Raw genomic sequence first — 57671 nt, 5'->3', positions numbered from 1 at the left:
TGCATCCATACCTGTCCAAGTCGGAACAGTTTTTTGGCTCACAAATTCTGGTTTTAAATTTTGGATGCCTTCAGGTTTAAAAGGCTCGAGCATGTCTTTTTTTTCCATGACCAGCAAACTGGTTAAAGCCACACCAAAAACTACATCCGCTTGTGGGTTTTTCTGCTCTGCCAAAAGTTTAGCGGTAATCACACCAGTTGAATCACGTACCCATTTTACTTTTAGCTCTGGATAGGCTTTATGCAATTCTTCTTGGTATTGCTTAAGTTGGTCGGCTTCCACTGCCGTATAGACTGTAATTTCTTCTGATCGTTTTGATGTTGCTGATGAACATCCCATTTGCATAGCGACTACTACACCTAAAACTGATGTAGTACCGAGTTTAATTGTCTGTTGAACATACTGTTTCATCTGCAAACCATCGAATGCAATTATTTGATGATCGTATTTCAACAGTTTTATATGACAGTTTAATTAATCTGGTTTAAACCAGATTTAATTTTTATGCTCGCGCTTCGAAATGTAAATCTAAAACATCATGTAGCCAATATTCTTGGTCAACATCGGTAATCACACCCTCTTCATTTCTGTTGCTACGGCAAATATATAGGCCGAGTGCGCCCACATTCACATGTAGTGCTTTGGCCTGCTGTTCCGATAAAGCGGTTGGATACAGGTTAATATCGGCTCTAGTGATATGGCAGTTATATTGATTTGCCATCAGTAAAGTAATGGATTGCTTGAGATCATGAGTTAAAAACTCAGGGAAAAGCTCGGCATTTACCCGTAAATGTTCCACTAAAACAGGTCGACCATTAATACAACGACGTCGCCAAACTGAATAAATCGGATGCCCTTTTTCAACTTTTAAATGTTTGGCATCCCAAGACGTAGCTTGCGTAAGTTCACTCGAAATCACTTCTGTAGAAGGTTCATAGCCTTGTTCAATTACAAATTGATTAAAGTTTTTAGTCGATTGCGGATGATAAATAATACGAGGAGAGCGAACATACCAACCACGGCGGTCTAATCGATAAATCAAACCATCAGTTTCCAAAGCCAGCAAAGCTTCACGTGCAGCAACACGAGTGGTTTGAAATTGTTCCGAAAGCACTCTTTCCGATGGGAGTTTTGCGTGGGCTTCTAATACACCAGATTCAATATCATGGGCAATTGCATCGCGAATAGGAATATATTTAGGTATGCGTGCTTGGTCCTGTTCCATACAAACTTAGAATTTATAAATAAAGAAATTAATAGCAATATACTGAAAAAATGTGACAAAAGCTTTTATTAATGCTGATCTTTTAAGCAATCTATGACCTATTCCCCGCGTTTTTTCAATTCAGCTTGTTCATAAAAAATAGTGTGTGCACGTGTAAATCGGCATGGCATCGCCATTACATCCTATCTATTGAGACACTTATTTAAGATAAAAATTCATATTTCTGTACTGACTCTTACATAGGAATTGAGAGTTTGCCCCATCACTCAATATATCTTCCTATATTACTAGCTCGTAGAATTAAAATAATATGATCAAAAACAGCTCACACTTTCCTGAGCAATTAAAAAAACATAGCCCTCACCTTATATTTAAAAAGTCTTAATATAAAATTATTCATTTAATAAAAACTAATATATTAGTAAAATTTCTTAATTTTGAAATAAGCACAGGATTTCGATTTAACTATAATTTCAAATCACAAATTGAATTAAAAAAATAAGATAAGACACACCAGACGATTTATTATACAAAAATTACAACCACCCTCCCAAGGTTAAATATTATCCAACTATTTATTCAAACTAATTAATATTTCACTTATAAAATTTAAATTAATTTATTAAAAACTATTAAATATGACATTAGATGCTTAAAAATTAACACAACATAATCCATAATTTTTAAAGAACTTTAACCAATAATAAATAAACTTATGAAAAATATAGTAATTTTAATTTTTATACTCTATTAAATAGAATTATGGATATTTATTCACCCAATTTTTTATATTTTACCAACTGATAAAAAATATAATCCAATATATTTAAAAAAATAAAAAAACCTTTTTTAATAATAAAGTTAATTTTTTACCAAAGGTTATATTTTAAAAATTTTTATTAAAAACATCACTATCAAATAGATTAAAAAAATAACATTCAAAAAAATATAACCACTTTTCTTCTTGTTTTTTTTACAAATGTATATTTAGATTTAATTAAGATTATTTTAAATCACGCTTACTTTTTTAATGTGGATTAAGCAAAATTAAATTTTACTTAATGCTGACTATAATATTTTAAGGAGAAAGTATTATTACGATCAAATTGTGTGACACTTTAAATCAATTATATATCTGTACTTAACCATAAAAATCCACCCAGCGTTAAATCATATTCAGCCAGGAAAGATTAAAAAAACTTATGAAACTTAAAACAAAATTTTCTCATCTCGCTTATAGCTGTGCATTTGTATTATTCGGTTCCATGCAATTTGCCCATGCCGCGCCTTTACTCACGCCTCACATCACAAATGAAGTCAGTCCTGCACCTACAGCCAATGCATGGATTGAAATTGATACTCAAGCCTTTGAAGATAATATTAAAAAGACAAATCAGTTACTTAGTGACAAAACACAACTTTGTGTGGTTATGAAAGCGAATGCATATGGTCATAGTATTGATCTACTTATGCCGAGCGTGATGAAATTAAATGTTTCTTGTATTGGTATTACCAGTAATGCAGAAGCGGCGATGGTGCGTAAGCATGGCTATAAAGGCAAAATTACACGTTTACGTACAGCAACCGATAGTGAAATTATCAATGCACATGCGTTAAATATTGAAGAGCTTTTGGGCAACTATGATCAAGCCGCTCGTATCTCACAATGGGCAGAAGCGAATAATGCAACTGTACATTATAGCTTGGCTTTAAATTCGGGCGGTATGGATCGTAATGGTATTGAAATGTTTTCAGCTCAAGGTAAAAAACAAGCCGTTGCGATCACCAAACTTCCCCATCTTAAAATTGACGGCATTATGACCCATTACGCGGTAGAAGATGAAAAATATGTCCGTGAGCGTCTGGCTCAATTTAATGAACAAACAGCATGGTTAATTAAAAAAGCCAAACTGAATCGTGAAGAATTAACATTACACACAGCTAATTCATTTGCTACCGTAAATGTTCCCGAATCACATTTAGATATGGTTCGTGCAGGTGCGATTATATATGGGGATTTTCCTAATCACCCTGAATTTAAACGTATGATGGCATTTAAAACACAAATTGCCGCAGTTAATAATTATCTCAAAGATTCAACTGTGGGTTATGACCAAACATATACTTTGACACGTGACTCTAGACTCGCAAACTTACCTATAGGTTATTCAGATGGCTACCGTCGTAGTTTTAGTAATAAAGCTTTTGTATTAGTAAATGGGCAAAAAGCGCCAGTGGTTGGCCGAGTATCAATGAATACTGTTATGGTGGATGTGACAGATATTCCAGAGGCTAAAGCTGGCGATGAAGTTGTATTATTTGGTCGTCAAGGCGATGCTGAAGTTAAATCTAGTGATTTAACGAGTCTTACTGGCCATATTTTGACAGAAACCTACATCCCGTGGAGTAACTCTAATCCACAAGTGATTAAGCCCCTTCAATCTCCGCAACAAGCAATGTTAAGCCAGAGTAAAGTTTCAGCAACCGCTAACTAAACTTTAGGTTAATTGATAGGTAGCCCTATATTTCTAAAAATATCAGGGCTACTTTTAGGCGGATCGCATCTCATTTGTTATATAAAAAAGAGTATTTTCATGCCCTTTTTATTTTTACCTAATTTTTAACTTGCGTGCTTAAAACGATCAATGTGCTTAATCTCATAAGGCAAACCAACATAGTTTTCAGCCAATGTGGTTTTACCCGCAATTGAACCCAATACATAACTTAGCTCTGCTTGTTTAATCTTATGATCAAACTCACTTTCAGTTTCAAAGCGATGTAATAAATGAGTCATCCACCAAGAAAAACGCTCTGCTTTCCATACGCGTTGTAGGCATTTTTCTGAGTATTCATCAATACCTTGTTCTGAGCCTTCAACATAATATTCAATGATCGCACTTGATAAGTAAGCAATATCAGAAGCAGCCAGATTTAAGCCTTTTGCTCCTGTCGGTGGAACAATATGCGCAGCATCACCTGCTAAAAATAGTTTTCCGAAGCGCATTGGCTCGGTCACAAAGCTACGTAACGGCGCGATACTTTTTTCAATAGAGGTTCCAGTCACTAGCTTTTCACGGCTTTCAGGATCTAGGCGGTTTTTTAACTCATCCCAGAACTTTTCATCTGACCAGTCTTCGACGTGATCTGTTAAAGGGACTTGTAAATAATAACGGCTACGTGTTTCTGAACGCATACTACATAAAGCGAACCCACGCTCTGACTGTACGTAAATCAATTCATCGGCTACAGGTGGAACATCTGCCAACACGCCTAACCAGCCAAATGGATAAACTTTTTCAAAGGTCTTAATTTTATCTTCAGGTACGCTGGCACGGCAGACACCATGGTAGCCATCACACCCTGCTATAAAGTCACAATCAATTTGAAAAGCTTGACCTTGGTATTCAAACTCAACTTTTGGTGCAGTGTAGAAATCTTTAATTTGTACATTTTGAGCTTCATAAAATGAAGTGAGCTGCGCTTCTTCACGGGCAGTCATTAAATCTTTAGTCACTTCTGTCTGACCATATACGGTCACTTGTTTTCCGCCCGTTAATTCTGCTAAATCAACTCGATGCTTTTCGCCATTGGTCAAAATTTCAATGCCCGAATGCGGTAATCCTTTGTCTTTTAAATTTTGGTCAACGCCTGCTTGTTTCAGTAAGTCGACCGAAACTTGCTCTAAAATTCCTGCGCGTATCCGTGAAGCCACATATTCAGCACTGCGTTGCTCAACAATAATATGATCGATTCCAGCTTTATATAAAAGTTGCCCAAGCAATAACCCTGCTGGTCCAGAACCAATAATTGCAACCTGTGTCTTTAAAATATCCATAACTTCATCCTTGTTTCATCCTGACTTTTAAATTACTGGCTTTAAGATTTGTGCACTATGTATGCAAGACGAAAATAACCGTTTATCATTTAGTTTGTCCGGATAGCGGACAGAAACAATAAAATCACAGGAATGAAAGGATGCCTTCTCTCGATGCTTTTTTAGAGCACCCGAATTCGCATGAGAAAATTCGTCAAGAAGACTACATTGCAGGATTAGCAAAAGGCTTGGCTTTACTGGAAGCTTTTGGAACAGATCGGCAACGACTCAATGTCACTCAAGTGGCCGAGCGAACCGGCATTAGCCGTACTGCGGCAAGGCGTTATCTAAAAACCTTAAAATACTTAGGCTATTTAGAAACAGATGAACATTACTTTTGGTTGACTCATCGCGTGCTACGCTTTTCAAGTTCTTATTTAAGCTCTGCCCACTTGCCTAAAGTTGCCCAATCATTTTTAAATCTTTTGTGCGCGCAGACGTCTCTGACTTTTTCGATAGTGGTTCTGGACGATAACGAGGTCGTGCCGATTGCCCGTAGCTATTTGCCACAGCAAGATAATTTGCGCGTCAGCCCTTATGGTATGCATTTAGGAAACAGACTGCCTGCACATGCCACTTCTACGGGTAAAGTTTTACTGGCAGCACTACCCGAAGAAGCCCAACATACATGGGTCAAAACTTACGGTTTAAAGCGCCTAACTCCATTTACGATAGTAGATGAGTCAAAGTTTTTTGAAGTGCTTAAAGGTATTTCATTATCGGATTATTGTCTTTCCAAAGAAGAACATGAGCTTGGTGTGATTGCGATTGCAGTGCCTGTTTTTAATGCACAAGGTCAAGCCATTGCAGCGCTTAACTGCATGTCTCAAACCAACCGTGTGCAAGAAGATTATTTGGTTCAGCAAATTTTGCCATTGCTACGCAACACGGCAAATGAACTTAGAAATGTGATTTAAATAGACTTAGAAACTCTTGTTATCAATTAGAGGTACAAGAGTTTCAGCTCATGATTTTAAATGGCGTACTCTTTGACTTGCTGGCTTGCCAGATCTAAAGCGTTGCTGCGATAAGCTTGCATGTCTAGACCTTCTGCATAAATAAAATCGACTTCATGAATACCCATCAGCCCTAACACAGCTTTGAGATAAGGAGTTACTGCCTCAGTTTCTTGGCCGACATGAATACCGCCCCGACTACTTACCACTACCGCTTTTACCCCTTCAACCAAACCTTGAGGATAAGTTTCGGTGTAGCAGAATGTTTGTCTTGCTCGTGCCACCAAATCAAACCAGTTTTTGAGTTGAGTCGGCACATTTAAGTTGTACATCGGCGCGCCTATCACCAACAAATCGGCACTTTTTAATTCATCAATTAATTCGTCAGACAAAGCAACGATTTGTTGAATGTTTTGATTGTTATTTTCAGTACCACGGAGCGCCTGAAAAATTTCAATATCTAATACGGGTAGATTCATTTCAGCTAGATTGCGTATGGTAATGTCATCTTGCAAACCTTGGTCTTTACGGTGTTCAAGCATGACATCGATTAGGCAATTGGTTTGAGAACCCTCACCCATAATGCTGGATTTTAATACCAATATTTTAGCCATGACCATCTCCACGTTTTCGATGAAGCCATATTAACTCTACAATAAATTCAACAGTGGTGATATTATTTCTTATCATTGGTTCCTTTCAGGCAACAATCATGCAACATGAGCTAAGTGCAATTTCTATATTTGTGACTGTGGTTGAAGCTGGAAGTTTTGTAAGAGCTGCCGAGCAATTGCATTTAACCCGCTCAGCCATTAGTAAAAATATTGCTCGGCTGGAAGATCAGCTTGGTGTTGCTTTATTTAAAAGAACAACACGTTCTCTCAGTATGACTGACGAAGGGGCTTTGTTTTATGAACATAGCCGCCGAGCGTTAAGTGAAATACAAAATGCGGCAGCTTTATTAGACCAAAGGAAAATTAACGCAACAGGCCGGTTAAGAATGTCTGTGCCAGTTCTGTTCGGGCAACTCTTTGCTGCTCCGTTCATGGTTAAATTTGCTCAGCAACATGCGGACTTACAGCTAGAAATTTCATTTAATGATCGGACTGTAGACTTGGTCGAAGAAGGTTTCGATTTATGCATCCGAATCGGGGCATTGCCCGACACCACTCAACTCGTTGCCAAACCGATTGGTGAGCATCGAATGCTACTTTGTGCCTCACCTGACTATTTAAATAAAGCAGATCCATTAGAAAATATTGAAGACTTAGACCGCCACGCCACGATTGCCGATCCGCATTTTGGTCAAATAAAAAAATGGCAGCTTCAACAGGAAAATGACGAGCCTTTATTTATTAAACCGAAAGCAAAACTCCTTTTTAATGACTTGCAAGCCATTAAAAATGCAGCACTTGCTGGCGCAGGTATTGCTTGGCTGCCCGATTGGCTTATTCAAAATGAATTACAGGACGGTAAGCTTGTGCAAGTGTTAGACACCATGTCGAGCACTGCTTTTCCGATTCATCTGGTATGGCCTACACTGCCTTTTATGCCCCTGAAAACCCGACTTGCAATTGACTATTTGGCGCAGCATTTACCCCTTGAACTGAACAGACAAGCTTAAAATAAAAAAGGCCTCGTCCACTTGAACAAGGCTTTTTTTAATTATTCAAAGGCAACGTTTATTGCTCAGATTCAAACTCTTTAATTGCCTCTTTAGCAATTCGAAAGCTATCTACAGCAGCAGGCACGCCACAGTAAATTGCAACCTGTAAGAGTACTTCACGAATTTTCTCTTTAGGTACACCATTTCGAAGTGCACCTTTAACATGTAGTTTTAGTTCATGTGGACGATTTAAAGCTGAGATCATTGCCAAGTTAATTAAACTGCGCTCAGGTTTACTTAATTCTTCACGTCCCCAAACAGCTCCCCAGCAATATTCAGTGACTAACTCTTGAAGAGGAAGATTAAACTCATCGGCATTGTTGATTGAATTATTTACATATTCTTCACCAAGAACTTGTTTACGGATTGCATTGGTTTAGTGATGAAGATTTTGTTCTATAGACATAGCTTTTTGCCAGCTTTCTAAGCTTTCTAGACTTTTTACATATTGTTCAATATTGAGGTATTTTGATCGAATATTTAAAGAATTAATTAGGCCATAGACTACGAAACCAATCATAAAATCTGCACCCGTTAAGCTATTGCCTACTAAGAATTTTTTGCCTACTAATTGTTGATCTAAATACGAAAATACTTTATCCAACTCAGCATGCGCATATTGGTCCAAGAACTTTAATTGAGTGCCATTTTTTAACTCAATCGAATTAAAAATATTTAATAAATATGGAACCATAGCCGAACTTTCTGAAAAATGAATCCATTGTAAATAATCAAGATAACTGTCCGAATCTTTCGCAGGCATAAGTTGAGGAGCAAATTTTTCAATCAAAATTTCTACAATTGCACCTGATTCTGTAATCACTTTTCCATTGAGCTCAATCACAGGTGATTTGCCTAAAGGATGAATGTTTTTTAATTCTTGAGGTGCAAGGTTTGTAGTTTTATCTCGAAAATAACATTTTAATTCATAAGGTTGATTAATTTCTTCAAGTAACCACAGAATGCGAAATGAGCGTGAAGCATTTAAATGATGAAGAATAATAGACATTAATTTTCTCTTTTAAACTAGAAGGTCAACAAAGTAAGACCTCACTATATAGATCAATAGACGACCGGTCTAATATTTTTTGTTATCAGCCCAGCATTTTACATCACCTACCTAAACTGCATAAAAAACAATCCAACACCTTTTCCCTCTCATCGACTTGATTTGAGTCTAAAAGCTGAATAATTGCGCCTTCAATCATATATAAAAATAGTTTGGCGTCTTGAAAAGTCGCATCGGTGTTTAGTTTTATAAGCTGGCTATAGATTGCATTGATGAGCCATGTTCGATATCTCACCGCGATTTGATAGGTGTTTGGATAGTTTAGTTTCGTTTCAAAAATGGCTTTAAATAATAGAAAGTACAGCCCTTCTACATCAGTGTGTAAGAAATAAAGCTTTTTGAGTTTATCGGTCGCGTTTGTGCCTTGGTCGTACTCAGCAATTGAAATCACTTTTTCTTTTAAACGTTCTTTTTGTACGATCAGACAGATTTCAATAAACCGCTCTTTTGAATGAAAGAAGTTATAAAAAGTCGCTTTGGTAATTTCACACTCTTTCACGATTCGATCCACCCCAACCGTATGAAACCCACGGTGGTGAAATAGATCAATCGATTTATTGATGACTTGTATGGCACGTGATGAAAGCACTAACTTTGGCATAGTTTTACCGTTATAAATTCTTGTTGTTTCTAATTGAGATACTTTTTTGGGAGAAAAAAAGGCATAGCAAAGCCGTAAAGACGGTGCTTGGCACATCTCAAGTTTTATTGTTGATGCAAGTTTTTTGAGCCGTAATGACTTAAAGCCTGAAAACCTTAGGGCGTTCAAGCTGCTTTAATTTTTAAGTTGTGTCGTTATAGCTTTTGGCATTGAGAGCCAAGAAATAATGGATGTGCAAAGCCAACTCCTTTTTATTGGGAGTTCTGCCGACATTAAAATTATGGTGGCAGAACGAGAAAGGGTTCGCGGACTGGTACAACAACCAGCACACCCGAAGGTGTCCCTCTCCCGTCCTACCGCTACGGGAGGAGACGAGGAGATGCTCACACAAAATTATCCCTCAGAAAGGAATAATTCTGATGCTGTTGTAATCGGTCCGCGACGACCGTCTGGCAATGTAGGCCAGCAGGCAAAGGATAGTGCCCAACCCTATTGCAGTCAAGCACGCAAAATGCCATTTGTTTTAAATTAAATCATTAAAAAAGTAAGGCTAAATAATGAGGGAGTTATTGTTAAGTGGGGCGTTATAGAGAGGAGTCTATTAGATCTCCTTCTAATTTTATTACAATATTATTAATAACTTTTTCAAATACCCTTAAATTTGAAAAAACATATATTAATAAAAAATATAAAATTATCATAAAAAAAAATTTGAGAATTTTATTATTTTTATTATTTTATAAACTTCAAAAATAATACCAAAAGGTAAAAAATGAATACTATTATAGAACAACTTAAACCAACAAATATAAGTAGCAATGGCTTTAAAACTGCTTTAATCCATGATGACACTTATACAAAAGTAAAAGAATATAGCAATCCCCAAGTATTAGAAAAATTTAAAGATGAATGGGATTTTCCTGATGAAAATATTATAGATATTTTTAATGAGATGAAAAATTTTCTATATTTAAGTACAATCTCTCAAAAAGAAAATTTTAATATTGAGATACATGAACCATTATTAGTAATAGATAAAATGTGGCATATTTTTATGCAATTTACAGAAGATTACACTACATTTTGTAATGATTTTTTTGGTTTTTTTCTTCACCATCGACCCTTCTCTAAAACAACATTAGAAAGAACTATAGCGGCTTTAAAAACTGAAGGAAAAACATATTCAGCGGAAAAAAGAACACAACTTTCTAAACAATTGGAATTAATAGAAAAAACATTTGGGTTTGATCATGTAAAGAAATGGTATATCGATTATGCGGTAGATTATTCACCAGAAATTTTAACAGCAGCATTAAGACCTATTTTCCATGATAGTGAATCTCATATAAATCCACTTGTAGATAAAAATATTATAAATCAGATGAGCAAAAATGATCTAAAATCTACAATTATTGGAATATACTCTTCTAGTTGTTTTTGTGGAGGGGCTGGATGTGGAAGATATTGTACTTGTAACTCAAATGGTTCATCTGGCAGCGGCGGTGGCACACAGAAAATATGTATTTAATATAACGCTCCATCAGTTAATATAGTTTAATATAAAATCAACATTCCAGAGAAAAAAATTGAAAAAAATAATTCTTAACTTTATAAATCAGAACAAGGGTTATATATCACTTGTTCTTTTTTCAACTTTACTATTCTCCATAATAAATATTAGCTTTGGAGTATTAATAAAGTATATTGTTGATGGAGCATCAATAAAAGGCTCATCAATTGTATATTATGCAATTTTTTTTGTACTAATCAGATTAACAACCCCTATTTTATATGGGTTTATTGATTATGGAAGTTCAAAAATATCCGATAAATTAGATATAGAGCTTAAGGAAAAATTATACTTTAATGCCATTGAATTAGACAATATATTCCATAACAATAAAAATACAGGTGAAATATTAGGTAAAATTAATGCAGGGATATCATCTGCAAGGAATATAACAAAATCTATTTTTCAGAGTATAATTCCAGTTTTTTTAGATATATTATTTATAATTACTGTGATTTTCTTAACTTTTAATATTTTTTACTCTATTTTGGTGTTATTAGTTTTAATAATATATGCAATAGCAATTATAAGTCAAACAAATAAAAGAGTTCCCATATTACGAGAACTAGCCAATACAGAAAGAAAGACTATGGGTTTTTTTCATGATTCATTTATAAACCATGAAAGCTATAAAGTATTTGGGCAAAAGAAAAATGAAGAAAAAAGACTAAAAATTATAATAGATAATTATAAAAATATATTAAATATCAATAAATCATCATTATTTAAAATAAGCTTAACAGCTGCTTCAGTTTCAGCTTTAGGATGTATAATAATATTTTATTTTGTTACCATAGATATTTTAAAAGGTAATACAACAATTGGCAATTTTTTAATGTTAACAGTTTTTTTATTTCAATCTTTTTTACCTATAAATTCCATAGGATTTTCTTTTAGACAAATTAAAAGAGGTCTGGTAGATCTTGAAGCTATAAATGAAACTTTTTTTAAAGAAAACGAAAATATTAGAGAAATAGAACTATTAATACCAGATCATATTAAAATTCAATTAGATAACCTCACTTTACCACTTAGTGAGACTTTAGCAATCAAAAATCTATCAGGCCAATTAATAATTGAAAAAAATGAGATAACTATTCTTACAGGAGCTAGTGGAATTGGGAAAAGTTCTTTAGGAAAGCTAATTACTGGCTTGTTAAATAATTATGAAGGAACAATTCAAGTAAATAATTTTGAGTTAAAAGAAGTTAACCTTAATTTATTTAGAAAGCAAACAACATATTGTTCTCAAGACACTATTTTTTTTAATGACACTATTAAAAATAATCTATTATATGTACAACCAGACTCAAGTGAAATAGATTTAAATAATGCACTTACTATTGTTGGATTAAAAGATTTCACTAAAATTATTGATAAAAATATTGGTGAGCGTGGTTCTAAAATTTCAGGTGGAGAACGTCAAAGATTAGCATTAGCAAGATCTTTTTTAAAGGGAAGTAAATTTATTATTCTTGATGAGCCTACTACAGGATTAGATCATGAAAATAAAGAAAATTTAATAAATATATTAAACATATTAAAGGAAAAATTCTTAATTTTAGTAATAACTCATGATCCAATTTTTTCACAAGTATTCCTAAAAAATTCCTTTATTATTGAAAAAAACACAATAAAGCAGGTTTAATATGATAAATTTGATTAACTATTTAAAAGGTGAAGAGTTTAACTATCATTTCAGTCAAAAAAAACCTACTCATATAGAAAATATATTAGATCAGGAAATTCTAAGCTGGGATGATATAAATAAAATATTATCTTCCAAACATATTGATTTCCCCCAACTTAGAATAGTCAACAATAACAACTATTATTTTAATGGATTTTCTGGCTTTGTTTCAAAATCCTTAGATAACAATGGTGGAATTCATACAAAGATGAGGAAAGATATTATATATTCGATGATTAAAGATGGAGGTACTTTAGTTATTGATAGATGCCAAGAATTTATACCAAATATAAATAATATCTGTCAAATATTTCAGCAATATTTTAGATGTCCTATTAGTGCTAATTTATATTATTGCTATAAAAAAGATTCTTCAAGTTTTGGTATGCATTTTGATGATCATGATGTTATATCTATTCAATTATTTGGAGATAAAAAGTGGAGTATTTCTTCTCCAACTTTTAAGAATCCCTTACCTCATCATAAAAGTTTTCACTATGATAAACCATGCGAAAATTTCCCAGAAATTTGTATTCATAATAAAATAAATGGTTTGGTTTTTATACCAAGAGGTTATTGGCATCTTGTTGAAGCAACAAGCTCATCAAATGTACATATTTCTTTTGCTATTAATCGACCTCGTAATATTGATGCTATTAAAACAATTTTAAATAATCTAGAATTTAGAGAAAAATTCCGTGAATCTGTATCTTTAAATGATGCAAATGAACTTGATTCAATAATTAATGAAACTATAGAATATTTAAAAGGCATTGATATACAATACTTTTTAAATTCTATTAATTCATATAAAAATTTTGATGCAACTAATAAATTCGATCTATTAAATTTGAGATAACCATGTACGATTTAAAAATATATAGAAATCAATGGATTGAGGCGTATTTTCAAGGAGATACAAGTATGCTCAATTATATTGAAGCTGACGACTTTTTTGTTAATGAAAATGGGGCAATATTAACTAAAGAAATTAGGTTAAGTAGAATTAATAATTTAATGAGCGTAAAAAAATGGTGCCCAATACCCATAGAACAAGAAAATCTTGAATTTTCATATATTGATGAAAATGAATGTTTAATTAAAGGCATATTCTTCAGCAACCCTCATTATATTAATATTTTAGAGAAATGGATTATCGAAAAAAATATGTGGAAGATAAAATACTTAGTCATTAAAAGTATGAGTTGATTTTAGAATAACTCAAATCTAAAAAATTTAAGCTAACTTTTTTGAACACTTTAAAACAGTTTAATTTTTCGAAACGGAATTAATATAAGTATTTTATGATTCGACATGCTGCAAGTGAAGCCAATCTTAATAGAAAGCTCTTTTCACGTGCTTCGATTACTTTAAGTGAACAAGGGCACAAACAAGCTCAAGCTCTCTACTCAAAACTAAACACACATCACGGCGCCAGTCTGTAACACGTAGATGTAAATAAAGCGACTCTATTATTCAAACCGTCTGTTATCAGAACTTCATAATGCGCAAATTTTTTACTACTTCCGACCTTGGTTGCCGTTGCAAATAACACCCTATCTTTCGCACCGCTCATATAGCGAATATCGGCCTGTAGGCCAGTATATGGCGCATCCCCTGCATTACAAGCCATCGCAAAAGCGATATCGGCTAAAGAAAATATGACACCACCATGCACGCCGCCCAATGCATTCATGTGTTCGTCTTTCACATTAAGCTGACAACGCGCTTCATCAAAACTGCGATGCAGCACTTGAACACCCAATAGCTCTGCGAATTGATCAACCGCAGTAGTTTCCATATTTTACACAAACGTCTCCCTACTCGTGCGAGTATTCCCTAAATGTTATAAACCGATGTGTATTGGAATCGACTGATTAAAAGCCGTTAAACACTATCTTGTTTAATCTGATAGTTTGAAGAACTAAAGTCCTTATAGGTCAGGCGGTCATCCACCTCTGCGCTTAAAGGCTGAACTTCTTGCATTGAATTTAAGCATCGCTGTGCAAGCTCAATGTATTCTTGCGTGCCTCTGGTTTTCCACTTTTTTTCTTGTTCTGATAAATCACGTGCAACCTTGGCAGGACTGCCCATTGCCAGTACATTTGCCGGAATAATATCTTTGGTTTTGACCAAACTATTTGCGCCAATAATGGTGTTTTCACCAATTTCGGCATAGTCCAAAATTACGCTGTTCATGCCGACCAAAACATTTTTACCAATTCGGCAACCATGCAAAGTTGTGCCATGCCCTATGTGGCCCATTTCTTCAACTAAAGTCACGCTTTGCGGAAAACCATGTACGGTGCAACTATCTTGTATATTGGCATCTTGCTTAATATGAATACGACCAAAATCGGCACGTAATGAGGCAAATGGCCCTACATATACGCCTGCTTCAATAATTACATCACCAATTAAAACAGCAGTTGGGTGTACAAAAGCCTCTGGGCTAACCACTGGAATAACACCGTCAATACTATAACAAGGCATGATTTAACCTCTCATTTGTCGCAACCAAACCTCCGAAACGGCGCCAATAATGTGCTGTGGCATTTGGCATGGGTCCTTCTGCTGTTGCGGCAACAGACAAGAAGTATTCATCCGCAGGTTCAAATACTTTTTTATAAATATTCATTGATAACGTTCGTGCACTAATCGCAGGCCAGTCAGTTGGCAACAATTCAAGCGGTAATGCAGGATCTTTCAATAAAATCCGTCGATAATAATGAATCAACAAAGTTCGAATTTGAAAGGCCTGAACGGGTTCGAGTTGTTCGTTTTCCTGCATTAGCAACACGCCAATTTCTCTAAAAATATCGAGAAACTGTAAATATCTTTGGCGTAATTCATCGATTGGCCAGTTGGTTCTAAGCATACGCCCAATGGTATCGACCGAATTATTAAAGAGCTGCAAGGTTTCGGCTTTAAACACCACCACTTGCTCACTCATATTTAAGTCAACCAACAAGCGTTGCAGTTCAATACGGTTACAGCCCGGATAAGCCATTAAGTTTGTCGAAATATTGGCAAATCCTAACCATTCGAGTTCTTTCTTTAGCAACGCTTTATTTTCAGTGTCGAGGCTAGACATCAGAATAAGATCCCAATAATGGTCCCACTCTTTCATCTGGTCGTTATAAATACGTTGCTCGGCCTGCAAATAAGTCGAACGGCTCGAATCGGTAATTCGATAAAAACTGGTTCTGCCGATTTTGTCTGAACACAACCAATCATTTTTAACTAAACGAAAAACAGAGGTTCTTACAGCACGGTCATTAAAACCAAACAGCTCTAATAACTGAATCAGGCTCGCAAGACTAATGTTTCCACCCCGATGAAGTACTGAATCTCCAAAAATTGTCGAAATAAGCGAAGTTCCACTTAAGGTTTCATTCTTTACAACAGAATCAATTATTTGCTGTATTTTTGCACTCATACTCATGTCTTGGCGTTTAGTTTCAGGGTATAGATTCTATACCCTGAATGATCTTGATGTTAAGCAATCTGACGCATATCGATTACCCGCTTTGCCTTACCTTCCGAACGAGGTAAGATCGCTTCTGTCACAACTTCTACAGTAACGCTAATCCCAATCATGGTTTTAATGCGTTTCATCAACTCCTGAGCAAGTTGATTGGCCTGTATAGTACAGTTATGACACATCTCTGTACGAATATGCAAAGTATCCATATGTCCTTTTTTAGTCACCAAAATTTCATAATTTGGAACTAAATGCGGAACTTGCAAAATTTGCTCTTCAATTTGAGTCGGGAAAACGTTCACGCCGCGAATAATCAGCATGTCGTCACTACGGCCCACAATTTTATCCATCTTACGCATCGCCAGATTTTCACCCGGTAGTAAGCGGGTCAAATCACGAGTACGGTAACGAATAATCGGTAAACCTTCTTTGGTAATAGTCGTAAAGACTAGCTCGCCAAGTTCGCCATCTTTACAAACTTCACCTGTTTCTGGGTTAATAATTTCAGGATAGAAATGATCTTCCCAAATGGTTAGCCCTTCGCCCTCACCTAGACATTGCATCGCAACACCCGGCCCCATCACTTCAGACAATCCATAAATATCAAGTGCTTTAATATTGAGGCGTTCTTCAATTTCACGGCGCAGTTCGTTGGTCCACGGCTCGGCACCAAAAATACCCACTTTTAAAGAGGTATTACGTGCCGTACCAAACTGTTGCTCGAGCTTTTCAATAATACTCACGCAATACGATGGCGTAACCATAATTGCAGTCGGTTTAAAGTCTTGAATGAGCTGAACTTGCTTTTCAGTTTGCCCGCCAGACATTGGAATAACCGTTGCACCTAAGCGCTCGGCACCATAATGTGCGCCTAGACCACCTGTAAAGAGTCCGTAGCCATAAGCCACCTGAATCATATCTTTAGCGGTTAAACCTGCCATACGTAAGCAACGCGCAACAATGTCCGACCAAGTATTAATATCTTTTTGGGTATAACCCACCACCGTCGGTTTACCCGTTGTGCCTGATGATGCATGTAAACGCACAATTTGCTCTTGCGGTACGGCAAACATCCCAAACGGATAGTTGTCTCTTAAATCCTGCTTGGTGGTAAATGGAAACTTCGCCAGATCGTCTAAAGTGACGAAGTCATCAGGATGTACACCCGCTTCATCGAACTTTTTCTTATAGACCGGACTATTTTCATATACAAAAGTCAGGGTTTGTTTTAACCGTTTAGTTTGCAGTTCTCTAAGCTCTGCAAGTGTTAATTGTTCAACATTATCCGTTGTAAGGCTGTCCATCGCCTCTCTCCTCATTATGTAATTTTAAAAACCGTCTAAATTAATTTAAATTTTCCAAAATCAGTGCGACGCCTTGTCCCACACCCACACACATCGTACAAAGTGCATAGCGTCCACCTCGTTTTTTTAGCTCACGTGTTGCGGTAATGACTAAGCGTGTACCACTCATACCGAGCGGATGACCTAACGCAATTGCACCGCCATTTGGGTTCACGCGTTCATCGTCATCTTTTAAACCAAGTTCACGCATACAAGCTAAAGATTGGGCTGCGAATGCTTCATTTAGTTCAATCACATCCATCTGATCTAGCGTTAAACCTGTTTGCTTTAAAATTTTCTGCACAGCCGGAACAGGACCTATACCCATATATTTGGGTTCAACCCCTGCACTTGCAATGCCAATCACACGCGCTAAAGGTTTTAAACCATGTGTATCTGCAAATTCACGGTTGGTAATTAACACACACGCGGCACCATCATTTACACCAGAGGCATTTCCGGCAGTCACCGAGCCACCTTCTTTTTTAAACGGCGCTTTTAACTTTGCGAGTGCTTCAAGTGTCGTTTCACGCGGATGTTCGTCTCGAGTAACCACATTCACGTTTTTCTTACGGTCTGTAATCTCGACAGGCAAAATCTCGTCGTTAAAGAAACCGCTTTGTTGTGCCGCAGCCGTTTTTTGTTGGCTACGCAATGCAAACGCATCTTGGTCTTCACGACTAATCTGATATTTTTCAGCTACATTTTCGGCAGTTTCCGGCATGCTATCGGTGCCGTATTGCGCTTTAAGTTGCTTATTTACAAAGCGCCAGCCAATAGTGGTGTCGTAAATTTCAGGTGTACGACTAAACGCTTCGGTCGGTTTAGCCTGTACAAATGGCGCACGGCTCATTGACTCAACACCACCTGCCAACACAAACTGCGCTTCACCTGCTTTAATTGAGCGTGCTGCAAGTCCTACTGCATCTAAACCAGAGGCACACAAACGATTGACCGTCATAGCGGGTACTGTGTCAGGTAAGCCTGCCAAGAGTGTTGCCATACGTGCAACGTTACGGTTGTCTTCACCTGCTTGGTTGGCACATCCTAAAAACACTTCGTCTACCGTATTCCACGGCAAGTTCGGGTGTTTATCTTTTAAATATTTGATGGGCAATGCAGCTAAATCATCTGCACGCACAGCACTTAGGGCACCTGCATATCGTCCAATTGGGGTACGAATAAAATCGCAAATTAAAACGTCTTCCATGTTGACTCCTGATTATGCAAATTCGGTCATATCACGTGAATATTGAGTAGCAATATTTTGGGTTTTTGCTACATATTGTTTGAGGTAGATACTCGCGCGATATTTTTCCTCTCCATACAGTGCATATAAGTTATTTAAGGTTTGGAGCACATAAGCACCGCCCATTTGTGTCAACCACTGGTAAGGACCCTTAGGATAATTCACTCCATATTTCATGGCATTATCAATATCTTCCAGACTCGCAACACCATGTAAACTTGCTTCGCAGGCTTCATTAATGAGTAAAGCGATGGTGCGTAAGGTTAACAGTGCTGGATGGTCTTTAATCCACATCACGCTGATACCAAACTGTGCAAAGTAAGCCTCAACTTTAGCCAGATCACTTGCTTCACACAGTTCGTTATGACTGAGTACTAAAGCTTGCGCGTGCTCAAAATCATGGTGCCAATCCATTAAAACCACTTTACGACTTAAGTAATTAATATTGGCTGACTCACCTTGGCTTAAACGCAAGTCTATATCGTCAATTTGAAGGATATTGTCGTCACTCGCAGATCCACTTTTTAAACCTAAACGTGTTAAAAAAGCAGGTAGCTGAGACCAAGCCCCTTTGAGCTGAATATGGGCATCAACTGGTTTGACAACCACAGCTTGAGGCTGAAATGTCTCGTACTGATTTTTTTCGTTATAGCGATAAAAACCTTGTTTTGACTTACGGCCCCAAGCACCCGCATCAACTAATTCTTTTTGAATCAGGCTTGGACGGTAGCGTGGCTCGTAAAAGAACTCTTGATAAACGCTTTGGGTCACCGAAAAGTTAACATCTTGCCCAATAAGGTCGGTAAGTTCACACGGCCCCATCGCAAAACCGCCACATTGCTTTAAGGCATAGTCTAGTTGGTCGTAGCTGGTGACTTGTTCTTGCAGTGCTCTAAAGCCTTCTGCATAAAACGGCCGTGCAATTCGGTTAACAATAAACCCGGGAGTCGACTTGGTGAGTACTGGAGTTTTTTTCCAGCCAAGCATCAAGTTTTTTAAAGCCAAACATAAGCTGTTTGGGGTTTTTAAGCCTTGTACAATTTCAACCAGTTTCATGACTGGCGCAGGGTTAAAAAAGTGTAAACCCACTACGCGCTCTGGGTGAGCAATACCCGCCGAAATTGCAGTCACTGAAATTGAAGAGGTATTGCTGGCAAAAATGGTTTGCGCACTGCAAATTTCAGCGAGTTGCTTAAATAAAGACTGTTTAACTTCTTTTTTCTCAACGACTGCTTCAATGACTAAGTCAGCATCACGCAGTGCTTCAATTTGATTCACCACCGTTAAACGCGCCAAGGCTTCATCAGCTTGCTGTTGAGTAAGCTTGCTCTTTTCGACCAGCTTTTTAAACGTCTGCCCTAAACCTTGAACGGCTTGTTGCGCTTTTTGAGCGTCCAGATCATATAAAACGGTCGAGTGCCCATTGACGATGGCTAACTGAGCAATGCCGATGCCCATGGTGCCAGAACCAATGACGGCAATTCGGGCACGAGATAAGTCTAAATCTGTCATGCTTAGCGCCCTTTAAAATTTGGTTCACGTTTATTCATAAAGGCTTGCACACCTTCACGATAATCTTCGGAACGACCCGCAATACGTTGTAAATCACGCTCTAACACTACTTGCTCATCAAAGGTGTTGTTGCTTGATTGATGAATGGCTTTTTTAATAAGAGATAAACCAAAAGTAGGCTGTTTTGCTAAGCGCTCTGCCAGTTCAGTCACCTTTGTCTTAAGCTCAGCGTCTTCAACGACATCCCAAATCATGCCCCATTCTTTTGCGGTTTCTGCCGGTAGCTTGTCACCTAACAACGTCAAACCCATCGCACGCGCATGGCCTACAGCACGTGGTAAAAACCATGTACCCGCAGAGTCTGGAACCAAACCTAAGCGACAAAATGCTTGTACAAAGTTTGCCGATTTCGCCGCAATCACCAAATCACAAGCCAGAGCAATATTTGCCCCTGCACCTGCTGCCACACCATTTACGGCGCAAATGACTGGCTTTGGCATATTTACAATCGTTTTAATGAGCGGGTTATAGTAAGTTTCAATGGAATATCCTAAATCTGGAGCTTCAGCATTTGGGTCAACTACACGGTCCCCTAAATCTTGCCCTGCACAAAAGCCACGGCCTTCGCCACTAATTACGACGCAGCGAACATCCGGATTTTTAGTCCACTGGTTTAACACCTCTGCCACTTCACGGTGCATATCAACGTTAAAGCTATTCAGTGCTTTTGGGCGGTTAAATGTCAGGTAGCCAACACCATTTTTTTCTTCAGCAATAATATTTTGATAGTCCATCACTCACCTCTAAACACTGGCTTTCTTTTCTCAAAGAAAGCATTAATCCCTTCGTTTCGATCTTTTGTAGCCGCCAGCCAGACAAAGTTTTGACGTTCAAACTTAAGTCCCTGACTTAAAGTCGTTTCATGAATACTTTTAATTGATTGTTTAATCACGCGAATCGCTAAAGGCGCTTGTTTGGCAATTTTGGCTGCAAGTTGAACCGCATATTCAACGGTTAATTCGGTCGGAACCACTTGACTGCAAATGCCATGTTGCTCCGCCTGTTTTGCCAAAATCATTTCACCTGTCATGGCCCAGCGCATGGTGAGTTGTTGTCCAACCAAGCGCGCTAAACGCTGTGTTCCGCCTGCACCCGGCAACATACCCAAAGTAATTTCAGGTAAAGCGAATCGGGCATTTTCACCACAAATCACCATATCTGAATGCAAAACCAGCTCAAAGCCAGCGCCTAAGGCATAGCCATTGACTGCACTAATCAGTGGCTTACTAAATGCATCAATTTTTTGCCAAAGCTTCGGGCGAATATCGAGTTGCAAAGACACGGCGTCCATTGCAGCCAATTCGCTAAGATCTGCTCCAGCAGCAAAACATTGTGAGTTACCTGTTAAAACCACTGCTTTGACTTGAGCATTGTGCTCAGCTTCTTCGAGCAACTCGCATAAATACTGCAATGTTGCATTGTTTAAAGCATTTCTTTTTTCCGGGCGGTTTAGTGTTAATAACAAAACACCGTCAGTTGCTGTGCTGGCTTTGATCAACTCTTGCATGACAGCCTCTACTCATCAAAACTCAAACGAACATTTGGGCCTTTTGGTAAGGTTTGACAGCTCAGCACATAGCCCTTTTCAACTTCATCTTTTTCAAGACTATAGTTAAGGAACATATCGACTTCACCAGAAACAACTTTACAACGACAAGTCGCACACACCCCACCTTTGCAGGCATACGGTAAGTCCGCACCCGCACGTAAAGCCGCATCAAGAATACTTTCATCGTCTTGAGCTACAGAAACAATCAGCTCACGACCATCTAAAATAATGTTTACTTTTTCTTCTTTGCGGTTTGCATCCGCTTCAGCGCTACGTTTACGAGCCTGCCCTGTATGGAAACGTTCGGTGTGGATTTTTTCTTTTGCAATACCATAGTTTGGCAAAGTGCTTTCTACGGCATTCATCATTTCGTCTGGACCACAGGCAAACACATGGTCAAAACTCGTTTCAAGCACATCAAAATCAAAAAGCTGCTTTAGCTTTTCTTCATCAATACGACCGTTCATCAGCTCACTATCGTTGAACTCACGAGAAAAAATATTGATGAGCTGAAAGCGTTCTTTAAACTGATCTTTCAAATCCATAATTTGCTCGGCAAACATGGTTTGTTTCCATGAGCGATTGCCATAGAGCAACGTAAATTTAGCTTCAGGTTGTTCAAACAACACTTGCTTAACAATCGATAAAATTGGAGTAATACCACTGCCCGCAGCAACGCCTAAAAAGTTTTGTCCGCCCACCTTGGCTGCTTTTTGAAAAAACACACCTTGTGGTGGCATGACTTCAAGCACATCGCCTACTTTTAAATGGTCATTGGCCCAGTTTGAAAATTGACCCTGATCAATTTTTTTAACCGCAATACTGATGTCTTCTTTACCCGCATAGCTACAAATTGAGTAACAACGGCGAATTTCACCAGCTTCAGTTAAATGGCGAATGGTTAAGTGTTGACCCGGTTGAAATTGAAATTGTTCTTGTTGTTCAGGTACAACATCAAATGCAATACAAATGGCCTGATCGGTTTGAGGCGTAATACTTTTTACTTTTAATGGTACAAATTGGCTCATGGCTGATTTCCTTATCTAAAGACTTAAATACATTTGAAGTAATCAAAAGGCTCAAGACAGTCCTGACATTTATAAAGTGCTTTACAGGCGGTAGAACTAAACTCTGTTAACAGTCGGGTGTGTCGGCTTTTGCAACGTGGACACTCAACACCATCTTTTAAGTGAACATGGGTGCCACACTGATGCGCTAACCCTTCTGGTGGTGCAATGCCATAGACTTGCAGTTTCTTTTTACCCGCTTCAGACATCCAGTCTGTAGTCCATGCTTCTGATAAATCGACCATCACTTTGACCGGTGTCAAAGCTTCTGCGGTAAATGCCTCAACAATTTGTGCTTTGAGCATATCTGTTGCTGGGCAACCGCTATAGGTTGGAGTTAGACGAACAATAATTTCTTGTTGATCATTAATCTCTACACCGCGAATCATGCCCAAATCAACAACCGATAAAACCGGAATTTCAGGGTCACTTACCGTTTGTAGAACATCCCAACATTGGTCGATGCAATGACGAATCATTTGCATGGCTCACCTCCTTGTCTTACCATGTCATGCCCGGATAAGTTCTTTGAATACTTTGCATTTCAGCCAACAAATAACCCAGATGCTCGGTATGCAATCCTTGTTTCGCACCACGGCGATAAGCACCGTTCACAGCAACATTTAATTCAAAACGCTTAAGCTCAGCTGCAATGGTTTGGTTCCATTGTTCTTTTTCATTTGAAAAATCTGGAATCACGCCTTGTGCGACCAATGCTTGTTCATCTGCATTGAGTTCAAATAACTCAGCGGTAAAGCGCCATAAATTATTTAAACCGTCTTGTACACGTTGATGCGCTTCATCTGTGCTTAAACTTAAACGTTCCATCCAGCTTGTCGAAAAACGGATGTGATACTTCACTTCTTTTAAAGATTTCACGGCAAGCGCGCTTAATTCAGGAAGTGAGCTTTGCGTTAAAGCAGTAAATAAATGAAGATGGTAATGGTCCATCAACCACTGGCGTACAATCGTTTGTGCAAAATCGCCATTGGGTTGTTCACATAACAATAGGTTTAAAAATTCACGTTCAGTACGGAAATATGCAAGCTGGTCTTCATCACGCTTAGCTTCATCATGTTGACCTGCCAACGTCAGGAAGTTTCTTGCCTGACCTAACAAGTCCAAACCGATATTTGCTAAAGCAATATCAATTTCAAGCTCAGGTGCATGTCCGCACCATTCAGCCAAACGCTGAGATAAAACCAGTTGACTGTCGCCAATATGTAATAAGAATTTAGATAAAACTGACTGATTCATGTGTCATCTCCCTTACATGTGCTCAATGCCGTCTGGGATATGGTAAAAAGTCGGATGACGATAAACCTTGTCTAGAGAAGGATCGAAAAATTCAGCTTTTTCATCTGGCTGTGATGACTTAATCAGTTCAGAACGAACCACCCAAATGCTAATTCCTTCATTACGGCGCGTGTAAACATCACGAGCATGTTGCAGTGCAATTTCATCATCAGGCGCTCTTAAGCTGCCTACATGACGGTGGCTTAAGCCTTGTTTACTACGTACAAATACTTCGTAGAGCGACCAGTTGTTTTTATCTTCCATTTTGATTTCCTCAAATTTTTCCATAAATCTTGTTAAGCCACTTTGTTCGCTTCAAGCTGCTGTTTCTTGGCATAGACCACTGCTGCATCACGAACCCATTTGCCGTTTTCCCATGCTTTACGGCGTGCTTCGATACGCTCGTGATTACATGGTCCACGTCCGGCAATCACTTCATTAAATTCGTGCCAGTCGATCTCGCCAAACTCATAGTGGCCTGTTTCTTCATTCAGTTTTAAATCTGGGTCTGGTACTTCTAAACCAAGCTGCAAAATCTGCGGCACAGTGTTATCAACAAACTTTTGACGTAATTCATCGTTACTAAAGCGTTTGATTTTCCATGCCATGCTTTGCGCGCTGTTTGGAGAATGCTCATCACTTGGACCAAACATCATGAGGGCTGGCCACCAATAGCGATTGACCGCATCTTGTGCCATCTGTTTTTGTTCTGGTGTACCGTTTGCCAAAGCCATCATGGCTTCAAAACCTTGGCGTTGGTGGAAACTTTCTTCTTTACAAATACGTACCATTGCACGTGCATATGGTCCGTAAGAGGTACGGCAAAGCGCAACTTGGTTCACAATGGCTGCACCATCGACAAGCCAACCAATCGCAGCGACATCTGCCCAAGTCAAAGTTGGATAGTTAAAAATTGATGAGTATTTCATTTTCCCATCAATTAATTTTTCCATCATGTCATCACGGTCAGCGCCTAAAGTTTCTGCCGCACTGTACAAATACAAACCATGACCTGCCTCGTCTTGTACTTTTGCCAACAAAACCGCTTTACGTTTTAAAGTTGGTGCACGAGTAATCCAGTTCCCTTCAGGCAACATACCTACAATTTCAGAATGGCCATGTTGCCCGATTTGACGAATCAATGTTTTGCGATAGGCATCAGGCATTTGATCCTTAGCCTCGATCGTAATTTCATTGGCAATATTTTGTTCAAATTTCTGATAGTTGTTTTCCATTCTTTCATTCCCTGTAGGTATCACCCTTGAATCTATTTTTCGATACACCAAAAACAAAGTCAACTACTTTTTTAGTATCAAATTAAATTCACTTCACAAAAACAACTTAACCATTTGAAATAAATAAATATTAACCAATTGTAAAAAACTTTTTTACTTTTAAAAATCAAAATAAAGTTGACTTTTAGACAAATTAATCTGAAATTATGAATCATATTTTCGCAATTTTTATAATTGATGTATCACATAAAAAAGGAGTTTGGTCATGCTTGAACAAGCACACCTAGAAGGAACCTCAACTGACACAGATTTTCAGCAGTCTGAGCATCAACTGCCTCACCTTGCTTCTTATGTTTATGGAACATGGCATTCGACGAGTGAAGAACTACGTCCTGTTTATCATGCCATTACAGGTGAATCGATTTATGCCGTAAGCAGTCATGGCATTGATATGAAACGTGTTGTTCAATATGCCAAACAAAATGGTTCAGAGTTGGCAAACTGGACATTCCACCAACGTGCTAATGCGTTAAAACAAATTGCCCAATATTTACTTGAGCGTAAAGAAGAGTTCTACAAACTTGCTTATGCAACAGGTGCAACTCGTAAAGATGCATGGATTGATATTGAAGGTGGGATCCAGACATTATTTGCTTATTCAAGTCTGGTTCGTCGTGAACTCAATGATGAAAAAATTATTACCGAAGATAGTTGGATTCAGTTATCTAAAAATGGCACTTTCGGCGCTAAACACATTTTAAGTCCTAAAGCTGGTGTTGCCGTTCATATCAATGCATTTAACTTCCCAATTTGGGGAATGCTTGAAAAGATTGCACCAACGTTACTTGCAGGTGTGCCATGTATTGTTAAACCTGCAACCGATGGTGCCCAATTAACACAAGCAGTTGTAAAAGCGATTGAAGAAGCGCATGTATTACCAAAAGGTTCGCTACAACTGATTTGCGGTCAGACTTATGACTTGTTCGACCACTTAGGCCCACAAGACTGCGTTACGTTTACGGGTTCTGCCTACACAGGTCAAAAACTGCGTAACCACCCTCACCTCAATAAATATTCGATTCCATTTAGCATGGAAGCCGACTCGGTAAACAGCGCAATTTTAAGCCCTGAAGCAAACGAAGAAACTGTCGATTTATTTGTGCGTGAAGTCTTCCGTGAAATGACGACTAAAGCAGGCCAAAAATGTACTGCGATTCGTCGTGCTTTCGTTCCTGAAAATTTATTAGCGACAGTGCAAGAGAAGCTAACTGGCAAACTTGCTAAAGTTGTGGTGGGTGACCCGCAAAAAGAAGAAACCACCATGGGTGCTTTAGCTAGCATTAAACAAAAACATGACGTTGCAGAAAAAGTTGCCGAACTCAGTAAAGACGCAAAAATTGTTTTTGGTGGCAACGATAGCTTTACATTTAATGCAGACCATCCTGAAAAAGGTGCTTTTTTCGCTCCAACTTTATTGCTCTGCGAGCAACCTTTACAAGCGACACATGTACATACCACAGAAGCTTTCGGCCCTGTATGTACTCTCATGCCATATCAAAACATTGAAGAACTAGCTAATCTTGTTTCACGTGGTGAAGGTAGCTTAGTGGCTTCAGTCGTTAAAAATAACGATGAGAATATTGAACAGATTATTCAAAAAATTGCGCCTTGGCATGGTCGTGTGCATGTACTCGATGCAGAGTCAGCAAAAGAAAGTACAGGCCATGGTTCTCCACTTCCTCATTTAGTACACGGTGGCCCTGGTCGTGCAGGTGGCGGTGAAGAGTTAGGTGGTATTCGCGCAGTTAAACACTACATGCAACGCACCGCAATTCAAGGTTCTCCAAATAGCTTGACGCAAATTACCCATTCATGGACTGCTGGTTCGAAAGTCAACGAAGACCGCGTACATCCATTTAAAAAGTCTTTTGATGAGCTAGTAATTGGTGAACGTTTATTAACAGCACGTCGTACCGTAAGCGAAGCAGATATTGTCAATTTTGCGGGTTTAAGCGGCGATTACTTCTATGCACATACCGACAAAATTGCAGCTGCCGAGTCTTTCTTTGGTGAGCGCGTTGCACACGGCTACTTTATTGTGTCTGCCGCAGCTGGTCTATTTGTAGATGCCGCGCAAGGTCCTGTGATTGCCAATTATGGTATGGACAACTTACGTTTTGTTGAACCAGTTAAAATTGGTGATTCAATTCAGGTTGAATTGACCTGTAAACAGAAAACGCCTAAACCACAAAAAGACCCATCTCAGCCAGCTCATGGGGTTGTGGTATGGGATATTAAAGTCAAAAACCAACGCGGTGAACTTGTCGCAACTTACGACATTTTAACTTTAGTTGCTCGCGAGGCTTAATGTTTAAAATGAGATGGGGCACCTCGTCCCCATCTCATTTTTTTTAGCACTCAATTGCATTCACAGCGAGGCCGCCTTTTGAAGTCTCTTTATATTTCTCAGACATATCTCTGCCTGTTTCTTTCATGGTCTGAATCACTTTATCTAGCGTTACAAAGTGTTCATCGTCATCATGAAGAGCCATTTGTGCCGCATTAATGGCTTTTACGGCTGCAATCGCATTTCGTTCAATGCAAGGCACCTGAACCAAACCACCAATTGGGTCACACGTTAAACCCAAGTTATGTTCAAGACCGATTTCAGCTGCATGTTCCACCTGCTCAGGTGAGGCACCTAAAATTTCGGCTAAACCAGCAGATGCCATTGCACATGCCGAACCAACTTCGCCCTGACACCCTACTTCTGCACCAGAAATAGACGCATTGAGTTTACATAAAATGCCGACGGCTGCCGCACTGAGAAAAAAGCGAACCACTTTATCTTCGGAAAAGTCTTTAGAAAAAGTCACGTAATAATATAAAACTGCCGGAATAATTCCTGCGGCCCCATTTGTTGGCGCAGTCACCACTCGGCCACCCGCAGCATTTTCTTCATTTACCGCTAAGGCAAATAAATTGACCCATTCCATCGCATGGAAAGTTGTCACAATCAGATTTGAGTTTTTCTTATTTAATAACTTATCGTGAATTTTTTTGGCTCGGCGTTTTACATTTAATCCACCGGGTAATATTCCTTCATTGATTAGCCCGTTGTGAATGCAGTGCTGCATCACTTTCCAGATTTCCATAATCTTGGAGCGAATTTCAGTCTCACTACGCCAGCTTTTCTCGTTTTCAAGCATTAACTCACTTATTGATAAATGATGAGTTTTACATAAGCTTAAAAGTTCAGCCGCACTGTGAAATGGATATGGAACCTTAACGTCGTTGGTTTCAGACTGGGTGTGTGTTAATTGTGTTTGACTCACAATAAAACCGCCGCCAACCGAATAGTAAGTTTCTGTATATAGAGTTTCTTCGGCTTCGTTATACGCAATCAGCTCCATTGCGTTTGGGTGATAAGGTAAAGACTCATTTAAAAAAAGCACATCACGCTTATAGTCAAAAGCAATACTCTTTTGCTGATTAAGCTGGATGGCTTTATTTTCAAGAACATCTTCAATCAAGTTTGTACTTACTTGAGTATCAATATGTTCAGGGTCAAAGCCCATTAAGCCTAATAGAACTGCTTTATCTGTGGCATGACCGACACCCGTTGCTGCAAGTGAACCGTATAACTTCACCTGAACTCTAACCGTATTTTGTAGATCATTTTGTTTCAATAAATCATCTACAAAACTGTATGCCGCTCGCATTGGTCCAACCGTATGGGAGCTAGATGGACCAATACCAATTTTAAAAAGATCAAATACACTAATAAACACGTGGTCCTACCTTCAATCATTATTATTCGTATGTTCGTCGTTATTGTGTCCTTTCGGATAGCTTTAAAATTATCATTAAGCTGCCCATAAAGCACTGAAAATAAATGTATCATTGCCTAAAAACAACACAATCAATATCTAATTTACTATTTTCTAAAAAATGGAATTTTCTATTAATTTAAATGGTAAATTAATCAACAAATTTTTAAGATTTTTTTATTTGAAACCAAAAAAATAGCGAAGATTTCCCTTTTTTTATAAAAAATATTAGGTTTTCAAGCTCTTCACTTGAAATTCATATTATTTAAATATCATCAAAAACAAAAGTTTAACTAAAAATTAAAACATCCTTTGCCAATAAATAGAATAAAAATTCCCCTATTTACCAACAACCATATATCGTATACGATATATGAAAGAACAATAGTTCTGTCGTTAAGGAAAACGTAATGACAAGTCAGTTTAAAAAGCAGTTATCTCTAATGGATCTTACATTCATTGGCTTAGGCGCCATTTTTGGTTCAGGATGGTTATTTTCAGCAAGTCATGTGGCCTCTCAAGCCGGCCCTGCGGGTATATTGTCATGGATTATTGGGGGCTTTGCCGTTTTAATTCTGGGAATTATTTATTGTGAGCTAGGTGCAGCCTTACCACGAGCAGGCGGTATTATCCGTTATCCCGTATTTTCACATGGTCCTCTACAAGGATATTTACTAGGTTCTGTAACCGTCATTGCCTTTTCAAGTTTAATTGCAATTGAAGTCGTTGCTGCCCGTGAATATGCAGCGGCATGGTTCCCCTCTCTTACAGCAGTGCATGATGGCGCTCGCTCTCCAACTACCATTGGATGGTTGTTTCAGTTTGCTCTTTTATGCGTATTTTTTGCATTGAATTATTACAGTGTAAAAACCTTTGCAATTGCCAACAATCTGATCAGTGCATTGAAATTTGCTGTTCCAATTTTAGTGATGGTCGCCCTTCTATACCATTTTAAACCTGCAAACTTTTCAATGACCGAGTTTGCCCCAATGGGTGCTCACGGCGTACAAGGTGCCGTATCCGCTGGTGGTATTATTTTTGCGTACTTAGGTTTAACGCCGATTATTTCGGTGGCGAGTGAAGTAAAACGTCCTCAGTTTACGATTCCTTTTGCACTCATCTTATCTGTCGTTTTAGCAACGATTATTTATGTAGTGCTTCAAGTTGCTTTCTTGGGTGCAGTACCTACCGATATGTTAGCAAATGGTTGGTCAGGACTTAGTGACAAATTCCCATTGCCTTACCGCGACATTGCCATGTTATTAGGTTTGGGATGGTTAGCTCTGTTAGTAGTTTCAGACGCCATTATTTCTCCGTCTGGCTGCGGCAACATCTATATGGCTGCAACTCCACGTGTCATTTATGCATGGTCGAATAGTAATACGTTCTTCCGTATTTTTACTCGTGTAGATCCAAAATCAGGTATTCCACGTTATGCGTTATGGTTAACGTTTGCACTTTCTGTATTTTGGACCATGCCGTTTCCATCATGGGACAAATTAATTTCTGTAGTTTCAGCAGCGTTAGTTTTAAGTTATGCCCTAGCTCCTGTCACAGTGGGTGCCTTACGCCGTAATGCTCCTGAGCTTGAACGTCCATTCTATGTAAAAGGCTTTACCATTCTTGGCCCACTCGCTTTTGTCATTGCTTCTTTTATTGTCTATTGGTCTGGCTGGAATGTCATTTCATGGTTATTAGGCGCACAAATTGTGTTGTTTGCACTCTATGTCATTTTTAAACGCTATGTGCCAACCCAAGAAGTCAGCCTAGCTCAACAATTGAAGTCATCAGCGTGGCTCCTTGTTTACTACATTTTAATGATTCTTGCCTCTTACCTTGGCAGCTTCGGTGACGGTGCAACACACCTATTAGCAGCACCATTTGACACCCTATTAGTGATGGTGATTTCTCTTGGTTGTTACTACTGGGGTATCCGCTCAGGTTTACCAAAAGCACTGATTAAAAATGATGATGAAGCTTAGTGATCACTTACTTAAATATATAAGTTGAGGTTTTCTTTCGATTAATAACGTATACAAAATACTATATTTTTCAAAAGTGAAACCTAAGCTTTGATAATTCTCCAACGTCAGAAGAACCACTTTTGACGTTCACTCTCAAGTGAGGTTGATAATGTTAAATATTACTGGTCAAAATTTTATTGCAGGTCAACGTTCAAGTTCAGGCAATAAATTTGTCTTAAGCTACGATGCTGCAACAGATGAAGCATTACCCTATCAGTTTGCTCAAGCAACTCCTGAAGAAATTGATCAGGCAGCTCAAGCAGCTGCATTGGCTTATCCAGCTTTTAGACAGACTACGCCAGAACAGCGCGCTGTTTTTCTAGAAACGATTGCCAGTGAAATTGATGCGCTTGATGACCAGTTTATTGCCACAGTCTGTCAAGAAACTGCTTTACCGGAAGCGCGTATTCGTGGTGAACGTGGGCGGACTACAGGTCAATTACGTCTGTTTGCTCAAGTATTACGCCGTGGTGACTATTTAGGTGCCCGTATTGATTTGGCTTTACCTGAGCGTCAACCACTTCCACGTCCAGATTTACGTCAATATAAAATCGGCGTTGGGCCAGTTGCCGTATTTGGTGCGAGTAACTTCCCTCTTGCCTTTTCTACTGCTGGTGGCGATACCGCTTCAGCACTTGCTGCTGGATGTCCAGTTATTGTGAAGGCGCATAGCGGTCACATGGCAACAGCCGAATCAATTGCAAACGCTATTTGTAGCGCGATTGAGAAATGTGCTATGCCAAAAGGCATCTTTAGCATGATTTATGGTCAAGGTGTCGGTGAGCCACTGGTAAAACATCCAGCAATTAAAGCCGTTGGATTTACAGGTTCACTCAAAGGTGGCCGTACTCTCTGCGATTTAGCTGCTGCACGCCCTGAACCTATTCCTGTTTTTGCCGAAATGTCGAGCATTAACCCAATGATTTTATTACCCGAAGCTCTAAAAGTGCGTGGTGATAAAATCGCAAATGAACTCAGTGGTTCAGTCGTTTTAGGTTGCGGTCAGTTCTGTACCAATCCAGGTTTAATTATTGGAATTAAATCAGCTGAATTTAGCCAATTCCTTGACCAGTTCAAGGCTGCAATGGCTCAGCAACCACCACAAACCATGCTTAATAAAGGCACTTTAAGAAGCTATGAACACGGTCTTAAAGCATTACTCGCACATGACAAAATTGAGCATTTAGCGGGTCAACCGCAGCAAGGCCAGCAAGCCTATCCTCAGCTATTTAAAGCCGATGTATCTCTTTTACTCGAGCATGATGAATTACTTCAAGAAGAAGTATTCGGCCCTACTACGATTGTGATTGAAGTTGAATCGGCTGAGCAACTTGCTCTAGCGTTAAATGGACTTCGTGGTCAGCTTACTGCATCTTTAATTGCCGAACCGCAAGATTTCGACGACTTCGCAACCCTTATTCCATTACTCGAAGAAAAAGCAGGGCGTTTACTTCTAAATGGTTATCCAACAGGTGTTGAAGTCTGCGATGCCATGGTACACGGTGGACCTTACCCTGCAACTTCAGATGCACGCGGCACATCGGTAGGAACCTTAGCAATTGACCGTTATTTGCGACCAGTATGCTATCAAAACTATCCAGATCACTTACTGCCACTCGCCCTTCAAAATGCCAATCCGCTTGGTATTGCACGTTTAGTAAATGGTGAAATGAGTAAAGCTGCTCTTTAATATTTTTAAAGGAGTTTATCCAAGTGATGAACTCCTTTTTTACTTAGATCAAAACCTCACAACGTAACCGCACATTATTCAAATAAAAAAGTGCAAAAAATGAATAGCAAGATGCTCAAACAAATCATTGCGTAACATATTTTTAAATAAGGATATTGGTATATGACGACAACATTAAAAAAGGTAGTCGCAGCCTCTATGGTCGGCTCCGTAGCTGAATGGTATGAATTTTTCCTATATGGAACTGCTTCTGCCCTTGTCTTTGGCGAACTTTTCTTTCAACAAACGGGCAATGCTATAGATGGTATTTTGGCAGCCTTTGCCCTCTATGCCGTTGGTTTTTTAGCAAGACCTATTGGTGGCCTCGTATTTGGCCATTACGGCGATAAAATTGGTCGTAAGAAATTATTGCAAATTAGTCTGATTATTGTCGGTATAACTACTTTTTTAATGGGCTGTATTCCGACCTTCTATCAAATTGGCTATTGGGCGCCTACACTTTTGGTCATTCTACGTTTAATTCAGGGTTTTGCTTTCGGTGGTGAATGGGGCGGCGCAGTTATTTTGGTTTCAGAGCATAGTCCAGATGATCGCAGAGGTTATTGGGCGAGCTGGCCACAAACTGGTGTACCGCTCGGGAATTTAGTAGCCACACTGGTTTTATTATTACTTTCAAAAAACCTTTCGCCCGAACAATTCCTAGATTGGGGATGGCGCTGTGCATTTTGGTTTTCGGCAGTCGTGGTACTAATTGGTTTATGGATTCGAAAAAATGTAGACGATGCCGAAGTATTTAAAGAAGCACAGGCCAAACAGCAGCTTCTTGAAAAGCAACAACTCGGGATTATTGAAGTTTTAAAATATCATAAGAAATCTGTTATTGCGGGTATCGGTGCAAGATTTGCAGAAAACATTTTGTACTATATGGTGGTTACTTTTTCGATCAGTTATTTAAAGTTAGTCGTCCATAAAGATACTTCGCAGATCTTGCTGCTCATGTTCGGCGCTCACCTCATCCATTTCTTTATAATTCCTATTATGGGGCATTTAAGCGATATATTTGGCCGTAAACCGATTTACCTTATAGGAGCTGTACTGACTGCATTTTGGGGTTTTGTCGGCTTTCCCTTAATGGATACAGGCAATAATTGGCTCATCATGTTAGCGATTGTGCTTGGTTTATTTATTGAGTCGATGACCTACTCACCCTACTCAGCCTTAATGACTGAGTTATTTCCGACTCACATTCGCTATACGGCGCTTTCATTTTGTTATCAAGTCGCACCAATTATGGCAGGCTCCCTTGCTCCACTAATTGCCTTAACATTACTCAAAGAATTTAATAGCTCAGTTCCAATTTCTTTATATTTAGTTGCTGCAAGCCTGATTTCTATTGTTTCAATTTTGCTGGTGAAAGAAACCAAAGGTCGATCACTTGCTTTTAAAGATTAAGCTTTAATATATAAATTATCTGCTTAACAATGATTTTGGGTTGTTCTATACAACCCCATTTTTTATCTAAATATTTTTAATAGAGGCGCGATATAAGGTAGGCGACATTCCTGTATGCAACTTAAACTGACGACAAAAAGCACTATGATCGGTATAACCACAGCGCAAACCAATTTGAGTAATCGGTAAGTCTGTTGCCAATAATTCAGTAGCGACTTGAAGACGAATTTTGCTAATCATTTGCCGAGGCGTTAAATGGTATATTTTTTTGCAATAACGCTCTAACTGAGCCACCGACACACCAGCAATTGCGGTCAAATGCGCCAATGTAATGGTTTCGGCATAATTTTTTTTAATATATTCCTCAACCTGAACCATCTTATAAAAAGCAGGATGTGTATTTTCAGGCACATTTAAATCATTAGAAATACCCGCTATTCCTACTAAATTTCCATCCGCATCAAATAATGGTTCTTTATAAGTCAAACACCAACCTGACTGGTTCTTTGCATATAAATGCAGCTCTAATTGCTCTGTTAATTTTTTACCACGGCGAATGACTTGTAAATCTTGCGATGTATATATTTTTCCAAGCGAGTGAGGAAAAACTTCTTCTGAAGTTTTCCCAATCAAAGCAGATTTATCTTTTAGACCGCAGCGGTTTACAAGCGTTTGATTGACAAACACATAGCGCGCTTCGATGTTTTTGATGAAAAACACCACCGAAGATAAAGCATCAAATAATGGTTCTATACTTTCCAGATTTTTTAAAAAATCTTCCAAAGTTGTGGTTAGTTTCGGAATTTGAACCAAAGTCATGAGCTAGAGCGGACAAAGTAATAACTTGTCTACTCTAGAACATTTCATTTTTGATTTAAAGGAGAAGTAGACATCGCCATGAGGCTTTTTACACGGGTAGGAAGTAATGGCGGTCGAGAGTTAGGCAACTGCCAATCAAACAGGCAAGCCGCTGCTGTTGCACAAGTACTTCCCTGACATGCTCCCATTCCACAGCGTGTATGTAATTTTGCATCAATCCAGCTACTACGTTCGGCAACTTTGTCAAAAGTTACATCTTCACATCGACAAAAAATAGTGTCTGGACGTGCAAGCATTTTTAACTCAGCACGTAATTTGAAGCTTTTCTCAAGGAGATGTGCAAATAATCGATACCGCTGTCTTTGAGCAAATAATTGACTGGCTTTTTCATTTTGTCCTATAGCCGCATAACCTGCGATGCTACCTTCGACCATTGCCAACTCACTTCCGCCAAAGCCTGTACATTCACCTGCTGCCCACACTTGCGGTTGTGATGTACGTTGATAGTCATCGACCGTAATTGCATTGTCCTTAATTTGACAACCCATTAATTGACCTAATTGAGTATTCGGCACTAAACCAAACCCGCAAGCGAGTCGATCACACTCAATTTCAACAATTCCTTTCGGCGTTTGTAGTCTTACGCGTTCAAGACGCTCCTGCCCAATCGCTTCAATCACATAACTGTCAGGTTGATATAAACGATAAGGTAAAGACAACGCCTGTATTATTTTCACAGGCCAGCGCCAAAGTTGCAGTGCAAATTTACGAACGGAAGATGAAGCCGCCTGTTCGGCAACATAGAGAACTTGAGCCTCTGCTTTTTTTGCTGTGTCCGCACTTGCTAAAAGTAAGGGTCCGGAACCTGCAATCACAACACGTTCATTTTTGACTGGTGTACCTGCTTTAATTAAGGCTTGTAAACCACCTGCCCCCGTTACGCCTGGTAAGGTCCAACCGGGAAAAGGCAAAAATAGCTCTCTTGCTCCCGTACACACTATAAGCTGGCGATAAGACAAGTTTAGGCTGTCGTGAGGTCGCTCAACGAGTAATTGGCCTACAAAAGGTGCAGCGATAATCTTGGCACCAAACATAAATTCAATATTAGGATAAGCCTTGATTTGTTGATATTTTTGCTGCGCCATTTCAGGTACAGGAAAAATCGGGCCAGCCCGCCAGATTTGACCGCCCGCCTGTGGGTTATTATCTAATATTAAAATTCGACCGCCACTCTCGGCGGCTGCAATAGCAGCTGACAACCCCGCAGGACCTGCTCCTACAACAACCACATCGTATTGTTTTTCCATTATTGTGTTTCCACCTTCATGTCTTGCTGGCACAGCGTCTGACAAGCAAGTACTCTGAGTCCATTAATATTGACACGACATTCCTGACAAACTCCCATTCCACAAAATGGAGTGCGTTTTTCACCACCAACCGACAAACGGCTGTAAGACTTCGCTTGTGCTAAAGCGGCAGCAACACTCGTACCTTCAATCACAGAAACAGATTGTCCGTTAATAAAAAGCTGAATCATCTATGCAGCTCCTATAAAACGATGAGGTAAAAAAGGCTCTGGGTCTATATCAAAAGTTAACCCACACACGTGTGAGGCAATAAGCTTTGCTGTACCTGTCGCTGTGGTGACACCTAATCCCTCATGACCTACCGCTAAATAAATCGATTGAAATGCAGGATGCCGCCCAATTACCGGAATACCATCTGGAGTAGCTGCGCGAAAGCCAGTCCATGCTCGAATCACATTAAGATCAGCCAAAGCTGGAAAATAATCGGTAGCCTCTTTGAGTACCCGAGTAAACACTTCTGGCTCTACAGTCGGATCAACTGTATTAAACTGACGAGATGACCCAATAAAAAGTTGGCCCGTCGGTCTAGGCTGAATATTACAAGCCACCGAAATTCCACTTGTCGCTTGAGTACTGGCCGCATACGCCAAAGCCACTAACGTATGTTTTACATTTAATTCAGGGTAACGGTCCGTAATAGCCAAATGACCTTTTTTAGGTTCAATCGGTAGCTCTGGAAAAAAATCTGTCGCATGAATGCCGTTAGCCAAAATAATATGCGCTGCTTCTAGCCATGTTCCATCACTTAACTGAACCCGATTTTCTTCAATATGAATAACTTTGGCTTGTTGAACCCGAACCTTTTGGGGGAATTGATTTAACAACCATTCAGCAGCACAGGGCGCATATAAAATGCCATCATCAAAAACTTCTAAACCACCATAAAGACCCTGCTTTAAGTGAGGTTCAAGTTGACGGATTTCCTCTGCATTCCGAAGTTGGCAGCGAACACCTTGCGCAGTGAGACGTTGATATTTTTCCTCTGCAATCTGCATTTCTTCAGGACTACTCGCCAGCCATAAAGTTGGCGTTTGGCGATAGGCACATTCTTCCGAAAGCCCGCGCCCTAATTCGTGCCACAACTGAACTGACCAATGACTAAGTTTTAATTCGGCTTCCAAGTCATCCATAATGACCAAATGTCCCATGCCCGCGGCTGTTGCACCACCGATACGAGCATCTAAAACTTGCACATTTAACCCTTGCCGAGCTAACTCATAAGCACAGGCCGCACCCACAATGCCTGCCCCAATGACAATGGCATCGGTTTTCATAGCTGAATACCCCAAGCAAATGGGTCATTTTCATCCATAAATAAAGTTGCTTCGGCACTCATGTAAGCTTCACCACGAATGGTTGGAATCACATATTCCCCTGCTTGTTCATATGAGGCAATAAACTGGCTACCGATAATGCTGGCTTGTTTCCATAACTTTCCTGGTTCAAGTTTGCCATCTGCTGCCAAGCAAGCAATTTTCGCGCTGGTTCCGGTTCCACATGGTGAACGGTCATAGGCTTTTCCTGGACATAGTACGAAATTTTTACTATCTGCTTCGGTGTCACTGGCAAATAACTCGATATGGTCAATTTCTTGCCCATCTTTACCGGTTATTCCTTGTGCTGTAAGGGCTTGTCTAACCGTCCATGCATAGTCAGTCAGTTGATCCAAATTATCACTTGCGACACGCTGACCATGATCATTAATCAAGAAAAACCAGTTACCGCCCCATGCAATATCACCAGTAACCTTTCCATATTTTTCGACATCAACTTCAACCGCTTTTTTATAACGATATGCAGGTACATTTCGTACACTAATTGAATGATCTTCATGTAGTGTCGCTTCAACATCACCTACTGGAGTTTCAATTAAATGTGTACCTACTTGTATTTGTCCCAAGTGTGCTAACGAAGCCACCAAACCAATCGTGCCATGACCACACATGCCTAGGTAGCCCGTGTTATTAAAGAAAATAACACCCGCGCTCGCTTTAGGATTTACTGGCTTACACAATAATGCGCCAACCAAAACGTCATTACCGCGTGGCTCTAACATGGTTGCTCTACGGAAATGGTCATATTGTTCTGATAATATTTTTCGGCGGCTTTCCATATCTCCTGTGCCTAAATCAGGGAAGCCTTCGAGTACCAATCGGGTTGGTTCACCACCAGTATGAGAATCCAAAATTTTTACTGTTTTCATAGAAGTATCCTTACATTTTTTTCTAGGATGACTGATCTCAAAACAGCAAGCTTGATCGTTTTCTTATAAAACGATGACGAAATCAGCATAGTGAAAACATGCTTCTTCAAAAATAAAGACAAAAAAATTAGGCCATTGGCCTAATTGAAATAAAATTGAAGTGATTAAAAATGTAGCGCTTATTTTTTTGCATTTTTATGGTGAGGTAGATGCTCATAAAGAGATTGGCAAACACCGTTAATGTGCTCTTCAATTAACTTAACCGCTAAATCAACATCTTTGGCTTTACAGGCTTTCACGATTTCTTTGTGCTCATCATTTGCACGCGATTTACCTTCGGAAACATTCATTTGTAATCTTAAATAGCGCTCGATCTTATCGTAAATAGAACGAATTAATCCGAGCATATAAGGCCGCTGTGCTGGTTCATACAGGCATGCATGTAACTGCCAATTTAGTGTTGTCCAGCTTCCGATATCCATGTTATCAATAAAGGCATTACAAATTTCATCTGCCTTTTTATAAGTTTCTTCTGTCATATTCGGCACGGCGAGCTGAATCAGTTTCGTTTCCAACATCACTCGGACCTCAAAAATCTGAGCTAATTCTTCTTCAGAGATTCGGGTCACAATTGCACCGCGATTTTTTATAAACTCAACCAATCCTTCAGCTTCAAGTTGCTTTAAGGCTTCACGTACCGGAATTTTGCTGACATTAAATAGTTTGGCAATTTCATCCTGACGAATGGGTTCACCTTCAGCAATATGCCCTGCAATAATTGCTTCTCTAATATATTTGACAATAACTTCAGATACTGAAGGCATCGCACCAAGATTTGATACATTAAAAGATGGTAGCTTCACGAATATTCTCTTAACCTCAAAAATGAGACAAATTAAAAGGATGATAATTTTTATTCATCCGCCATAATGAAATCATTGCTTTTTAAGCATTTTTTTCGGCACGGCTTACCTTTATTTTAATGCTATTAAAAATCATTTCCGCTATTCATTTAAGCTCATAATTTTTAGCTGCATTAATAGTTTAAGTATACTTTATACCATTTAATTCACAAAACTATTATTAGACTATGCTGAAATCGTCATCAATTTATTGTATTTAACCAAGCAAATCATCATAAATACCAGCATACTACCCTGTTCTCTTGGCGGGCAACTGTCAAAAAAATCCTATCCCTTGAGCTGATTATTCCTTACAAGATAAATTTTTTTGTCTTGTAAAAATCATGCTGCATGAAACTTTTAAAGTTTGAGTCACTTCATATGAGTACGCCAACAGAAGCAAAATTTTCCTTAAATTATTATACGGGTTTCTTATCCGTACTATTTGCTGCTTTTTTATGGGGTACAGCAGGTACAGCGGCATCTTTTGCAAAAGGCATTAGCCCACTTGTGATTGCTACCATTTCTGTGGGCTTCGGTGGATTAATTCATACATTTTTAAGCTTAAAAGCTATTAAAAAAAATTATCAAAAACTATTTAACTATAAGTCTCAAATCTTTATTGCGGTCATTGTTTCAATTCTTTGTCCATTTGCATTTTATTCCTCTGTCTCTTTGGCGGGCGTTTCGATTGGCACCGTAATTTCTATTGGCTGTGCACCTTTGTTTTCAGTGCTTTTGGAGTGGATTTTAGATAAAAGAAAACTCTCTTTAAAATGGCTCGTTAGTTTTATTTTAGGTTTCTTAGGAATTATTTTACTCTCTTATGCAGAAGATCACGCGCAGCAACAAGTCGTACAATCTGATCGCATTTTAGGGGTCCTTTTCGGCTTACTGTCTAGTCTGAGCTATGCAACATATTCTTGGATTATGAGAAATTTAATTCGCCAAGACATCGACTCAAGAGCTGCCATGGGAGTGATTTTTGGTATCTCTGCAGTTCTACTATTACCTACATTATTCATTACTGCACAAAACCTGTTTGATTACCCCACTAACATCTGGGTTGCGATTTATATTCCCATTGTTCCTATGTTTTTGGGCTATTTATTTTTTAGCTTTGGTCTTAAACGAATTCCAGCAAGTCAGGCCATGACTTTAGCTTTGGTGGAGATTCCGGTTGCAGCTTTATTAGCAGTTGTTGTGGTAGGCGAAAGTTTAACAATGAATAGTTATTTAGGTTTAATTCTAATTTTCCTATGCGTTATAGTTCTCACTAAAAAATAAAGAATAGAAATAAAAAAAGAGGCTCATTAGCCTCTTTTTAATAGATATTTGCTTAGATTTCAGCTGACCAGTTACGGTACCAAGTACGGAATAGTTCATACTGAGTTTCAACATATTTACGTTGCGAATCACTCAACGCATCAGTCTCATTGAAGTGTAAGGTATATTCCTTATCGCCATTCAGTACCATTAAATATTTATAGTAAAGAACCAGATCGGTTCCTTCGTCAAAAGAAGATAAAACTTCTAGTGCACTTGATAACTCTTGCGCTAAACGGCGGGCTTTTGCATCACCTGCTGCGGCTTTCTTACTCAGGTCAACCAACAGTAGAACTTCTTTAGGTAAGGCATTACCAATCCCTGTAATCGCACCTGTTGCGTTACAGTTTACGAAACCATGGAAAACTTGAGTGTCTACGCCCGCCATTAAGGTAACTGAATCATCTTGTGAAGTAATGAACTCAGCTGCGTAACGCATATCGGCAGCACCACCAAATTCTTTAAAACCAATTAAGTTTGGAAACTCACGGCGTAATTCAAAAAATAAATCTGCACGAGTTGCAAAGCCATAATATGGGCTATTATAAATCACCGCAGGTAAGCTTGGTGCTGCTTTTAAAATAGCTGAAAAGTGAGCTTTTTGTGCTGTTGGTGACGCACCGCGTGACAGTACACGTGGAATAACCATGAGCCCTTGTGCACCGACTTTTTCTGCGTGAGCTGCATGAGAAACTGCTTCTTTTGAATTAACTGCGCCCGTACCAACAATTGTTGGAATGCCTGCAGCGACAAGTCGTGCCACCCCTTCTTGACGCTGGGCTTCGGTTAGTAAAGGCCAATCACCCATAGAACCACAATACACTACCGCACTCATGCCCGCTTCAATCAGCTCATGCCCTTTTTTCACAAGCGCGTCAAAATCTGGCTCACGGTTAGGAGTACATGGGGTCATTAACGCCGGGATACATCCTGTGAAGATATTACTCATAATTATTCCTCAGTAATACAAATAAAACTCTGGATAGTCGTACTTTCGAGTTAATCCATCTCAAAAGTTATGGAATGGGATTAATAGCTGTTTAATCATTCTTCATATATCGTATACGATATACAACAAAAAGAATAGTCTTTCTCTTTAAATTCTTTAACCTAATAAAAATTGATATAAAACAAAGAGTAATTTTAATAAAAGAACTAAAAATCAAAATTTAAATCCTATTTTTTAAAATTATGGAGATGAAAAAATTATCTAGAATTAAAAATTTAAGCTGAAAATAGAAATTAATTTCGAACATATAGATGATTAGAAAACAACCACAGAACATTAGCCATTAGTCGCACCTCCCTATTTTTATTCATTTTTGCTGGTAAAGTGCTTTACATGGTTTGATACAACCTACTTAACTCAGATGCATAATTCACCTGTTACCGCATCTGATGTTTTTCAGCCTCTAGTCCGCTAGAGGTTTTTTTATTAATTAAAATAATAAAAAAGCCCGCATTCAGCAGGCTTTCTTATTTCATGATTTGGTTTATTAGCTTTTCATTAAAAATTAACCACAGGTTGCCTGAGTAATTTTCTTAGAAGCGGGATCAATAGTAACTGTAACTCGGTTTGTACGATAATCCATAGTCATTGGTTGACCTGGAGCAACTTTACGCACAATTTCTGATTTAGTTTTTTGTTTAATTTGGTCATCAGTAAGGCCAGATTGACCTACTAATTTTTGAGCTTCTTCTGCTACACAGTTCGCTTGATTGTCACGGAATAATTTCCATTCTTCAACGACTTGTCCATTTGGTAAATGGCAATAGCCAACTTGACCATTTGCTTCATTTCTAATTTCTAATTTTCCACCTTGTTCAACACAATATTGACTAGCTGGATTTGGTGAACCAATTTTTGGTGGAGTTGGGTCTTTATGTTGTACAGACGAGCAAGCCGTTAACGAAACAAGTGCCAAGCCAAGAAAGAGAATTTTTTTCATAATTTTTGCTTCTTACTAAAAAAACTAAAGATATCAAAAAAAATCATATTCCATATCACTTTTTTACAATAAAAAACTCACTTAAATATTTTAGCAAAATAAATTTAATTTATTGGAAATTAAGGCATTCCAAATTAAAAGTCTTTTTTAAAATATTTTATTCAGGTCTTTCTAAAATTCGGGGGCCCGATCCGTCTTGTCCTAAAATATCTTCAGGATTTCTCAATGGACATTGCTCTAATGATAAACAGCCGCAGCCAATACACCAGTCCATTTCATCTCTTAACCGAGTTAATTTTTGAATTCGATCATCCAGATTTTCGCGCCAATGACTCGATAAATCTTTCCATTGCTGAGCTGTTAATTTGCTACCTACTGGATACTGACTTAAAGCTTCTTTAATTTCGTTTAAAGGAATACCGACCCTTTGCGCGACTTTAATAATCGCAATATATCTTAAAATAATTAAGGGATAACGACGTTGATTACCATTTGTTCTTATACTTTTTATAAGCCCTTTCGCTTCATAAAAATGTAGGGTCGAAACAGGAACTCCACTCCTTTTTGCAACTTCACCAACAGTCAAAACTCGACTAGGGGTAGCTTTTTTATTTTCACTCATCATGATTGACCTCAACTTTACTTGAGGTTTATAAGAGAGCGCTTTTATTTTGTCAAATAACTCATAGAAGTTTTGTTATACGGTATGAGCTTTTTCTCCAAGTTATAAGTTTTATCTGTAAAAGCTAATGATAAAAAATGAGTGTGATGATTAGTTCAGTTCAATCTATAAAATAACTTGTTGTTCGTTAAATTTAAGAAGTTAGTTTTGTAGAGTACAGGGGCATCCACAAATCCAAAACATGTTGTAAACAAAAGGCATTGGGGCACCTAATGGATAGACTTTGATCTGCTCAATCTTATAAGTTTTTTTACGTGACTCAATGTGAAGTATATTATCAAAACGGGCAACCACTACTCCCTTTTTATATAATTTTTTCCTTTCATTTTTTGCATCAAATTTATATACCAAAAAGTAAACTTTTTCTCCTACACTGATTTTTGAATGATTAACCATAATGTAACCATTACAATACTTACATTGCCAATCTTTCATATCTCAAATTATCACACGCTTAAATTAAAAGAACACACTGAATTTTATAGTATAAATTTATTAAAGATATAAATCTAAAGAAATATTTTATTTGAAAAAATAAGGTTTATTTGTGATATGCATCACAATAAAAAACATAAAATTCAAAATTATATCTATACATATCAAATACTTAAAACAAGAACAAAAAATTATTATTTTTAAATATATAAAATATATCCATAATTTATTTATTCATATAGTATATTGAGCTATAGCTTTTAAAATTTAATTATAGAGATAATTTTAGTATTTATTAATATCTCTATTTTATTATATTCATATAGTGTTAAATATAGTCATTGAACATTTTAAAATATTAAATTAATTTCACATTAAACTTGAAAATAATTCATTTCACATTATATAAAAAATAAATATATAATCACTAAAATTACAATTTATTTTTTTATTATGTCAAGTCAACGTTTAAAATTAGAACTCCCCTCTGGACACGATCAATTATTACTTCACTCTTGTTGTGCTCCTTGTTCAGGAGAAGTTATGGAAGCATTGATCGACTCAGAAATTAATTTTTCAATATTTTTTTATAATCCTAATATTCATCCAGTAAAAGAATATCTAATCCGTAAAGAAGAAAATATTCGTTTTGCAGAAAAGCATAATATTCCATTTATCGACGCAGATTACGACACTGACAATTGGTTTGCTCGAGCTAAAGGAATGGAAGATGAACCAGAGCGTGGTATTCGTTGTACCATGTGTTTCGATATGCGTTTTGAACGAACTGCCCTTTACGCACATGAACACGGCTTTAGCCTCATCAGTAGTTCTCTAGGCATTTCTCGCTGGAAAAATATGGCGCAAATCAATGACTGCGGAATTCGTGCTGCTGCTCATTATCCTGAAATTCAGTACTGGGACTATAACTGGCGTAAAAATGGTGGCTCAAGCCGCATGATTGAAATTAGTAAACGAGAAGAGTTTTATCAACAAGAATATTGTGGCTGTGTATATTCTTTACGAGATACTAACCGCTGGCGTATGGGAAATGGGCGTGATCGAATTAAGATTGGTGTAAAATTTTATAATAATGCGATGGAAGATGATTAAATCTTATTACTCCTTAAAAATTAATTAATTTGTTCTGAACTATATTTATTCGTGATAAAAAAAGGCCACATCTGGAGAATGTGGCCAAAAGGTGTACTAAAATATGATCTGATTTAATTACATTAATGAGGTAACCTTAAAATAAAATTAATTAAAAAATATTTTTTAAATTTCCAGAAAAATGATAAAGGTAAGCAATGTCTTTTCTCTTAAGATTTATTGTTTTATTTTTTAATACTTTAATGTTTTCTTAAGATATTTATATTCGGCATAGTTTTCATCAATTAGTAAGAAAGAAGTGTAATTATGATTCAAAATAAATCCATACAAATCATGCCAGTCCAACAAGAAAACTACACTCAGTGGTTAGAATATTGGCTTGCCTATCAAAAATTTTATCAAGTCAATTTACCCCCTCATATAACAAAAATGACTTGGGAACGTTTTTTCAATGAAAAAGAACCCCTCTATTGTGCGGTTGCTAAAAATAAAGAACATATCTTAGGTTTTGTCACTTATATGTTTCATCGGTCTACTTGGGCAGAAAATAATTATTGTTATTTAGAAGACCTCTATGTTTCACCGGAAGTCCGTGGTCAACACATTGGTAAGCAACTCATTGAGTATGTACAAAAGCAAGCAATTGAACACAACTGTGAACGTTTATATTGGCACACCCACGAAACCAATCACACTGCTCAAAAGCTCTATGACTGGATTGCACAAAAGCCAGGCATTATTCAATATCGTATGCCTTTGATCTAAACGAAGTAAAACACCAAAAGCTATAAATTTCTTTTGGTGTTTAAATCTTAGTACGAATAAGCTTGATCACTTTGTCATTAATGGTTGAGCATTGATTAAATGCAGCAAAACGACTGAGTTCCTGCTCTAATTCAAAAAAGAAAAGTTCCTTATTTTTTACTGTTTTTTCTAGATGTAGACTAATCACTTCTAATTCTTTTACGGACCGATGTGCTTTGCAATCTACTCGGCCCACCAACTCATCTTGAAACAGAATCGGCAAGCAGAAATAACCAAATATCCGTTTGGCCGCAGGCACATAGCATTCAATCCGATAATCAAACTCAAATAAAGAAGTTAAACGGTCACGATGAATAAGCGAGTTATCAAAAGGCGAAAGTATTTTTAAACCAAAATCAGTCTCCACTTTTTGTTCTATTGCAGCTACATCCACATATAGGGTTTGACCGTCGGTAAGTTTAACTGCTGATACAACACCTGCATCAACCTGCTCTTTTAGCACAACACGCATAGCCTCTTTTAAATCATTTTTCTTTAAGTGAACTAATTGTTTCCATGTAAATACGCCATGTGCTCGAAGCGTATTATTAAATAAATACTGAGCGTACTCATAAAGCGTAGGCATACTCAAATCAATATTTTCAGGTAAACAACGTTCGGTCAAGTCATAGACTTTTTCCATTCCGTTACGTTCACAAATCATCAGGTCACCCTGCATATATAACTGCTCAAAAGCATGGCGTCCGGGGCCTGTATTCCACCAATTTCCTAAGCTCTTTTTATTATTCTTATCAATATCGCGTAGTCGAATTTTACCTTCAGCACGAACACGGGCTAAAATTTCATTCATGAGGTGTTGATCGCCTCTATTAAAATAACGGCTTTCGCCGTTCCTAATAGACATCATGGCAGGCAGCGCATAGCGATAATCTTTCATAGGAAGATAAGATGCGGCATGATACCAATATTCAAAAATCTGGCGCTCACGTACCAAATAATTTAAATGACTTAGCTCATAATCAGGCACTCGGCTCCACAAGATATGGTGATGAGCACGCTCTACAACCGATATAGTATCGATCTGCACATATCCTAAGTGCTCAATAGCCTGTAAAGTTCCATTCACTCCTTTTGCGAATCGACTAGTTTTTCCTAGGCCTTGATTAAATAAAGTGAGCTGTTTCAAAGAAGAAGTCATAGAAATCAAATATTGTTGTATTCATTTAGAAGCGAAAAATTTCAGTTCTATCGTATCACTATTTTCTAATTTGCTTGTGATTTAGCATCAGTAATTCTTTATGAAAAGAATCTCGGCTAACCCAATATTTTATAGCGTTACCTTAAAATAACTTTTGGGAGCCAATCTAATCACTAAAATAACAACTAATATCACATTGGCTAAATGAAAAAGCCATCCTGCTTTATAAGCCCCCGTAAGATCATGCAAAATTGCAATTATCCACGGCGGAATTGCTGCCAGTAAAAAACCACCGCCTTGCATAAGCGCAGATAAAGCACCCGCATGACTTGGTTCCTCAAAATGATCTAATGCAACAATAAGCGTTAATGCAAAACATCCTCCTAAGCCAACGCCTAAACAAATCGCCCAAAGCATAGAGGCGAACTCAGGCATAAAAGCCATTCCTGAAAAACCGACCATTTGCATTGCTAACGTAAACCATAACCATGGACGTCGGTCTTTATATTTTCTTGCCAACACGGGCAAAATAAGTGCTGAAGCTGCTTGGCTCAACGCCAGAAAAGCAAGTAATTTTCCACTTTGTGCTGCGCTCCACCCCTGATCTTGAAAAGACGGTGCTAACCAAGCTACGACTGATGAGTACCCCCCATTTACAAGTCCGAAGCAAGCCATTAATAACCATGTTCGAGGTTGATTTAATAACTTTCTTACAGGCGCACGATGAATAGATGATTTAACTTTTGTAGGTAAAAAAGCTAGCGCCAATATAAATGCAAATAAAGCTGGAATAGCAAAAAAAGCCAGTCCAATCGACCAGAGGCCCGTTATATTGGAAATTACAGGAGCCAACCATGCACCTAATGCTCCGCCGCCCATGAGCATAGCTGAATAAAGGCCCATCATCGGACCAATATGTTGGCTAAATTCTCGTTTAACCATGCCGGGAAAAGCAGCTTGTATCATTGCAACACCGAATCCGATTACTATGGCACTAAGAATTAAACCTTCGGCAGTAGGAAATAAAAATCGGACAGCACATCCCCCACAAATGGTCAGCAATGCGCCAAGAATAGCTCTTCGTTCACCAATAATGTTCTGCAATATTGGCCCAACAAATGCAACGAGCCCCATAAGCATCATCGGTAGCAAAGTCAGCAGTGCTACCCCTTGTAAGCTTAAACCAGTGGCTGTTCGAATATTGGCAATCAATGGTCCAATACTTGTTATAAAAGGTCTTAAATTAAGCCCAACCAAAGCCACAGTTATTACAAGCATGGGGCGAACTAAGAAAATTTCAGACTGCTTCATTACTTTGAGCCTGAATGATTGGCTTGATAATTCTTCCAATACACATAAAGATCAGTACGGTTTTCAACTCTGAGTGGTATATATTGAATTTTCATTGATTGCTCAGCAAACGGCTTTGCAAGCTCAATATATATTTCAGCTGTAGACAAACCAAATGGTGTGCCATCTTCATTAGAATAAGCATAGCTCACCGATTTTATACCTGCTAAATGCATTGCAGCCATACACATTGGACATGGATGTCCACTTGCATAAACAGAACAGCCCTCTAGATTTGCAGTTCCTAAAACTTGACTGGCCGCTCGAATTGCTAATAATTCTGCATGGGCGGTCGGGTCATTCGTTGTCAAAATTTGATTTACACCTGAAGCAATAATTTCTCCATTCTTTACAACTACTGCTCCAAATGGTCTGCCACCTTTTTCAATATTGTTATAGGCAAGCTCAATCGCATTACGTAAAAACTGTTCATCTTTTTCCATCACATACTCTCACTTTCTATTTTGCACCAGCGGCAAGAAGTCTTTTTTCAATTTCGCGGTATCCTCTTGAACGTGCATGTTGTAATGGCGTAATGCCGTCTTTATCTGCTAAGTTCGAATCAGCCCCTGCTTTTAATAACAGCCCTACAATGTGTTGATATTTTGGTTCTCCATTTCCCAAAATGATGGCCTCAAGCAATGCTGTCCATCCCAAGTTATTAACATGATTAACATCTACACCAGCCGCAATTAACGTACGAACTGTTTCAACATGGCCTCGTTCTGCTGCTGGAATGAGCGCAGTCCCACCGTAACGGTTAGTACTTTTTAAATCGGCCCCATGCATGAGTGTCATTCTTAGAATTTTTAAATATCCCTGTGCGCCAGCATATAAATATGGACTGTCTTGAATATTATCTTTTGCATTTACATCTGCCCCAGCCTCTATCAGCATATGAGCGACTTGGATATTATTTGCCCTTGTAGCGACCATCAACGCAGTCGAACCTGTTTTATCTCGCTCATCAATTGAGGCTTTTTGAGATAAAATCTGTTTTATAGATTGAGTGTCATTATTTATGACTGCCTGATGTAAGGGATACTCAGCCATTGCATTCGTCATATTTGTAAAACCTAATGCGACGACCAGATTCATCCACATCAGTGACTTCCGCATACTTGGCTCCTAATAGAAATTTTATGGCAAAAAATTTTTCAATTAGAATAAACTTGAGCAAAAGTATTTGGAAATTAAATTATTTAATCGATAGTATTAAGGTTATAAATACCTATCTACTCGGCTTTTAACTGTAGCGCTACTTAATATGTTTGATCCTCGCCTTTTGCGTGCTTTCGTCACTATTTTTGAAACTGGCAGTTTTACCGCGGCCGCCGATCGATTACATCTAACTCAATCAACGATTAGTCAGCAGTTAGCACGACTTGAAGAATCCGTAGGTCATGCGCTTATAGATCGAACAGCACGACCTTTCAAATTAACCGTATCTGGAGAATATCTGATTGGTTATGCCCAAAGGATTTTGACTCTTCAACAAGAAGCTGAAGCGCTACTTAAAGATCCGGCAGGAAGCATTCCTATCCGTATTGGTTTACCAGAAGATATGATGAGCCCTGCGATGGCCGAAGTTTTCGGAATATTTGCCAAAGAGCATCGTTCCATTCGTTTAGACGTCACCTCTGGCTTGAGTCGCAACTTAACTGAACGTTATCGGAATGGTGAATTCGATATTATTATTGTCAAAGAACCTGCGGCCAGTGCTGATCACCACGCTACATTCCCAGAAGAAATGGCATGGTTTGAAAGTGAGAATTCAACAATTACATGGTCTGATCCCATGAGTTTAGTGACCTTTCCTCAAGGTGGACTTTATCGGGATGAGATGTTCGCAACGTTAGAACGTGAACGGCGACGTTGGTATATTGCTTTTACGGGTAGTAGCCTAGAAAGCGTTTTAGTCAGCGTTGAAACAGGTTTAGGACTCTCTTTATTGCCTGTCGCTACGACCCGTGGACGTAGAGTACGTCGATATGATTCATTAGGAGCTGTGCCTCCTATGGTCGTTTCAATTTATACATGGGAAAAAGCTGGGATAATTTCCCAGCTTGTAGATAAGATGACGAACGTTTTAAAGAATCGTTTTCAATCATCAATCAATGTTTAACTTACATCATTCAAACTTTCGGCAATCAGTTTTTCAGCCATTTCTTGAGTTTTTCTTAAGCCCGGCATACGGAATTCAGTATGCCCATAATCTTGAATAGATTTCCAACGTCCACCCCACGTGAGTCCAACCGATTCAGCAACTTGCCCATATAAGCGATAACCTTGCATAGCCCACGGATCTCTTTCAGAAATAACCACTTTCCCATTTCGTTTAAAGGCGACATCTGCTGCCAGACCAAATTGATGATAACTTTGATATCCCTTTGCTCTCGTGGTATTCGGATTACCTGCCAACATATTTTGACGAACAGGACTACGATATCCCTCTAATAGAACCAACTCATAGCCATATTGTTCTTTCATGATTTTAAAAACCATGAGCAACCGCTGCTTATAACGCGGGTTCATTTTGCTCCATTTACGATCGACTAAACTGGTATCTAAAATAGCTCGCCCATCGAAACTCGTATTATCAATCGGTGAAGAATTAATGGTTCCACTACTTTGAGAAGCATATTGTTGCTCTAATTGTGTGGCCTCTACAATCGCAGCTTCAATTAAGCTTTCATCCACTTCTGGTGGTGGCGATAATATTTCACCATTCAAAAGTGCATAAATTTGAGGATCAGTTTTTTTGAGGTACTCGGCTTCAATTCGAGTTGAGCTAATAGGTCGAGTAAAAGCAAATACTAAAATACTGGCAAACAAGAAAAAGCCTGCTATGACAATCCACCACTGCTGTAAATGCCAATGAGATTGGAGCTTTTCAGGCGCAGCTGCTTGATTCATTATTTGAGCAAATTGTCTAACCTGATTAAGCTGTTTACGGCCTTGTGGCAGTAATGACAAAACGAAATCTTTACTTCTGCTCCTTAGCTCATAAGACATTAAAAATGCCAAACCAATTGCTAAGCAAGTAAAGCAAAAGAAAATGAGAAAGATCATCATTTGTTCATTAATTCACAGCAAAAGGACTTCGTGTAATTTTAATATCTACCGATGCCTTAGGTGGTTCCACCTCGGCTTCTGGTTCGGCTGGGGCTTTATTCTCAGCAATAGGTTTAGTCTGCGCCACTTGTTGCGGCTTACTTACCGTTTTTTGTTGAGCAGGCTGAACTTTCGGTTGGGCCGCTTTAGCTGCACCCGTCTGTAGTTGAGGCACAATCTGAACTTTCTTTTCACCAGTCAGTTGTTCATCAAATGGAGAAACTCGCTGTTCATTAGTAGTCGCGGCCTTATGCGGAACAGGTTTAAAGATATTACTTAATTCATTATCTTTAGGTTGTTCAAAGCCATCTCGACTCATTGAATCTGTTTCGTTGTCTTGATTAGCAGCCACCTGATTTTGTTCATCAGCAGAATGAGCAGTCTCTTGATTTAAAACTTGCTCTTCAGTTGATTTATTCTCAATTGCTGCTGATTCTGGCGAATTCGGTTGAGACAAGAACAGGAATAGCGAGATGCTGACAAACACTCCCGCAATTACACCAATTACAATATAAAGTAGTGGTGATTTCGGCTTTTTTTTATTCGATTGTAAAACTCGAATAGAAGTTGGTTTTTCCTGAGCCATTTCGTACCATCATCAAGGTAAATAAATTGTAATATGTGCTTGCTCTTGAGGAGCAGAAATCACATTTTGATAATTAGATAATGCTTTATCATTTTGATTATTCAGCATAAATCTTAAACCCGCAAAGGTAAGTAATGCAAAAATCAATAAAAAGATCAATATCCAAAAGAAAGGTACTTCGCGATGAATAATATTTCGTATTTGATCGGGAATTGCCGAGAACGGCGAAAAGGCAACTTTTTTTCCTTTCAAATAGTCAATTTCGTCACCTACTCTTGATACTAAATGGTTGAGACTTTCCGTAGACTCAATTCGGTACTTACCCTGAAAACCTAATAAAAGGCAGTAATGAAATACTTCTAAAGCAGCTAGACGTTCTTTTCCACGGCTACGTAATTGTTCCAATATTTCAAAGAAGCGATAACCCGCTAACTGAGAACCAAACAAGCTCAATTGTAACGGGCTAATTAACCAAGCGTTTTGCAAATTAAAATAACTCGGGTCTTGTTGCGTTACGATCGTTTCATCAATCAAAGCACAAAATGCATATTTAGCATCATGAATATCATCAGCTGAAAATTGCAACTTTTTGGCTTGTTGCTCAAATTGATTGAGTAAATTTAAGATTTTTTCACGAAACTGCTGAGCGTCTGCCGGCACATACTGATTTCGAATCAAAAAAACCAAATAAAAACCATCATGCAATAAATCAATAAGATTGATTGCCTGTAGTTTTACCTGAGACTGACTATTATTGTTCCCGCCCGTTCCAATTTGCCCATCATCAAATAAAGAAGGAGCACCTGTGGATTGTGACATTTTTCTCTCCTTTACTGTTAAGCGTTCATGACCGCAATCAGTTCAATACTAATATCTTGGAAACCAGCCGGAATATAAATACAAATCGTTTCTGAATCTAACATGCGCTGGTAAAGCTCATGATGAGGTTCGATTTCAAAATAACTCACGCCAGAACGTACAGGTATCGCAGTTGGAACTTGAATTAAATGATGCAATGGAATTGCAGGTAAGGCAGCAACTACACGTTGCTCTACATCTAAAGTGCTACCGATTTTAAATCGTAAAGGTACAATCTGGATCAACTCATGGGTCTGCATTGCACTACTTGATACTGCAATATAAAGTCGAGTGTCTCGAGTAATCTTATCGGTCTCAAGACTACCCACCCAATATGAAGGTCGGATTTCTTTAAGTGCAATACTGATGTATCGACTCGAAATAATCGTATCGAGCAAATCACGTAGAATCGTGTCCAACTGCGAGAAACTTTCTTGTAAATTATGGTGTTTATAGGCAGGCAACTGATCGACATCATAGGCCGTCGAGAAAGTTAATAATGAACCGGCTAAACGCAATAATTCGAAGAATAAACGCTCTGGATGAATTTGTGGATATTGCACAAAATGATTTAGACCAGCATGAGCTGTATTTAAGGCATTTACCAACCAGAACGAAACGATATCACCAGAACGGAATTCAATTAATTTCTGTTCATTTTCTCGGTTATTGGTTTGAATCGTCTTAATTTTTGCCTTAATAACGTTCAGTGTTCTTTTTAAATTTGAGATGAGTGTTTCAGATGCATCCACGTGCAAAATTGGTGGAATAAACTTTCGATCAATTTCAAAAGCACCCGAACTTTGACGTTTAATCTTTCCAATAGGCAGATATAAGAAACCATCTAGATTATGGTCTGGATTACTATGTACATCTAATAATTTAAAAACAGCACGGCGACGTAGCAAACTAATATCTGCTTCAGTAGCGTTAGTAAATAGATCATGCGTTTCGACAAGGTGGGATTGATATCTGCCCTTTTGCGCTTGGTTTTGATCAATTAGATTTTGCTTATTTGCTTGTAAGAGTGGTAATGCTAAATAAATTAGCATCTCACCACGTAAATTAAGATCATCCAATAAAATTGGCTCAGGCAATAAATCATATGCAGGCGCCTGATAAATTTCACCGTCTTGCCAGATCATCTCTACGGACTCAAGAGCAAGAATATGCGTGCTCAATTGAGCCTCATCGAAACTTAATTTCTGAATACCATACGAAAAAGGCACAACCGCACGAACCGTATGATTTAGGCGTTGTTCATGATAGGTATCTTGAATTTGGAAATGTTGAGGTCTTAAAAATAAACCTTCGCCCCATAGGACTTTTTCAGCTTTAAACATATGTCTTTACCAATCTTTATTCATATTCATTTTTAGGCTGTACACCCAACATTTCCTGAACCATTTGTAATGGATGCTCATCTTTAATGACTTGTGCTAGCCATTCATGTAACGGCATTTGACTCCATTTAATGGTTTTTTGAAGCATATAGCTCACCGGGCTATGGGGTTCGTTTGCTTGAAAGTAGTCCGCAATTTCTTGCAATACTTTCATTGCTTGCTCACGATTCGCCAAATGTGTTTGAGCTTGAGGCTGAAAAGCAGGCTGATCTGAAACAACTTGTACAGGCACTTGATTTTCCATAGATGAGCTTGTAATGACAGCAGCCTGTTCTTGGATTGGAGTAAGCCCCGTACCAAAAGCTTCGGCTTTATAAATCTTGCGTAATGTGCTGTGAATGGTTTCAAATGCCGAATCAATTGCACCAAAACTCGGCGAATCTAGCCCCATTAAATCGTCAAGTGTTTGCTTTAGAGCATCCCACTCGGTTAAGACTGAACTAAAATCTTGATAATTAGAGTATTGAAAAGTTTTAGAGGTATTAAAGATAGCTTGATCGAATTGTTCTAATTCCGAAGGTCCAGACTGACTATCGTAATCTTCAGTTTGTTTACGGCGAATATTCTCGTGATATAGAAAATTATCGTAATCAAGCAAATTATAATAAGGAGCTGTATTGGTTAAAGAGACTTTCTTTAACAACATCGGTAGTTGATTAATTAAACCCTGTAATAAACCAATGCGCTGGTCTAAATCATTATCTTCAATAACAGGGTGAATTTCCTGCCAGTATTGATTCAGCATGGAATGGCTTAAAGTTAAACCTTTCGCCATACCATCAAAACCATAAAGATGAGTCCAAGCTTCTAAGAGCCAAGTTAATAGACGAATATCTTTTGTATTCTCTTTTAGCAAAACACTCGTTTTATTTGAGACAAAGTCCCAGTCGGCCTGTTTACGCTCAGCAACCCAATCACCTTGATCTAACAATAAATCATCTTGTGTTTTCGCTTTTTTTATTTCATGAAATTCATTAGAAAATGAAAAGTCGTCACCACAAGGCAAACTATCACTAATGGGTTCAAGGAGTTCAGAAATATCAATATTCATCTAATTTTAGCTCTATTCAATTTTAAACTTCTGACTTCAACTTTTTACTCGTCCTTTTTTTAGCAGCTTTCGCAACTGGATCTAGTAAATATTGAATTTCATCATCTTTAGCATCAATCATGATAATTTTTGGCAATTTTTGCTCTGCTAAGGCCACCAAAATTTCTGTAGCCAACGCAGGTAACACCGTAGAATTTAAAATATTATCGACATTACGCGCACCGCTATCGACTTCTGTGCAGCGGCTTAAGAGCAGCTCTACCAAATCATCGGAATACTGGACTTGTGTACCGTATTGTTTCTCAATTCTTGCTGTGATCTTGCCTAACTTATGTTTAATAATTCGTACCAGTAAATCGTCATGCAATGGGAAATACGGCACAACTCTCATTCGACCTAAAAATGCAGGCTTGAATTGCTTATATAAACTTGGTTTTAGATGGTCAATCAACTCTTCAGCTGTAGGCCATTCTTCAACAGGTGTATTTAAGCATGCTTGCATAATCGCACTTGAACCAGCATTTGACGTCAACAGAATAGTGGTATTTTTAAAGTCAATTACTCGTCCTTCACCATCTTCTAAAGTACCTTTATCAAATACTTGATAGAACAGTTCTTGAACATCACTATGTGCTTTTTCAATTTCATCAAGCAACACAACACTGTAAGGATTACGGCGAACAGCTTCTGTTAAAACACCGCCTTGACCATATCCCACATATCCAGGAGGTGCACCTTTTAGCGAAGATACAGTATGGGCTTCCTGATATTCAGACATATTAATGGTGATTAAATGCTGCTCACCGCCATATAATTCATTTGCCAAAGTTAATGCAGTTTCAGTTTTACCTACCCCACTTGGGCCCACCAAAAGAAATACACCTTGTGGCTTATTAGGATCTTCAAGTCTTGCTTTTGAAGTTTTAATACCTTGCACTAATTGTGTGAGTGCATAATCTTGCCCCATTACACGCTCGCCCAATTTATCTTCAAGCGTTAATATCTGTTTAATTTCATCATTAACCATTTTTCCAACAGGTATTCCGGTCCAATCAGAAATAATTTCATTAATGATTTGAGAGTTTACTCTTTCAAATACTAATGGTTGCTGGCCTTGAATTTCAGCAAGATCTTTACGTAGTAGATTAATCTGATCATAAGCTTCAGATTCATTAGCATGATTTTGTGCTTCTAAATCTTGAATTTTATGAACAAGTTCTAATTCTTTTTTCCATTGCTCTTCGGTTTCATGAATTTCTTTTTGCAAAGATTCTAAATTAGCTTTTAAAGTTTCTAATCGTTCATGATGAATTGGGATCTGACGATGTTCATTTTCTAAAATTTGCTGCTCAAGCTTTAAGTTATGCTCTTGAGCCTTTAATTGATCAAGTTTTACCGGTTGTGCATTTTGGGTCAACGCAACACGTGCTGCTGCCGTATCAAGAACACTAACTGCTTTATCCGGAAGTTGGCGTCCACTAATATATTGATGTGTGCTGAAAAAACAGGAGGTTTTAACTTGGTAAACTAAACACACTCATCAGGAGTTTACCATGAGCAAGAAACACAAGACTTACACCACAGAATTTAAAGCTGAAGCCATCAAATTAATTGAAGCCAATCAAGGCAATGTCTCGGAAACAGCCAGACAACTTAGCATTTCAATGCAAACTCTTTCAAATTGGAATACCAAAGCCAAGGCTGGAACTTTAGCAGGTACAAAACAGTATTCACCTGATCTAAACGCTCTACTCGAAGAAAATAAAAAACTCAAACAACAGCTCAAAATAGCTGAAATGGAACGTGAATTTTTAAAAAAGGCAGCAGCGTACTTTGCCAAAGAAAGTCAGTAAGGTACGCCTATATGAAACAAAAAAGATATTCTTTTCCAATTACCTTAATGGCTCGATTACTTCATGTTTCAGTTTCATGTTTTTATGATTGGCTCAAGAGAGGCGTGAGCAAAAGAACGATTCAACGAAATCAACAGACGATATTGGTGAAAATAGCCCATGAGGAGACAAAGCAGAGCTATGGTTATATTCGATTAACCAAATACTTACAAGCTCAGGGTATAAAAATGAGTATGTACGCTGTACGTCAGATAA

Annotated in this window: 55 protein-coding genes and 3 pseudogenes (1 of these 58 running past the window's edge); 17 read left to right on the top strand and 41 right to left on the bottom strand. The window is 38.3% G+C overall.

Annotated features, from left to right (window positions below; genetic code table 11):
- Positions 1 to 411: the 5' end (the start) of a putative 2-aminoethylphosphonate ABC transporter substrate-binding protein gene (locus ACINWC141_RS10885; protein ID WP_009391053.1), read on the bottom strand. The gene continues 627 nt to the left of window position 1, outside the view; the window shows 411 of its 1038 coding nt (coding positions 1-411); the start codon lies at positions 409 to 411; its stop codon lies beyond the left edge, outside the window.
- Between the two features lie 91 nt (positions 412 to 502).
- Positions 503 to 1225, bottom strand: a complete 723-nt coding sequence (locus tag ACINWC141_RS10880) for a UTRA domain-containing protein (RefSeq protein ID WP_000434318.1) — start codon at positions 1223 to 1225, stop codon at positions 503 to 505.
- A gap of 1202 nt (positions 1226 to 2427) precedes the next feature.
- Here ACINWC141_RS10880 and alr point away from each other — a divergent pair.
- A complete protein-coding gene (gene alr, locus ACINWC141_RS10875) occupies positions 2428 to 3720 on the top strand; it encodes an alanine racemase (protein WP_009391093.1) in 1293 nt (430 codons plus the stop codon).
- A gap of 125 nt (positions 3721 to 3845) precedes the next feature.
- Here alr and pobA read toward each other — a convergent pair whose 3' ends face one another.
- Positions 3846 to 5060: a 4-hydroxybenzoate 3-monooxygenase gene (gene pobA, locus ACINWC141_RS10870; RefSeq protein ID WP_009391123.1), complete on the bottom strand. Its 1215-nt coding sequence runs from the start codon at positions 5058 to 5060 to the stop codon at positions 3846 to 3848.
- Positions 5061 to 5200: 140 nt separating this feature from the next.
- Here pobA and pobR point away from each other — a divergent pair, with 140 nt between their 5' ends.
- Complete coding sequence (gene pobR / locus ACINWC141_RS10865) at positions 5201 to 6016, top strand: IclR family transcriptional regulator PobR (protein WP_009391073.1); 816 nt, start codon at positions 5201 to 5203, stop codon at positions 6014 to 6016.
- Between the two features lie 56 nt (positions 6017 to 6072).
- Here the strand turns inward: pobR and ACINWC141_RS10860 are convergent, their stop codons facing one another.
- Positions 6073 to 6669, bottom strand: a complete 597-nt coding sequence (locus ACINWC141_RS10860) for an NAD(P)H-dependent oxidoreductase (RefSeq protein ID WP_009391130.1) — start codon at positions 6667 to 6669, stop codon at positions 6073 to 6075.
- Between the two features lie 98 nt (positions 6670 to 6767).
- On the opposite strand from ACINWC141_RS10860, the gene ACINWC141_RS10855 reads away from it, so the two are divergent.
- The gene (locus tag ACINWC141_RS10855; RefSeq protein WP_009391149.1) at positions 6768 to 7679 is read left to right on the top strand and encodes a LysR family transcriptional regulator; all 912 of its coding nucleotides are present in this window, start codon (positions 6768 to 6770) and stop codon (positions 7677 to 7679) included.
- Between the two features lie 58 nt (positions 7680 to 7737).
- Here the strand turns inward: ACINWC141_RS10855 and ACINWC141_RS10850 are convergent, their stop codons facing one another.
- The 3 genes from ACINWC141_RS10850 to ACINWC141_RS10840 all read right to left on the bottom strand — a co-directional run bounded on the left by ACINWC141_RS10850 (position 7738) and on the right by ACINWC141_RS10840 (position 9391).
- Positions 7738 to 8088 (bottom strand): carboxymuconolactone decarboxylase family protein, encoded by a 351-nt coding sequence (locus tag ACINWC141_RS10850; protein ID WP_034678353.1) that lies wholly within the window; start codon positions 8086 to 8088, stop codon positions 7738 to 7740.
- Positions 8089 to 8097: 9 nt separating this feature from the next.
- Positions 8098 to 8730, bottom strand: coding sequence for a glutathione S-transferase family protein (locus ACINWC141_RS10845; protein WP_009391029.1), 633 nt, complete (start codon positions 8728 to 8730; stop codon positions 8098 to 8100).
- 103 nt (positions 8731 to 8833) lie between these two features.
- Positions 8834 to 9391 (bottom strand): TetR/AcrR family transcriptional regulator, encoded by a 558-nt coding sequence (locus ACINWC141_RS10840; protein WP_034678351.1) that lies wholly within the window; start codon positions 9389 to 9391, stop codon positions 8834 to 8836.
- Positions 9392 to 10163: 772 nt separating this feature from the next.
- On the opposite strand from ACINWC141_RS10840, the gene ACINWC141_RS10830 reads away from it, so the two are divergent.
- The 5 genes and pseudogenes from ACINWC141_RS10830 to ACINWC141_RS19620 form a co-directional block, all read left to right on the top strand.
- Positions 10164 to 10919 carry a UCP032817 domain-containing protein gene (locus ACINWC141_RS10830; RefSeq protein WP_009390983.1) on the top strand — a complete coding sequence of 252 codons (756 nt, stop codon included), beginning with the start codon at positions 10164 to 10166 and terminating at the stop codon, positions 10917 to 10919.
- Between the two features lie 58 nt (positions 10920 to 10977).
- Positions 10978 to 12609, top strand: a complete 1632-nt coding sequence (locus tag ACINWC141_RS10825; protein ID WP_009391043.1) for an ATP-binding cassette domain-containing protein — start codon at positions 10978 to 10980, stop codon at positions 12607 to 12609.
- Position 12610: 1 nt separating this feature from the next.
- Positions 12611 to 13510, top strand: a complete 900-nt coding sequence (locus ACINWC141_RS10820) for a JmjC domain-containing protein (RefSeq protein WP_009391062.1) — start codon at positions 12611 to 12613, stop codon at positions 13508 to 13510.
- Positions 13511 to 13512: 2 nt separating this feature from the next.
- Complete coding sequence (locus tag ACINWC141_RS10815; protein ID WP_034678349.1) at positions 13513 to 13860, top strand: hypothetical protein; 348 nt, start codon at positions 13513 to 13515, stop codon at positions 13858 to 13860.
- 95 nt (positions 13861 to 13955) lie between these two features.
- Positions 13956 to 14069 (top strand): annotated as a pseudogene (locus ACINWC141_RS19620) (histidine phosphatase family protein); the annotation flags it as partial.
- An 8-nt stretch (positions 14070 to 14077) separates the two neighbouring features.
- On the opposite strand, the gene ACINWC141_RS10810 reads toward ACINWC141_RS19620, so the two are convergent.
- The 13 genes from ACINWC141_RS10810 to paaA all read right to left on the bottom strand — a co-directional run bounded on the left by ACINWC141_RS10810 (position 14078) and on the right by paaA (position 25446).
- Positions 14078 to 14452: a PaaI family thioesterase gene (locus ACINWC141_RS10810; RefSeq protein ID WP_000450280.1), complete on the bottom strand. Its 375-nt coding sequence runs from the start codon at positions 14450 to 14452 to the stop codon at positions 14078 to 14080.
- Between the two features lie 86 nt (positions 14453 to 14538).
- Positions 14539 to 15144: a DapH/DapD/GlmU-related protein gene (locus ACINWC141_RS10805; protein ID WP_009391095.1), complete on the bottom strand. Its 606-nt coding sequence runs from the start codon at positions 15142 to 15144 to the stop codon at positions 14539 to 14541.
- Positions 15131 to 16096, bottom strand: coding sequence for a phenylacetic acid degradation operon negative regulatory protein PaaX (gene paaX / locus ACINWC141_RS10800; protein WP_000062822.1), 966 nt, complete (start codon positions 16094 to 16096; stop codon positions 15131 to 15133). The genes ACINWC141_RS10805 and paaX overlap by 14 nt, the downstream gene beginning before the upstream one ends.
- A 53-nt stretch (positions 16097 to 16149) precedes the next feature.
- Positions 16150 to 17439, bottom strand: coding sequence for a phenylacetate--CoA ligase PaaK (gene paaK, locus ACINWC141_RS10795; protein ID WP_009391047.1), 1290 nt, complete (start codon positions 17437 to 17439; stop codon positions 16150 to 16152).
- Between the two features lie 40 nt (positions 17440 to 17479).
- Positions 17480 to 18688 carry a 3-oxoadipyl-CoA thiolase gene (gene pcaF, locus ACINWC141_RS10790; protein WP_009390994.1) on the bottom strand — a complete coding sequence of 403 codons (1209 nt, stop codon included), beginning with the start codon at positions 18686 to 18688 and terminating at the stop codon, positions 17480 to 17482.
- A 12-nt stretch (positions 18689 to 18700) separates the two neighbouring features.
- Positions 18701 to 20239, bottom strand: a complete 1539-nt coding sequence (locus ACINWC141_RS10785) for a 3-hydroxyacyl-CoA dehydrogenase (RefSeq protein ID WP_009390946.1) — start codon at positions 20237 to 20239, stop codon at positions 18701 to 18703.
- A gap of 2 nt (positions 20240 to 20241) precedes the next feature.
- Positions 20242 to 21033 carry a 2-(1,2-epoxy-1,2-dihydrophenyl)acetyl-CoA isomerase PaaG gene (gene paaG / locus ACINWC141_RS10780; protein WP_009391146.1) on the bottom strand — a complete coding sequence of 264 codons (792 nt, stop codon included), beginning with the start codon at positions 21031 to 21033 and terminating at the stop codon, positions 20242 to 20244.
- Positions 21033 to 21806, bottom strand: a complete 774-nt coding sequence (locus ACINWC141_RS10775) for an enoyl-CoA hydratase-related protein (RefSeq protein ID WP_009391105.1) — start codon at positions 21804 to 21806, stop codon at positions 21033 to 21035. The genes paaG and ACINWC141_RS10775 overlap by 1 nt, the downstream gene beginning before the upstream one ends.
- Positions 21807 to 21814: 8 nt before the next feature.
- Positions 21815 to 22876, bottom strand: coding sequence for a 1,2-phenylacetyl-CoA epoxidase subunit PaaE (gene paaE / locus ACINWC141_RS10770; RefSeq protein WP_009391111.1), 1062 nt, complete (start codon positions 22874 to 22876; stop codon positions 21815 to 21817).
- A gap of 23 nt (positions 22877 to 22899) precedes the next feature.
- Positions 22900 to 23400, bottom strand: coding sequence for a 1,2-phenylacetyl-CoA epoxidase subunit PaaD (gene paaD, locus ACINWC141_RS10765; protein ID WP_009391055.1), 501 nt, complete (start codon positions 23398 to 23400; stop codon positions 22900 to 22902).
- Positions 23401 to 23416: 16 nt separating this feature from the next.
- Positions 23417 to 24172, bottom strand: coding sequence for a 1,2-phenylacetyl-CoA epoxidase subunit PaaC (gene paaC, locus ACINWC141_RS10760; protein ID WP_009391154.1), 756 nt, complete (start codon positions 24170 to 24172; stop codon positions 23417 to 23419).
- A 12-nt stretch (positions 24173 to 24184) separates the two neighbouring features.
- Complete coding sequence (gene paaB, locus ACINWC141_RS10755) at positions 24185 to 24475, bottom strand: 1,2-phenylacetyl-CoA epoxidase subunit PaaB (protein WP_000389648.1); 291 nt, start codon at positions 24473 to 24475, stop codon at positions 24185 to 24187.
- 32 nt (positions 24476 to 24507) lie between these two features.
- The gene (gene paaA, locus ACINWC141_RS10750) at positions 24508 to 25446 is read right to left on the bottom strand and encodes a 1,2-phenylacetyl-CoA epoxidase subunit PaaA (protein WP_009390996.1); all 939 of its coding nucleotides are present in this window, start codon (positions 25444 to 25446) and stop codon (positions 24508 to 24510) included.
- Positions 25447 to 25711: 265 nt separating this feature from the next.
- Between paaA and paaZ the strand changes: the two genes are divergently transcribed.
- A complete protein-coding gene (paaZ, locus tag ACINWC141_RS10745) occupies positions 25712 to 27814 on the top strand; it encodes a phenylacetic acid degradation bifunctional protein PaaZ (protein WP_009391035.1) in 2103 nt (700 codons plus the stop codon).
- A 43-nt stretch (positions 27815 to 27857) separates the two neighbouring features.
- Here paaZ and ACINWC141_RS10740 read toward each other — a convergent pair whose 3' ends face one another.
- Positions 27858 to 29237, bottom strand: a complete 1380-nt coding sequence (locus ACINWC141_RS10740; RefSeq protein WP_009391127.1) for an L-serine ammonia-lyase — start codon at positions 29235 to 29237, stop codon at positions 27858 to 27860.
- A 449-nt stretch (positions 29238 to 29686) separates the two neighbouring features.
- Between ACINWC141_RS10740 and ACINWC141_RS10735 the strand changes: the two genes are divergently transcribed.
- The 3 genes from ACINWC141_RS10735 (at position 29687) to abaF (ending at position 34442) form a co-directional block, all read left to right on the top strand.
- A complete protein-coding gene (locus tag ACINWC141_RS10735; protein WP_009391104.1) occupies positions 29687 to 31258 on the top strand; it encodes an APC family permease in 1572 nt (523 codons plus the stop codon).
- Positions 31259 to 31409: 151 nt separating this feature from the next.
- On the top strand, positions 31410 to 32990 hold the full coding sequence (locus tag ACINWC141_RS10730) for an aldehyde dehydrogenase (NADP(+)) (RefSeq protein ID WP_009391115.1): 1581 nt from the start codon (positions 31410 to 31412) through the stop codon (positions 32988 to 32990).
- 162 nt (positions 32991 to 33152) lie between these two features.
- On the top strand, positions 33153 to 34442 hold the full coding sequence (abaF, locus tag ACINWC141_RS10725) for a fosfomycin efflux MFS transporter AbaF (protein ID WP_009390992.1): 1290 nt from the start codon (positions 33153 to 33155) through the stop codon (positions 34440 to 34442).
- Positions 34443 to 34508: 66 nt separating this feature from the next.
- Here abaF and ACINWC141_RS10720 read toward each other — a convergent pair whose 3' ends face one another.
- The 6 genes from ACINWC141_RS10720 to ACINWC141_RS10695 form a co-directional block, all read right to left on the bottom strand.
- On the bottom strand, positions 34509 to 35261 hold the full coding sequence (locus ACINWC141_RS10720; RefSeq protein WP_009391034.1) for an AraC family transcriptional regulator: 753 nt from the start codon (positions 35259 to 35261) through the stop codon (positions 34509 to 34511).
- Positions 35262 to 35305: 44 nt separating this feature from the next.
- Positions 35306 to 36568, bottom strand: a complete 1263-nt coding sequence (locus ACINWC141_RS10715) for an NAD(P)/FAD-dependent oxidoreductase (protein ID WP_009390981.1) — start codon at positions 36566 to 36568, stop codon at positions 35306 to 35308.
- Entirely contained in the window at positions 36568 to 36798 is a 231-nt protein-coding gene (locus ACINWC141_RS10710) for a (2Fe-2S)-binding protein (protein ID WP_009390976.1), read from the bottom strand. Before ACINWC141_RS10710 ends, ACINWC141_RS10715 begins: the two co-directional genes overlap by 1 nt.
- A complete protein-coding gene (locus ACINWC141_RS10705) occupies positions 36799 to 37902 on the bottom strand; it encodes an NAD(P)/FAD-dependent oxidoreductase (protein WP_009391038.1) in 1104 nt (367 codons plus the stop codon).
- Positions 37899 to 38831, bottom strand: coding sequence for a 4-hydroxyproline epimerase (locus tag ACINWC141_RS10700; RefSeq protein WP_009391071.1), 933 nt, complete (start codon positions 38829 to 38831; stop codon positions 37899 to 37901). The genes ACINWC141_RS10705 and ACINWC141_RS10700 overlap by 4 nt, the downstream gene beginning before the upstream one ends.
- A 179-nt stretch (positions 38832 to 39010) precedes the next feature.
- Positions 39011 to 39694: a GntR family transcriptional regulator gene (locus tag ACINWC141_RS10695; protein ID WP_034678336.1), complete on the bottom strand. Its 684-nt coding sequence runs from the start codon at positions 39692 to 39694 to the stop codon at positions 39011 to 39013.
- Between the two features lie 420 nt (positions 39695 to 40114).
- On the opposite strand from ACINWC141_RS10695, the gene ACINWC141_RS10690 reads away from it, so the two are divergent.
- Complete coding sequence (locus tag ACINWC141_RS10690) at positions 40115 to 41020, top strand: DMT family transporter (protein WP_009391133.1); 906 nt, start codon at positions 40115 to 40117, stop codon at positions 41018 to 41020.
- Positions 41021 to 41072: 52 nt separating this feature from the next.
- On the opposite strand, the gene ACINWC141_RS10685 is transcribed toward ACINWC141_RS10690, so the two are convergent.
- From ACINWC141_RS10685 to ACINWC141_RS10670, 4 genes are all read right to left on the bottom strand, one after another.
- Positions 41073 to 42008: a dihydrodipicolinate synthase family protein gene (locus ACINWC141_RS10685; protein WP_009391144.1), complete on the bottom strand. Its 936-nt coding sequence runs from the start codon at positions 42006 to 42008 to the stop codon at positions 41073 to 41075.
- Between the two features lie 565 nt (positions 42009 to 42573).
- Complete coding sequence (locus ACINWC141_RS10680; protein ID WP_009390967.1) at positions 42574 to 43008, bottom strand: I78 family peptidase inhibitor; 435 nt, start codon at positions 43006 to 43008, stop codon at positions 42574 to 42576.
- Positions 43009 to 43165: 157 nt separating this feature from the next.
- Positions 43166 to 43633 (bottom strand): redox-sensitive transcriptional activator SoxR, encoded by a 468-nt coding sequence (soxR, locus tag ACINWC141_RS10675; RefSeq protein ID WP_009391084.1) that lies wholly within the window; start codon positions 43631 to 43633, stop codon positions 43166 to 43168.
- Between the two features lie 198 nt (positions 43634 to 43831).
- Positions 43832 to 44125 (bottom strand): hypothetical protein, encoded by a 294-nt coding sequence (locus ACINWC141_RS10670; RefSeq protein ID WP_034678333.1) that lies wholly within the window; start codon positions 44123 to 44125, stop codon positions 43832 to 43834.
- Between the two features lie 453 nt (positions 44126 to 44578).
- Here ACINWC141_RS10670 and ACINWC141_RS10665 point away from each other — a divergent pair, with 453 nt between their 5' ends.
- Positions 44579 to 45238 carry an epoxyqueuosine reductase QueH gene (locus ACINWC141_RS10665; RefSeq protein ID WP_081400110.1) on the top strand — a complete coding sequence of 220 codons (660 nt, stop codon included), beginning with the start codon at positions 44579 to 44581 and terminating at the stop codon, positions 45236 to 45238.
- A 309-nt stretch (positions 45239 to 45547) separates the two neighbouring features.
- On the top strand, positions 45548 to 46003 hold the full coding sequence (locus tag ACINWC141_RS10660; protein WP_081400114.1) for a GNAT family N-acetyltransferase: 456 nt from the start codon (positions 45548 to 45550) through the stop codon (positions 46001 to 46003).
- 40 nt (positions 46004 to 46043) lie between these two features.
- Here the strand turns inward: ACINWC141_RS10660 and ACINWC141_RS10655 are convergent, their stop codons facing one another.
- The 4 genes from ACINWC141_RS10655 to ACINWC141_RS10640 all read right to left on the bottom strand — a co-directional run bounded on the left by ACINWC141_RS10655 (position 46044) and on the right by ACINWC141_RS10640 (position 49670).
- Positions 46044 to 47201 (bottom strand): winged helix-turn-helix domain-containing protein, encoded by a 1158-nt coding sequence (locus ACINWC141_RS10655; RefSeq protein ID WP_009391152.1) that lies wholly within the window; start codon positions 47199 to 47201, stop codon positions 46044 to 46046.
- A 129-nt stretch (positions 47202 to 47330) separates the two neighbouring features.
- Complete coding sequence (locus ACINWC141_RS10650) at positions 47331 to 48512, bottom strand: cyanate transporter (RefSeq protein ID WP_009391094.1); 1182 nt, start codon at positions 48510 to 48512, stop codon at positions 47331 to 47333.
- On the bottom strand, positions 48512 to 48994 hold the full coding sequence (locus tag ACINWC141_RS10645) for a nucleoside deaminase (RefSeq protein ID WP_009391116.1): 483 nt from the start codon (positions 48992 to 48994) through the stop codon (positions 48512 to 48514). The genes ACINWC141_RS10650 and ACINWC141_RS10645 overlap by 1 nt, the downstream gene beginning before the upstream one ends.
- A gap of 16 nt (positions 48995 to 49010) precedes the next feature.
- The gene (locus ACINWC141_RS10640; RefSeq protein WP_034678330.1) at positions 49011 to 49670 is read right to left on the bottom strand and encodes an ankyrin repeat domain-containing protein; all 660 of its coding nucleotides are present in this window, start codon (positions 49668 to 49670) and stop codon (positions 49011 to 49013) included.
- A 148-nt stretch (positions 49671 to 49818) separates the two neighbouring features.
- Between ACINWC141_RS10640 and ACINWC141_RS10635 the strand changes: the two genes are divergently transcribed.
- The gene (locus ACINWC141_RS10635; RefSeq protein WP_009391135.1) at positions 49819 to 50676 is read left to right on the top strand and encodes a LysR family transcriptional regulator; all 858 of its coding nucleotides are present in this window, start codon (positions 49819 to 49821) and stop codon (positions 50674 to 50676) included.
- On the opposite strand, the gene ACINWC141_RS10630 is transcribed toward ACINWC141_RS10635, so the two are convergent.
- The 6 genes and pseudogenes from ACINWC141_RS10630 to ACINWC141_RS10605 form a co-directional block, all read right to left on the bottom strand.
- Positions 50673 to 51626, bottom strand: coding sequence for a M15 family metallopeptidase (locus ACINWC141_RS10630; RefSeq protein ID WP_034678327.1), 954 nt, complete (start codon positions 51624 to 51626; stop codon positions 50673 to 50675). The genes ACINWC141_RS10635 and ACINWC141_RS10630 overlap by 4 nt on opposite strands.
- A gap of 7 nt (positions 51627 to 51633) precedes the next feature.
- A complete protein-coding gene (locus ACINWC141_RS10625; protein WP_009390985.1) occupies positions 51634 to 52251 on the bottom strand; it encodes a hypothetical protein in 618 nt (205 codons plus the stop codon).
- Positions 52252 to 52263: 12 nt separating this feature from the next.
- Positions 52264 to 53070 carry a type IVB secretion system protein IcmH/DotU gene (icmH, locus tag ACINWC141_RS10620; protein ID WP_009391026.1) on the bottom strand — a complete coding sequence of 269 codons (807 nt, stop codon included), beginning with the start codon at positions 53068 to 53070 and terminating at the stop codon, positions 52264 to 52266.
- 17 nt (positions 53071 to 53087) lie between these two features.
- On the bottom strand, positions 53088 to 54452 hold the full coding sequence (tssK, locus tag ACINWC141_RS10615) for a type VI secretion system baseplate subunit TssK (RefSeq protein ID WP_009391064.1): 1365 nt from the start codon (positions 54450 to 54452) through the stop codon (positions 53088 to 53090).
- 16 nt (positions 54453 to 54468) lie between these two features.
- Complete coding sequence (tssA, locus tag ACINWC141_RS10610) at positions 54469 to 55563, bottom strand: type VI secretion system protein TssA (RefSeq protein ID WP_009391117.1); 1095 nt, start codon at positions 55561 to 55563, stop codon at positions 54469 to 54471.
- 22 nt (positions 55564 to 55585) lie between these two features.
- Positions 55586 to 57061 (bottom strand): annotated as a pseudogene (locus ACINWC141_RS10605) (AAA family ATPase); the annotation flags it as partial.
- 55 nt (positions 57062 to 57116) lie between these two features.
- Between ACINWC141_RS10605 and ACINWC141_RS19615 the strand changes: the two are divergent.
- Positions 57117 to 57671: pseudogene (locus ACINWC141_RS19615) on the top strand (IS3-like element ISAba22 family transposase); the annotation flags it as partial.

The organism is Acinetobacter sp. WC-141 (assembly GCF_000313935.1).
In the GTDB taxonomy this organism is placed as follows: Bacteria; Pseudomonadota; Gammaproteobacteria; order Pseudomonadales; family Moraxellaceae; genus Acinetobacter.
This window is presented reverse-complemented; position numbering and strand designations above follow the sequence as displayed.

What these genes read in the sequence shown, in the direction of transcription:
- ACINWC141_RS10670 (WP_034678333.1), bottom strand. Translation starts at nt 44,125, where the DNA reads ATGAAAGATTGGCAATGTAAGTATTGTAATGGTTACATTATGGTTAAT.
- pobR (WP_009391073.1), top strand. Translation starts at nt 5,201, where the DNA reads ATGCCTTCTCTCGATGCTTTTTTAGAGCACCCGAATTCGCATGAGAAA.
- ACINWC141_RS10715 (WP_009390981.1), bottom strand. Translation starts at nt 36,568, where the DNA reads ATGGAAAAACAATACGATGTGGTTGTTGTAGGAGCAGGTCCTGCGGGG.
- ACINWC141_RS10720 (WP_009391034.1), bottom strand. Translation starts at nt 35,261, where the DNA reads ATGACTTTGGTTCAAATTCCGAAACTAACCACAACTTTGGAAGATTTT.
- ACINWC141_RS10815 (WP_034678349.1), top strand. Translation starts at nt 13,513, where the DNA reads ATGTACGATTTAAAAATATATAGAAATCAATGGATTGAGGCGTATTTT.
- abaF (WP_009390992.1), top strand. Translation starts at nt 33,153, where the DNA reads ATGACGACAACATTAAAAAAGGTAGTCGCAGCCTCTATGGTCGGCTCC.
- ACINWC141_RS10810 (WP_000450280.1), bottom strand. Translation starts at nt 14,452, where the DNA reads ATGGAAACTACTGCGGTTGATCAATTCGCAGAGCTATTGGGTGTTCAA.
- ACINWC141_RS10730 (WP_009391115.1), top strand. Translation starts at nt 31,410, where the DNA reads ATGTTAAATATTACTGGTCAAAATTTTATTGCAGGTCAACGTTCAAGT.
- ACINWC141_RS10880 (WP_000434318.1), bottom strand. Translation starts at nt 1,225, where the DNA reads ATGGAACAGGACCAAGCACGCATACCTAAATATATTCCTATTCGCGAT.
- ACINWC141_RS10820 (WP_009391062.1), top strand. Translation starts at nt 12,611, where the DNA reads ATGATAAATTTGATTAACTATTTAAAAGGTGAAGAGTTTAACTATCAT.
- paaX (WP_000062822.1), bottom strand. Translation starts at nt 16,096, where the DNA reads ATGAGTATGAGTGCAAAAATACAGCAAATAATTGATTCTGTTGTAAAG.
- alr (WP_009391093.1), top strand. Translation starts at nt 2,428, where the DNA reads ATGAAACTTAAAACAAAATTTTCTCATCTCGCTTATAGCTGTGCATTT.
- paaC (WP_009391154.1), bottom strand. Translation starts at nt 24,172, where the DNA reads ATGAATCAGTCAGTTTTATCTAAATTCTTATTACATATTGGCGACAGT.
- tssA (WP_009391117.1), bottom strand. Translation starts at nt 55,563, where the DNA reads ATGAATATTGATATTTCTGAACTCCTTGAACCCATTAGTGATAGTTTG.
- pobA (WP_009391123.1), bottom strand. Translation starts at nt 5,060, where the DNA reads ATGGATATTTTAAAGACACAGGTTGCAATTATTGGTTCTGGACCAGCA.
- ACINWC141_RS10710 (WP_009390976.1), bottom strand. Translation starts at nt 36,798, where the DNA reads ATGATTCAGCTTTTTATTAACGGACAATCTGTTTCTGTGATTGAAGGT.
- icmH (WP_009391026.1), bottom strand. Translation starts at nt 53,070, where the DNA reads ATGTCACAATCCACAGGTGCTCCTTCTTTATTTGATGATGGGCAAATT.
- ACINWC141_RS10775 (WP_009391105.1), bottom strand. Translation starts at nt 21,806, where the DNA reads ATGCAAGAGTTGATCAAAGCCAGCACAGCAACTGACGGTGTTTTGTTA.
- ACINWC141_RS10685 (WP_009391144.1), bottom strand. Translation starts at nt 42,008, where the DNA reads ATGAGTAATATCTTCACAGGATGTATCCCGGCGTTAATGACCCCATGT.
- ACINWC141_RS10735 (WP_009391104.1), top strand. Translation starts at nt 29,687, where the DNA reads ATGACAAGTCAGTTTAAAAAGCAGTTATCTCTAATGGATCTTACATTC.
- paaZ (WP_009391035.1), top strand. Translation starts at nt 25,712, where the DNA reads ATGCTTGAACAAGCACACCTAGAAGGAACCTCAACTGACACAGATTTT.
- tssK (WP_009391064.1), bottom strand. Translation starts at nt 54,452, where the DNA reads ATGTTTAAAGCTGAAAAAGTCCTATGGGGCGAAGGTTTATTTTTAAGA.
- ACINWC141_RS10630 (WP_034678327.1), bottom strand. Translation starts at nt 51,626, where the DNA reads ATGATGATCTTTCTCATTTTCTTTTGCTTTACTTGCTTAGCAATTGGT.
- ACINWC141_RS10845 (WP_009391029.1), bottom strand. Translation starts at nt 8,730, where the DNA reads ATGTCTATTATTCTTCATCATTTAAATGCTTCACGCTCATTTCGCATT.
- ACINWC141_RS10705 (WP_009391038.1), bottom strand. Translation starts at nt 37,902, where the DNA reads ATGAAAACCGATGCCATTGTCATTGGGGCAGGCATTGTGGGTGCGGCC.
- ACINWC141_RS10680 (WP_009390967.1), bottom strand. Translation starts at nt 43,008, where the DNA reads ATGAAAAAAATTCTCTTTCTTGGCTTGGCACTTGTTTCGTTAACGGCT.
- ACINWC141_RS10805 (WP_009391095.1), bottom strand. Translation starts at nt 15,144, where the DNA reads ATGCCTTGTTATAGTATTGACGGTGTTATTCCAGTGGTTAGCCCAGAG.
- ACINWC141_RS10645 (WP_009391116.1), bottom strand. Translation starts at nt 48,994, where the DNA reads ATGGAAAAAGATGAACAGTTTTTACGTAATGCGATTGAGCTTGCCTAT.
- ACINWC141_RS10635 (WP_009391135.1), top strand. Translation starts at nt 49,819, where the DNA reads ATGTTTGATCCTCGCCTTTTGCGTGCTTTCGTCACTATTTTTGAAACT.
- paaE (WP_009391111.1), bottom strand. Translation starts at nt 22,876, where the DNA reads ATGAGCCAATTTGTACCATTAAAAGTAAAAAGTATTACGCCTCAAACC.
- ACINWC141_RS10650 (WP_009391094.1), bottom strand. Translation starts at nt 48,512, where the DNA reads ATGAAGCAGTCTGAAATTTTCTTAGTTCGCCCCATGCTTGTAATAACT.
- ACINWC141_RS10655 (WP_009391152.1), bottom strand. Translation starts at nt 47,201, where the DNA reads ATGACTTCTTCTTTGAAACAGCTCACTTTATTTAATCAAGGCCTAGGA.
- paaK (WP_009391047.1), bottom strand. Translation starts at nt 17,439, where the DNA reads ATGGACAGCCTTACAACGGATAATGTTGAACAATTAACACTTGCAGAG.
- ACINWC141_RS10840 (WP_034678351.1), bottom strand. Translation starts at nt 9,391, where the DNA reads ATGCCAAAGTTAGTGCTTTCATCACGTGCCATACAAGTCATCAATAAA.
- soxR (WP_009391084.1), bottom strand. Translation starts at nt 43,633, where the DNA reads ATGATGAGTGAAAATAAAAAAGCTACCCCTAGTCGAGTTTTGACTGTT.
- ACINWC141_RS10855 (WP_009391149.1), top strand. Translation starts at nt 6,768, where the DNA reads ATGCAACATGAGCTAAGTGCAATTTCTATATTTGTGACTGTGGTTGAA.
- paaD (WP_009391055.1), bottom strand. Translation starts at nt 23,400, where the DNA reads ATGCAAATGATTCGTCATTGCATCGACCAATGTTGGGATGTTCTACAA.
- paaB (WP_000389648.1), bottom strand. Translation starts at nt 24,475, where the DNA reads ATGGAAGATAAAAACAACTGGTCGCTCTACGAAGTATTTGTACGTAGT.
- ACINWC141_RS10625 (WP_009390985.1), bottom strand. Translation starts at nt 52,251, where the DNA reads ATGGCTCAGGAAAAACCAACTTCTATTCGAGTTTTACAATCGAATAAA.
- paaG (WP_009391146.1), bottom strand. Translation starts at nt 21,033, where the DNA reads ATGGACTATCAAAATATTATTGCTGAAGAAAAAAATGGTGTTGGCTAC.
- ACINWC141_RS10700 (WP_009391071.1), bottom strand. Translation starts at nt 38,831, where the DNA reads ATGAAAACAGTAAAAATTTTGGATTCTCATACTGGTGGTGAACCAACC.
- ACINWC141_RS10860 (WP_009391130.1), bottom strand. Translation starts at nt 6,669, where the DNA reads ATGGCTAAAATATTGGTATTAAAATCCAGCATTATGGGTGAGGGTTCT.
- ACINWC141_RS10665 (WP_081400110.1), top strand. Translation starts at nt 44,579, where the DNA reads ATGTCAAGTCAACGTTTAAAATTAGAACTCCCCTCTGGACACGATCAA.
- ACINWC141_RS10640 (WP_034678330.1), bottom strand. Translation starts at nt 49,670, where the DNA reads ATGCGGAAGTCACTGATGTGGATGAATCTGGTCGTCGCATTAGGTTTT.
- pcaF (WP_009390994.1), bottom strand. Translation starts at nt 18,688, where the DNA reads ATGGAAGACGTTTTAATTTGCGATTTTATTCGTACCCCAATTGGACGA.
- ACINWC141_RS10690 (WP_009391133.1), top strand. Translation starts at nt 40,115, where the DNA reads ATGAGTACGCCAACAGAAGCAAAATTTTCCTTAAATTATTATACGGGT.
- ACINWC141_RS10830 (WP_009390983.1), top strand. Translation starts at nt 10,164, where the DNA reads ATGAATACTATTATAGAACAACTTAAACCAACAAATATAAGTAGCAAT.
- paaA (WP_009390996.1), bottom strand. Translation starts at nt 25,446, where the DNA reads ATGGAAAACAACTATCAGAAATTTGAACAAAATATTGCCAATGAAATT.
- ACINWC141_RS10785 (WP_009390946.1), bottom strand. Translation starts at nt 20,239, where the DNA reads ATGACAGATTTAGACTTATCTCGTGCCCGAATTGCCGTCATTGGTTCT.